At 61.7% G+C, this 55691-nt stretch carries 54 protein-coding genes (1 of these 54 running past the window's edge); 32 read left to right on the top strand and 22 right to left on the bottom strand.

Translation table 11 applies throughout. The features are described from left to right. The 5 genes from AC07W7_RS20970 to AC07W7_RS20950 all read left to right on the top strand — a co-directional run. Positions 1 to 1691: the 3' portion of a TonB-dependent siderophore receptor gene (locus tag AC07W7_RS20970; RefSeq protein WP_495040052.1), read on the top strand. It extends 706 nt beyond the left edge of the window; only the last 1691 of its 2397 coding nucleotides appear in the window; its start codon lies off the left edge, out of view; its stop codon occupies positions 1689 to 1691. A 317-nt stretch (positions 1692 to 2008) separates the two neighbouring features. Further along, the gene (locus tag AC07W7_RS20965) at positions 2009 to 2917 is read left to right on the top strand and encodes a hypothetical protein (protein ID WP_495040051.1); all 909 of its coding nucleotides are present in this window, start codon (positions 2009 to 2011) and stop codon (positions 2915 to 2917) included. Positions 2918 to 3229: 312 nt separating this feature from the next. After that, positions 3230 to 3445 carry a hypothetical protein gene (locus AC07W7_RS20960; RefSeq protein ID WP_076964367.1) on the top strand — a complete coding sequence of 72 codons (216 nt, stop codon included), beginning with the start codon at positions 3230 to 3232 and terminating at the stop codon, positions 3443 to 3445. Positions 3446 to 3622: 177 nt separating this feature from the next. Then, complete coding sequence (locus tag AC07W7_RS20955; protein ID WP_076964352.1) at positions 3623 to 3970, top strand: hypothetical protein; 348 nt, start codon at positions 3623 to 3625, stop codon at positions 3968 to 3970. Beyond that, positions 3960 to 4574, top strand: a complete 615-nt coding sequence (locus tag AC07W7_RS20950; RefSeq protein WP_495040050.1) for a type III secretion effector protein — start codon at positions 3960 to 3962, stop codon at positions 4572 to 4574. The genes AC07W7_RS20955 and AC07W7_RS20950 overlap by 11 nt, the downstream gene beginning before the upstream one ends. 13 nt (positions 4575 to 4587) lie before the next feature. On the opposite strand, the gene AC07W7_RS20945 is transcribed toward AC07W7_RS20950, so the two are convergent. Both AC07W7_RS20945 and AC07W7_RS20940 read right to left on the bottom strand, forming a co-directional pair. Next, positions 4588 to 5739: an MFS transporter gene (locus tag AC07W7_RS20945; protein WP_076964350.1), complete on the bottom strand. Its 1152-nt coding sequence runs from the start codon at positions 5737 to 5739 to the stop codon at positions 4588 to 4590. 117 nt (positions 5740 to 5856) lie between these two features. Next, positions 5857 to 6519 (bottom strand): carboxymuconolactone decarboxylase family protein, encoded by a 663-nt coding sequence (locus tag AC07W7_RS20940; protein ID WP_495040049.1) that lies wholly within the window; start codon positions 6517 to 6519, stop codon positions 5857 to 5859. 220 nt (positions 6520 to 6739) lie between these two features. Between AC07W7_RS20940 and AC07W7_RS20935 the strand changes: the two genes are divergently transcribed. The 5 genes from AC07W7_RS20935 (at position 6740) to AC07W7_RS20915 (ending at position 13792) form a co-directional block, all read left to right on the top strand. Then, positions 6740 to 7711, top strand: coding sequence for a diaminopimelate epimerase (locus AC07W7_RS20935; RefSeq protein WP_236310195.1), 972 nt, complete (start codon positions 6740 to 6742; stop codon positions 7709 to 7711). Between the two features lie 291 nt (positions 7712 to 8002). Beyond that, complete coding sequence (tssI, locus tag AC07W7_RS20930; RefSeq protein ID WP_495040048.1) at positions 8003 to 10024, top strand: type VI secretion system tip protein TssI/VgrG; 2022 nt, start codon at positions 8003 to 8005, stop codon at positions 10022 to 10024. After that, positions 10024 to 10860 carry a DUF4123 domain-containing protein gene (locus tag AC07W7_RS20925; RefSeq protein ID WP_495040047.1) on the top strand — a complete coding sequence of 279 codons (837 nt, stop codon included), beginning with the start codon at positions 10024 to 10026 and terminating at the stop codon, positions 10858 to 10860. The genes tssI and AC07W7_RS20925 overlap by 1 nt, the downstream gene beginning before the upstream one ends. After that, positions 10853 to 11626, top strand: a complete 774-nt coding sequence (locus AC07W7_RS20920) for a hypothetical protein (protein WP_495040046.1) — start codon at positions 10853 to 10855, stop codon at positions 11624 to 11626. Before AC07W7_RS20925 ends, AC07W7_RS20920 begins: the two co-directional genes overlap by 8 nt. Before the next feature lie 12 nt (positions 11627 to 11638). After that, positions 11639 to 13792 (top strand): lipase family protein, encoded by a 2154-nt coding sequence (locus AC07W7_RS20915; protein WP_169867123.1) that lies wholly within the window; start codon positions 11639 to 11641, stop codon positions 13790 to 13792. 9 nt (positions 13793 to 13801) lie between these two features. On the opposite strand, the gene codA is transcribed toward AC07W7_RS20915, so the two are convergent. From codA to AC07W7_RS20890, 5 genes are all read right to left on the bottom strand, one after another. Further along, on the bottom strand, positions 13802 to 15037 hold the full coding sequence (gene codA / locus AC07W7_RS20910) for a cytosine deaminase (RefSeq protein ID WP_076964343.1): 1236 nt from the start codon (positions 15035 to 15037) through the stop codon (positions 13802 to 13804). A 103-nt stretch (positions 15038 to 15140) separates the two neighbouring features. Next, positions 15141 to 16409 carry a cytosine permease gene (gene codB / locus AC07W7_RS20905; RefSeq protein ID WP_495040045.1) on the bottom strand — a complete coding sequence of 423 codons (1269 nt, stop codon included), beginning with the start codon at positions 16407 to 16409 and terminating at the stop codon, positions 15141 to 15143. Positions 16410 to 16573: 164 nt separating this feature from the next. Further along, complete coding sequence (locus tag AC07W7_RS20900) at positions 16574 to 17197, bottom strand: NUDIX hydrolase (RefSeq protein WP_495040044.1); 624 nt, start codon at positions 17195 to 17197, stop codon at positions 16574 to 16576. A gap of 20 nt (positions 17198 to 17217) precedes the next feature. Continuing rightward, positions 17218 to 17574: a 6-carboxytetrahydropterin synthase QueD gene (gene queD, locus AC07W7_RS20895; RefSeq protein WP_003173033.1), complete on the bottom strand. Its 357-nt coding sequence runs from the start codon at positions 17572 to 17574 to the stop codon at positions 17218 to 17220. Positions 17575 to 17652: 78 nt separating this feature from the next. Continuing rightward, positions 17653 to 18732 carry a patatin-like phospholipase family protein gene (locus AC07W7_RS20890; RefSeq protein WP_495040043.1) on the bottom strand — a complete coding sequence of 360 codons (1080 nt, stop codon included), beginning with the start codon at positions 18730 to 18732 and terminating at the stop codon, positions 17653 to 17655. Between the two features lie 159 nt (positions 18733 to 18891). Between AC07W7_RS20890 and AC07W7_RS20885 the strand changes: the two genes are divergently transcribed. The 7 genes from AC07W7_RS20885 to AC07W7_RS20855 all read left to right on the top strand — a co-directional run bounded on the left by AC07W7_RS20885 (position 18892) and on the right by AC07W7_RS20855 (position 25222). Continuing rightward, a complete protein-coding gene (locus AC07W7_RS20885; RefSeq protein WP_495040042.1) occupies positions 18892 to 19200 on the top strand; it encodes a PepSY domain-containing protein in 309 nt (102 codons plus the stop codon). Further along, the gene (locus tag AC07W7_RS20880) at positions 19200 to 19514 is read left to right on the top strand and encodes a PepSY domain-containing protein (protein ID WP_495040041.1); all 315 of its coding nucleotides are present in this window, start codon (positions 19200 to 19202) and stop codon (positions 19512 to 19514) included. Before AC07W7_RS20885 ends, AC07W7_RS20880 begins: the two co-directional genes overlap by 1 nt. After that, positions 19514 to 20182, top strand: coding sequence for a response regulator transcription factor (locus tag AC07W7_RS20875; protein ID WP_099168125.1), 669 nt, complete (start codon positions 19514 to 19516; stop codon positions 20180 to 20182). The genes AC07W7_RS20880 and AC07W7_RS20875 overlap by 1 nt, the downstream gene beginning before the upstream one ends. Then, positions 20179 to 21498 (top strand): ATP-binding protein, encoded by a 1320-nt coding sequence (locus tag AC07W7_RS20870; RefSeq protein ID WP_495040040.1) that lies wholly within the window; start codon positions 20179 to 20181, stop codon positions 21496 to 21498. The genes AC07W7_RS20875 and AC07W7_RS20870 overlap by 4 nt, the downstream gene beginning before the upstream one ends. 204 nt (positions 21499 to 21702) lie before the next feature. Next, positions 21703 to 22656 (top strand): TAXI family TRAP transporter solute-binding subunit, encoded by a 954-nt coding sequence (locus AC07W7_RS20865; protein ID WP_099168126.1) that lies wholly within the window; start codon positions 21703 to 21705, stop codon positions 22654 to 22656. A 125-nt stretch (positions 22657 to 22781) separates the two neighbouring features. Further along, complete coding sequence (locus AC07W7_RS20860; protein WP_076964476.1) at positions 22782 to 24809, top strand: TRAP transporter permease; 2028 nt, start codon at positions 22782 to 22784, stop codon at positions 24807 to 24809. Further along, positions 24806 to 25222 (top strand): DUF1850 domain-containing protein, encoded by a 417-nt coding sequence (locus AC07W7_RS20855; RefSeq protein WP_495040039.1) that lies wholly within the window; start codon positions 24806 to 24808, stop codon positions 25220 to 25222. Before AC07W7_RS20860 ends, AC07W7_RS20855 begins: the two co-directional genes overlap by 4 nt. 7 nt (positions 25223 to 25229) lie before the next feature. Here the strand turns inward: AC07W7_RS20855 and AC07W7_RS20850 are convergent, their stop codons facing one another. Further along, positions 25230 to 27377 carry a methyl-accepting chemotaxis protein gene (locus tag AC07W7_RS20850; RefSeq protein ID WP_099168129.1) on the bottom strand — a complete coding sequence of 716 codons (2148 nt, stop codon included), beginning with the start codon at positions 27375 to 27377 and terminating at the stop codon, positions 25230 to 25232. Between the two features lie 233 nt (positions 27378 to 27610). Between AC07W7_RS20850 and AC07W7_RS20845 the strand changes: the two genes are divergently transcribed. Both AC07W7_RS20845 and ctpM read left to right on the top strand, forming a co-directional pair. Next, positions 27611 to 28930: a Na+/H+ antiporter family protein gene (locus AC07W7_RS20845; protein WP_176561343.1), complete on the top strand. Its 1320-nt coding sequence runs from the start codon at positions 27611 to 27613 to the stop codon at positions 28928 to 28930. A 72-nt stretch (positions 28931 to 29002) separates the two neighbouring features. Further along, positions 29003 to 30682, top strand: a complete 1680-nt coding sequence (ctpM, locus tag AC07W7_RS20840; RefSeq protein WP_495040038.1) for a methyl-accepting chemotaxis protein CtpM — start codon at positions 29003 to 29005, stop codon at positions 30680 to 30682. 119 nt (positions 30683 to 30801) lie between these two features. On the opposite strand, the gene trhP is transcribed toward ctpM, so the two are convergent. Then, the gene (trhP, locus tag AC07W7_RS20835) at positions 30802 to 32121 is read right to left on the bottom strand and encodes a prephenate-dependent tRNA uridine(34) hydroxylase TrhP (RefSeq protein ID WP_495040037.1); all 1320 of its coding nucleotides are present in this window, start codon (positions 32119 to 32121) and stop codon (positions 30802 to 30804) included. Between the two features lie 162 nt (positions 32122 to 32283). On the opposite strand from trhP, the gene AC07W7_RS20830 reads away from it, so the two are divergent. Continuing rightward, on the top strand, positions 32284 to 33351 hold the full coding sequence (locus AC07W7_RS20830; protein WP_076964482.1) for an AI-2E family transporter: 1068 nt from the start codon (positions 32284 to 32286) through the stop codon (positions 33349 to 33351). Here AC07W7_RS20830 and AC07W7_RS20825 read toward each other — a convergent pair. The 3 genes from AC07W7_RS20825 to AC07W7_RS20815 all read right to left on the bottom strand — a co-directional run bounded on the left by AC07W7_RS20825 (position 33348) and on the right by AC07W7_RS20815 (position 34430). Continuing rightward, complete coding sequence (locus AC07W7_RS20825; protein WP_099168133.1) at positions 33348 to 33527, bottom strand: hypothetical protein; 180 nt, start codon at positions 33525 to 33527, stop codon at positions 33348 to 33350. The two genes, AC07W7_RS20830 and AC07W7_RS20825, sit on opposite strands and share 4 nt — an antisense overlap. A 110-nt stretch (positions 33528 to 33637) precedes the next feature. Then, positions 33638 to 33832: a hypothetical protein gene (locus AC07W7_RS20820; RefSeq protein WP_495040036.1), complete on the bottom strand. Its 195-nt coding sequence runs from the start codon at positions 33830 to 33832 to the stop codon at positions 33638 to 33640. A gap of 229 nt (positions 33833 to 34061) precedes the next feature. Continuing rightward, the gene (locus AC07W7_RS20815) at positions 34062 to 34430 is read right to left on the bottom strand and encodes a hypothetical protein (protein WP_495040035.1); all 369 of its coding nucleotides are present in this window, start codon (positions 34428 to 34430) and stop codon (positions 34062 to 34064) included. A gap of 165 nt (positions 34431 to 34595) precedes the next feature. Between AC07W7_RS20815 and AC07W7_RS20810 the strand changes: the two genes are divergently transcribed. Continuing rightward, the gene (locus tag AC07W7_RS20810) at positions 34596 to 35414 is read left to right on the top strand and encodes a shikimate 5-dehydrogenase (protein ID WP_169866698.1); all 819 of its coding nucleotides are present in this window, start codon (positions 34596 to 34598) and stop codon (positions 35412 to 35414) included. Between the two features lie 162 nt (positions 35415 to 35576). Here AC07W7_RS20810 and AC07W7_RS20805 read toward each other — a convergent pair whose 3' ends face one another. Further along, complete coding sequence (locus AC07W7_RS20805; RefSeq protein ID WP_076962561.1) at positions 35577 to 36227, bottom strand: YceH family protein; 651 nt, start codon at positions 36225 to 36227, stop codon at positions 35577 to 35579. A gap of 115 nt (positions 36228 to 36342) precedes the next feature. On the opposite strand from AC07W7_RS20805, the gene AC07W7_RS20800 reads away from it, so the two are divergent. Continuing rightward, positions 36343 to 36852, top strand: coding sequence for a DUF1993 domain-containing protein (locus tag AC07W7_RS20800; protein WP_076962562.1), 510 nt, complete (start codon positions 36343 to 36345; stop codon positions 36850 to 36852). 65 nt (positions 36853 to 36917) lie between these two features. Here the strand turns inward: AC07W7_RS20800 and sstT are convergent, their stop codons facing one another. Next, on the bottom strand, positions 36918 to 38141 hold the full coding sequence (sstT, locus tag AC07W7_RS20795) for a serine/threonine transporter SstT (protein ID WP_495040034.1): 1224 nt from the start codon (positions 38139 to 38141) through the stop codon (positions 36918 to 36920). Positions 38142 to 38333: 192 nt separating this feature from the next. Between sstT and AC07W7_RS20790 the strand changes: the two genes are divergently transcribed. Next, entirely contained in the window at positions 38334 to 39488 is a 1155-nt protein-coding gene (locus tag AC07W7_RS20790; RefSeq protein WP_495040033.1) for an MFS transporter, read from the top strand. On the opposite strand, the gene nhaR is transcribed toward AC07W7_RS20790, so the two are convergent. Beyond that, complete coding sequence (nhaR, locus tag AC07W7_RS20785) at positions 39485 to 40390, bottom strand: transcriptional activator NhaR (RefSeq protein WP_076962565.1); 906 nt, start codon at positions 40388 to 40390, stop codon at positions 39485 to 39487. The two genes, AC07W7_RS20790 and nhaR, sit on opposite strands and share 4 nt — an antisense overlap. Before the next feature lie 134 nt (positions 40391 to 40524). On the opposite strand from nhaR, the gene AC07W7_RS20780 reads away from it, so the two are divergent. From AC07W7_RS20780 to mnmH, 4 genes are all read left to right on the top strand, one after another. Continuing rightward, complete coding sequence (locus AC07W7_RS20780) at positions 40525 to 40776, top strand: hypothetical protein (protein WP_032857417.1); 252 nt, start codon at positions 40525 to 40527, stop codon at positions 40774 to 40776. A gap of 28 nt (positions 40777 to 40804) precedes the next feature. Next, a complete protein-coding gene (locus tag AC07W7_RS20775) occupies positions 40805 to 41554 on the top strand; it encodes a TerC family protein (protein WP_057726241.1) in 750 nt (249 codons plus the stop codon). Positions 41555 to 41648: 94 nt separating this feature from the next. Continuing rightward, the gene (gene selD, locus AC07W7_RS20770) at positions 41649 to 42683 is read left to right on the top strand and encodes a selenide, water dikinase SelD (protein WP_099168138.1); all 1035 of its coding nucleotides are present in this window, start codon (positions 41649 to 41651) and stop codon (positions 42681 to 42683) included. After that, positions 42683 to 43783: a tRNA 2-selenouridine(34) synthase MnmH gene (gene mnmH, locus AC07W7_RS20765; RefSeq protein ID WP_076962567.1), complete on the top strand. Its 1101-nt coding sequence runs from the start codon at positions 42683 to 42685 to the stop codon at positions 43781 to 43783. Before selD ends, mnmH begins: the two co-directional genes overlap by 1 nt. A 117-nt stretch (positions 43784 to 43900) precedes the next feature. On the opposite strand, the gene AC07W7_RS20760 is transcribed toward mnmH, so the two are convergent. Both AC07W7_RS20760 and AC07W7_RS20755 read right to left on the bottom strand, forming a co-directional pair. Further along, on the bottom strand, positions 43901 to 44956 hold the full coding sequence (locus AC07W7_RS20760; protein ID WP_076962568.1) for a permease: 1056 nt from the start codon (positions 44954 to 44956) through the stop codon (positions 43901 to 43903). Positions 44957 to 45008: 52 nt separating this feature from the next. After that, entirely contained in the window at positions 45009 to 45710 is a 702-nt protein-coding gene (locus tag AC07W7_RS20755; RefSeq protein WP_076962569.1) for a histidine phosphatase family protein, read from the bottom strand. A gap of 251 nt (positions 45711 to 45961) precedes the next feature. On the opposite strand from AC07W7_RS20755, the gene AC07W7_RS20750 reads away from it, so the two are divergent. The 4 genes from AC07W7_RS20750 (at position 45962) to AC07W7_RS20735 (ending at position 49813) form a co-directional block, all read left to right on the top strand. After that, positions 45962 to 46660, top strand: a complete 699-nt coding sequence (locus AC07W7_RS20750; protein WP_099168139.1) for a glutathione S-transferase N-terminal domain-containing protein — start codon at positions 45962 to 45964, stop codon at positions 46658 to 46660. 3 nt (positions 46661 to 46663) lie between these two features. After that, complete coding sequence (locus tag AC07W7_RS20745; RefSeq protein ID WP_099168140.1) at positions 46664 to 47506, top strand: PhzF family phenazine biosynthesis protein; 843 nt, start codon at positions 46664 to 46666, stop codon at positions 47504 to 47506. A gap of 121 nt (positions 47507 to 47627) precedes the next feature. Continuing rightward, a complete protein-coding gene (gene hemB / locus AC07W7_RS20740; RefSeq protein ID WP_076962571.1) occupies positions 47628 to 48602 on the top strand; it encodes a porphobilinogen synthase in 975 nt (324 codons plus the stop codon). A gap of 125 nt (positions 48603 to 48727) precedes the next feature. Then, positions 48728 to 49813, top strand: a complete 1086-nt coding sequence (locus AC07W7_RS20735) for a DUF1615 domain-containing protein (protein WP_495040032.1) — start codon at positions 48728 to 48730, stop codon at positions 49811 to 49813. Between the two features lie 2 nt (positions 49814 to 49815). Here AC07W7_RS20735 and AC07W7_RS20730 read toward each other — a convergent pair whose 3' ends face one another. The 4 genes from AC07W7_RS20730 to AC07W7_RS20715 all read right to left on the bottom strand — a co-directional run bounded on the left by AC07W7_RS20730 (position 49816) and on the right by AC07W7_RS20715 (position 53633). Then, positions 49816 to 50595 (bottom strand): DUF4349 domain-containing protein, encoded by a 780-nt coding sequence (locus tag AC07W7_RS20730; protein ID WP_495040031.1) that lies wholly within the window; start codon positions 50593 to 50595, stop codon positions 49816 to 49818. Between the two features lie 452 nt (positions 50596 to 51047). Further along, positions 51048 to 52229, bottom strand: a complete 1182-nt coding sequence (locus AC07W7_RS20725) for an acetyl-CoA C-acetyltransferase (RefSeq protein ID WP_495040030.1) — start codon at positions 52227 to 52229, stop codon at positions 51048 to 51050. 11 nt (positions 52230 to 52240) lie between these two features. Next, positions 52241 to 52900, bottom strand: a complete 660-nt coding sequence (locus AC07W7_RS20720; protein WP_027603173.1) for a CoA transferase subunit B — start codon at positions 52898 to 52900, stop codon at positions 52241 to 52243. 34 nt (positions 52901 to 52934) lie between these two features. Further along, positions 52935 to 53633: a CoA transferase subunit A gene (locus tag AC07W7_RS20715; RefSeq protein ID WP_010211319.1), complete on the bottom strand. Its 699-nt coding sequence runs from the start codon at positions 53631 to 53633 to the stop codon at positions 52935 to 52937. A gap of 132 nt (positions 53634 to 53765) precedes the next feature. Between AC07W7_RS20715 and AC07W7_RS20710 the strand changes: the two genes are divergently transcribed. Beyond that, complete coding sequence (locus tag AC07W7_RS20710; protein WP_495040029.1) at positions 53766 to 54668, top strand: LysR family transcriptional regulator; 903 nt, start codon at positions 53766 to 53768, stop codon at positions 54666 to 54668. A gap of 120 nt (positions 54669 to 54788) precedes the next feature. On the opposite strand, the gene AC07W7_RS20705 is transcribed toward AC07W7_RS20710, so the two are convergent. Beyond that, entirely contained in the window at positions 54789 to 55118 is a 330-nt protein-coding gene (locus AC07W7_RS20705; protein ID WP_029296579.1) for a hypothetical protein, read from the bottom strand. Positions 55119 to 55691 lie beyond the last annotated feature (573 nt).

Below are 55691 nucleotides of genomic sequence, written 5' to 3'. Positions count from 1 at the left end.
GCGCCGGTTCCGTGCGCTATGGCCCGCAGAACGTCGGCGGCGTGATTAACTTCGTGACCCGGGCGATCCCCGAGACCTTTTCCGGTGAAGTCGGCACCACCCTGCAAACCGCTGCCCATGGCGGTTGGAAACATATCGACAACGCCTTTATCGGTGGCACCGCCGACAATGGCATGGGCATGGCGCTCCTGTATTCCGGGGTCAATGGCAACGGTTATCGCGACAGCAACAATGGCAACGACATCGACGATGTGATCCTCAAGACCCACTGGGCGCCGACCGATCAAGACGACTTCACCCTCAACTTCCATTACTACGACGCCAGCGCCGACATGCCGGGCGGCCTGACCCAGCAGCAGTTCGACGCCAACCCTTACCAGTCGGTGCGCGACTGGGACAACTTCAGCGGCCGGCGCAAGGATGTGTCGTTCAAGTACATCCGCCAGATCGACGACCGGACCCAGGCTGAGGTGCTGACCTATTATTCCGACAGCTTCCGTGGCAGCAACATCGCCAACCGCGACCTGAAAACCCTCAGTTCCTACCCACGTACCTACTACACCTTCGGCATTGAGCCACGGGTGTCCCATGTGTTCGACCTGGGGCCGACCACCCAGGAAGCCAGTATCGGCTACCGTTACTTGAAAGAAGGCATGCACGAACAGGCCACCAGCCTCAACCTGGTCAACAACGTGCCCACGCCGGGTGGCCAGAGTGACGGCCATGTGTACCAGGACCGCACCGGTGGCACCGAGGCCAACGCGTTCTATATCGATGACAAGATCGACGTGGGCAAGTGGACGATCACCCCTGGTATCCGCTTTGAAAGCATCCGCACCCAATGGCATGACCGCCCGGTGGTGGCGCTCAATGGCCGCCGCACCCAGGAGAAGCACCGCCAGATCAAGAACAACGAACCGCTGCCGGCGCTGAGCGTGATGTACCACGTCTCCGATGCGTGGAAGCTGTTTGCCAACTACGAAACGTCCTTCGGCAGCTTGCAGTATTTCCAGCTGGGCCAGGGTGGTAATGGCGACCAGACGGCCAACGGCCTGCAACCGGAAAAGGCCAAGACCTACGAGGTGGGTACGCGCTACAACGACACGGTATGGGGCGGCGAAGTGACGCTGTTCTACATCGATTTTGCCGATGAGTTGCAGTACGTCAGCAATGACGTGGGCTGGACCAACCTGGGGGCCACCAAGCACGCCGGTATCGAAACCTCGGCCCATTACGACCTGGCCAACCTCGACCCGCGCCTGGAGGGGCTGAGTGCCAATGCCGGCTTGACCTACACCAGGGCGACCGCCGAAGGCGATGTGGCGTTCAAGGGCCGTGACCTGCCGCTGTACTCCCGGCAAGTGGCGACCCTGGGGCTGCGCTACGCGGTCAACCACTGGACCCACAACCTGGACGCGTATGCCCAGTCCGGCCAGCGGGCGCCAGGCACCACCAGCACCTATATCACCCAGCCGACCGCTGATGGCCAGTACGGTGATATTCCGGGCTATGTGTCCGTCAACGTGCGCAGTGGCTATGACTTTGGCGCACAGTTGTCGAACCTGAAATTGGGGGTGGGGGTGAAAAACCTGTTTGACCAGCAGCACTACACCCGTTCCAGCGATAACAACTCCGGGATCTACCTGGGTGAGCCGCGTACGTTCTTTGTACAGGCGAGCGTAGGGTTTTGACGGTTCGTTGACGGGGGCGAGCGTCGCCTGCCCTGATCGAGAGTGTGACCGGGGCAGCGGCAATGGGGCTTGTCCCGGTGCGCTTTTCCTCCTGCCGTTCCTCTTGCAGCTTACGACCCTGCTGCCGCTGTTGAAGGGTTGCCTTGACCCATTTCCTACCTTTTTTTAGCCGCTTTCATCACTTTGAGGAACCGAACTCTGTAGGCCTGCCACATACCCGATTAGCCCACTGTGCACGGGCGGCTCGCGATCAGGCTATCGTCGGGGGCTGTGGACGGTGTGGTAAATCGTGTCAACAAGCCGCACTGGAGATCAATATGTCGGTATCAGCTTTCAACCAGTCTGTCGTCAATCTACCGAATGGCGCCACACCTAACCTGCCCGGCAATGCCAAGGGCGCTACCGTCTCGGCCGCCGTCACCGTATCAGCCACCAGCGGGCCTAGTTTCAGCGGGATAACGAGTCAGTCGGGCCCGATGTTTGCGGCTGCGCCGTCGATGGCACAAGGCTCTGGGGGGGGAGCGCTGGCGGCAGGATCGGCAGGGGCGACAGGTCAGGGTTTTTTCGTCAGCCTGAAAGGGTTTTTTTCCCCGGCCAAGCCTGTGCTTCCTGGGAACCCGCCGCCAAGGCCATTTCCCCAGAAACCCGATCCGGTGTATTCACAGTTCAGCCATGATGAACTGGCCCAGAAACTGCTGAAAAACTTCTCGGGGTTCAGTAGTAAGGACGACTCGTCCTATATTACGCAGCAGGACTTGAAAGATAGAGCAGAACGTTCCCTCACAGGCTACGCCCACAAGGACTCGAACACCCGGCTGGCCAGGGAAATCCTGAAGCGTCCGGACCTCCTGCAGGCCCTTGATCGCAATGGTAGTACGGGCGGGCTGGATCAGAAGCTCACCCGGCAAAACATCAGGGACGTCATACTCTCTGACAGCCCGCTGAAGTATAAGGACGACAAAGAACTGGCCAAGGATCTGCTCAAGAATTTTAGTCGGCTCGAAGATAAATCCTGGGATCCATTTTGGCGAAGAGAGATCAAACTCGACAAAATCTATCAGACGGCCATAAAAGACCTGACGGGTAACCCTAAAAAAGATGAACTCACCTACCTGGCGAAGGAACTCACCAACCGGTCCGAGTTGTTGCAAAAAATGGACAATACCGCGGGGCGTGACGAGGACGGCAGGATCAGTTGGTGGGGGTTGAGGAAGTTGTCCCGTTAAACCACGGGTATTGCATTGCAAGCACAGAACCGGGGAGCGCCACGAGTCTTTCGCGGTGTTTCCCGGTTCGCCCAGGATGCCCCGCATCCACTCATCACCTGCCCCTCAATGATCAGGAACTGTTTTCAGCGGTTTGCCACATAACGTGTATCTGACGGCCTTTATGACGCCGTCGGTTTCACTCAAAGAGAGGGTGTCGACATGACTTCAACGTCGTTTGGAACTCAAACTCCCGGCCTGCCGCAATCCCTTCTTGCCCCCCCTTGCGACAACCACACGCAGTGCCGCCATTTCGCTGCCCAGGGTCAGGGTATGCCTGGCGAGGAAGGCACCGAAGTTCAGCGAGTCAAGAATTTTTCCGGCCAGTACACCTTCAAGGCCCCGGCGGCGGATGACTTCGCCAAGGGCATGCTGGCCTACCGCACGCCCTCTGTGCCAGGCGCGCCCATGGAGGCTGCTGCGGAGCCCCCGACGGGGCTGATCAATGCCATAAAAGCCTTGCTGGGCGTTTCCCGACCGGGTGCTTGATTGAGGCCGCAGCCAAGCCTTGCTCATTGTTTACATGCAGTCATCGAAAATGGTCGGCCACCCCGGAACCATTGCTGGTCGTTGGCCACATACTTTGCGCTTGCTGGAAAGCCACCCTTGCAGTGACGGTGGTGTTGGCCGGCCTGAGTATGGATCTGAAAGAGGTGGAGATGAATCATGGCAATTGACGGTGGGATCCCTTTCCTGCGGCCCGATGTTACGAGCCGCCATGATGCGATACCGGATGACGCACAACACAAAGCCCATGCTGCTTCAAGCGAGAACACGCCGCCTGCGTGGCAGGTCGACAATCAACCGTTGCCCAATACAATCCGGACATCGGGGTTCAGGCGCCCCTTGCGCTGGGCCACGCCCGACGAGGTCAGGCTGCATCATCAGGAACTGAGAAACACGCCTGCGACGCGTAACACCCATGTGAATCCCTATACCCAATTGCCGGATAGCCAGTTAGTGACGGCGCTGGCCGAGCATTTCACCGTGCTGGAAAAATTCCATGAAAAATGAAGGATTGAAACTGTCTTCATTGCAGCGAATCGCCGGTGAAAAAATGACGGAAACGCCGGTGTTCAACAACGCCATCCTGCTGGCCAAGGCCCTGCTCCAACGCCCGCGGTTGATCGACGCGATCCTTGATGAGGAGGGTTTTATAACGCGGGAAAGTCTGTCGAAGGCCGTACAGGGAATGTTTGGCAACAGCGACCCCAACGCCTTCAGTTCGGACCCTTTTCACGCCAAGACCAATATCGAGTTGGTGCAGGCGTTCAGGGCGGCCTTTGATGAACTGCGTGACCGGTCCCGGGACCGCACGGGCTTTTTTGAGCAGGTCGGCTACGTCGAAATCGCGAGGCTGGTCTCAATCAGCCGGGACCCGGACGAAACGGACAAGGACGGCGCCGTTATCCGGGACCCCGCCACCGGGTTGCCGAAAAAGATGTACAGCGAGCAACTGGTGTACATGTCAAAAAACCTGGTGGACCGTCCCCGGCTATTGAGCTCGCTGGAGCGCGTCCATTCTGGCTGGCGACGCCTCTACGGCAATCATTACCAGAAGGGATGGTTGAGCAACAAAGACCTTGACGGCTGGCTCGAAAACAACAAAAACCTGTAGCGCCTTGCGGGCCTTACACCCGCAGTATTTTCCCGCTGATTGCCACGCCCAGCAGCAGCACGGCGATCAACACAAAGGCCACGCTCAAGCTGCTGCCATGGGCGATAAAGCCGATCAACGCGGGGCCGGCGAGAATACCGGCATAACCCAGGGTGGTAATGGCGGGTACTGCAATATGCTCCGGCATGACCTTTTGCTTGCCGACGGCGGTGTACAGCACCGGCACGATATTAGAACAGCCGGCGCCTACCAGGGCATAGCCCAGCAGCGCGGTTTCCCAGGCCGGGAGCAGTGTGGCCAACAGCATGCCGGCGGTGGCCAACAAGCCACCGATCACGATCACCCGTTTGGCGCCCAGGCGACGCACAATCCTATCGCCGGTCAGGCGCCCGAGGGTCATGGTCAAGGCAAACGCCGCATAACCCAGGCCCGCATAGGCTTCGTCGAGGCCGCGTTCGTCACTGAGGAACACCGCGCTCCAGTCGAGCACGGCACCTTCTGCCAGGAACACGATAAAGCACAGGCAGCCGATAAACAGCACCACCCCATGGGGAATGGCAAAGGCAGGGCCGGAGCTTTCACTGCCGTAGGGCAGCAGATGGGGGGCCGCCTTGAGCAGGGCGGCCAGGGTAATCACGATTACCACCAGGGTGGCCGACAGCGGTGACAACCCCAACCCCAACAACGCGCTGACACCCGCCGCCCCGACAATCCCCCCCAGGCTGAACAGCCCGTGGAAGCCCGACATCATGGTTTTGCCACTGGCCCGCTCCACGATCACCGCCTGCAGGTTGACGGTGGAGTCCACCGTGCCCAGGCCTGCACCAAACAGAAACAACCCGGCCATCAGCCAGGGGATCGAGCTGACGGTGGCCAGCATCGGCAAGGCCACGCAGAGCAGGAGCGTGCCGGCGCTCAGCACGCGTCGGCAGCCATAGCGTGATGCCAGCGCGCCGGCCACGGGCATGGCAAGGATCGACCCCACCCCCAGGCACAGCAGCAACAGGCCCAGCGTGCCTTCGTTGAGCTGGGCGCGAGCCTTGGCATAGGGCACCAGCGGTGCCCAGGCGGCAATGCCAAAGCCGGCAATAAAAAACGCGATACGGGTCGACATTTGTTCCAGGCGGCCTGGAACCACGGGCGCTGGGGTAGGAATGGCAGTCATGAAAGTCCTTGGGGGTTGCGTTCAGCGAACGATGTCCGGCGCGACATCCTTGCACATCAGTCCCTCTGGAGCGAGCCAGGTTCCCTTGGCGAGCGCGAACTTTCATGTGTGCACGGGTCAGGTCGGTGCAGGGAGATACGCCCTGACGTGCACCACATCAGCGCCATCGACCCGCACCACAAGCGTGCCGCGCGGCGTGGTTTCCTGGCCGATGTAACTCTCCACCATCACCCGATCCGCAGCGGTGGCGTGCAGCGACAGCTTATGGGGTTTGCGCAGCAGCTTTCGAGCCTGGGCATCCACCGGGAACGACGGGTGGCCCTGGCGCACGCTTTCGCAAAACGCTACTGCCACGGCGCGGGGTGTCGGTGGCGGAGGCGAGGGCAGGTTGGCCCCGGCAAACAGCAGGTTGAGCTGGTCGGCGGTGGCGACGGCACGGGGGAAACCGGTAAAGGCCGAGGCGAGCAATAACAATTCCGTCAGCTCCCCAGGCGCCAGGCCTTGGGCCAGGCTGGTCTTGAAGTGCACGCTCAACGGTGGGCCGACCATGCCGGCGGCGGCGATCGCGGCAAAAATCGCGGCCTCCTGCAGGCGTGGATCAAGGCCGGGGCGATCATGCAGATAGCCATACACCACGCCGACCGCCAATTCGCCCAGGGCCGGTGCGGTATGGAACAGCGCGTCCAGGCGTGCGCCGCCATCAGGTACCAGTTCAATGAACGTTTTGCGGCCAGCGCGGTACAGCGTTTCAATGGGATGTTGCGGGGCAAGTGGCTTCATGGTGCATCCTCCGGGAACATGAGGACGGCGTTTGTTCGACTGCGCACGGACTTCGGCCTGATGAAAACGTCCATCCAGGGAAAACAGAAGTGTAGGGGGCGTGGCTGGTTTTGCCAGGGGGATGCACACAGCTTGGGTGGTGCCGCACCCAGACATCCCCCACAATCGCCAGGCGTTTTTCCCATGGCCGATATTGGCGGATACTGAGGTGGATCACCCCATGACCCTGTTCTACAACGCTCGCGGCAATATCTACGGTGTGGTCAGCCCGGCCTTGTTACGCCGCCGGGGCATTGCCGTGCCCACAAGCGCCGCCCTGGCCGCCAGCACTCGCCAGGGGTGGGCGGCGTCGGCGATAGCGGCCGAATGTGGCTGGGGGACGTTGCCGCGTCCAGCCGAGGCCAAGGCCTATCGCTGCGATGGTTTGCTGGTCGGGCCGTTCCAGGCTGCGCCGCCGTATGACCTGCTGATTATCAATACCGATGGTTCCCTGGCCGAGCGCAGCGGCAACGGCTTGACGATTTTTGCCCAGGCCCTGACGGATGCGGGGCTGATGCCCCGGGCCTGTGAGCTGCGGGTGCACCACGACCAACCGGGTGGGCTATCGCCGCTAGCAACCTGGGTTGAGCCGGCAGTCCATGGCCAGGTCCCGGGGTTCTGGTTGGCGCTGGGGCAGCCGGAATTCGGGCCACAGGCGGTGGGCGCGTTGGGGCAGGGAAGCTCCGGGCCTGGTCATGTACGTGAGCTGGCTGCGATCAACCCGCAATGGGCGCGCAGTCAATTTGTGCGTATCGGCAACCCCCATTGCGTGACCCTGGTCGAGCACGCATCGGCCTTGCCGGACAATCGGCAGATGCACCAGCCTGGGCTGTTCGAGCCATTGAAAGCGATGGCCTTTGCCCCTCCGGCTGGCAATGGCCGGCCCTGTGTTGCCGGGGTCAACCTGCAATGGGCTGCGCGCGACGCTGCCAATCGGGTGATTGCCCGGGTGTTCGAGCGCGGCGAGGGTCCCACGGCGTCCTCCGGGACCAGTGCCAGCGCGGTGGCCTGTGCGGCATGGCGGGCGGGGTGGGTCGAGGCAGGAGAGGTGGCGGTGGTGATGCCGGGCGGCACAGCGCCAGTACGCTTGCAGGTTCAGGCCGATACGTTGCTGAGTGTCAGCCTGTTCGGGGCCGCAGTGCTTCAAGACTGAAGTACTTGAGGGCTTAAATAAGTGTCAGTCGTTTCTTTATTGTTTACTTGTTATTCGGGGAGTTGTGTAAGTAAGTTCCTGCTGTTGCTGTCTGGTTTATTTTAAGGATTTCTCATCTTGTAAAAGAGACTTCCATTCTCTTCGTACGAAACTTCTTTTTTATTTTTGAAAGTGCCGGATTCTCGCGGACCTCGCTAATCTTTAGGGCGTTCAGGCACTTTCTTTGGCCGCAGGGTTTATGTTTGGCGGGAGGGAGTGTTTCAGTCAAATAGTTATGGCGGGTAACAACGGATGGTTAACGCGTTTGTTTCGTCACGTTTCAACTTTACGCTTCAAAGCGTAGAGGCCGACTTTCAAGTACTGGCATTCAAAGGCCGCGAGGCCCTGGACCAGCCATATTTCATCGAGGTGCAACTGGTCAGCGAAAACCCTGGCCTTGACCTGGAAGCATTGCTGCACCAGCCGGCCTACCTGGGTTTTGGCGACGCGGGCCAAGGGCTGCACGGGCAGGTGTATGCCGTTGGCCGCGACGATCCAGGGGCTCGGCTCACCCGTTATCGCCTGACCCTGGCCCCGCGCCTGGCATGGCTGGCGCATCGCCGTGACCAGCGCATCTTTCAGCAACGCAGCGTGCCGCAGATTATCGCGGCCGTGCTTGAACACCACGCAATCCTGGCCGATGCGTATGCCTTCGAGTTAGGCCCTGTGGTCTATCCGCCGCGCACGTTCTGTGTGCAATACGCCGAGAGCGACCTGCACTTTATCCAGCGGCTGTGTGAAGAAGAGGGGATTCACTACCACTTCCGCCACAGCCCGGATGCCCATGTAGTGGTGTTTGGTGATGACCAGACGGTATTCCGGCGCCTGCCTGTACAGCGTTTTTGCCCGGCCAGCGGCCCGGCCGCCGAGATGCGGGTGATCCAGCGGTTCGATGTGCGCCTGGCTACCCGCAGTCGCCAGGCTGTCCGGCGTGATCATGATTTCGAGCATCCTTCGCGGCGCCTGCAGGAACAGGCCGGGGCTACAGCGGTGCCGCCCCTTGAGGACTATCACTACCCTGGCGGCTTTACCGGCCATGCGCGGGGTGCGCAACTGGCGCGTCGCAGCCTGGAGCGCCATCAGCGCGACCGTCACCGGGCCTTGGGCAAGAGTGATCAGCCGGCGTTGTGCAGTGGCCATTTCCTGCCATTGCGCGATCACCCGCAACCCGCCTGCAATGACTTGTGGCTGCTGACTTCAGTGCGTCACGAGGGTTATCAACCCCAGGTGCTGGAAGAGGCAATGCCCGGTGCTGAGGTGTTCCAGGGCTATCGCAACCGCTTCAACGCCACGCCCTGGCGCGCGGTCCATCGCCCGGCGCTCAAGCACCCCAAGCCGACGATCACCGGCAGCCAGACCGCTACAGTGACAGGCCCGGTGGGCGAGGAAGTGCATTGCGATGCCTATGGTCGAGTGAAGGTGCGGTTTCACTGGGATCGCCTGGACACCGCGAGTGATAAAAGCAGTTGTTGGGTACGTGTGGCCTCCGGGTGGGCGGGTGACGGTTTTGGCGCGATCATGACGCCCCGGGTCGGCATGGAAGTGCTGGTGACCTTCCTGGAAGGCGACCCTGACCGGCCGTTGATCAACGGTTGCCTGCCCAATGCGCGGCACAGGCCAGCCTATCCATTGCCGCAATACAAGACCCGCAGCGTATTGCGCAGCCACAGTTGCCCCGGTGGCGCAGGCTCCAACGAACTGCATCTGGAGGACCGCCTGGGTGAAGAACTCATCTACCTGCGGGCCCAGCGGGATTTGCAGCAGCAGGTGGGCCATGACAGCCACCTGGAAGTTGGTGGGCAGCGGCGTGAAACCATTCACGGTCTGAGCACGGTCCACCTGGAAAGCGAAGAGCACCACCACGTTCGCGGTGATCGCAAAGTCCTGGTCGGGGGTGGCGAGCACCGCCAGGTACAGGGCGATAGCCAGGCCTGTATCGGCCAGAACCTGGTGATCGAGGCCGGGCAACAGGTTCATCTCAAGGCGGGTGCCAGCCTGGTGATCGACGCTGGTGCGCAGTTGAGCTTCAAGGCCGGAGGAGAACACCTGCTGATCCAGGCCGGCGGTATTTTCAGCAGTCGCCCCATCACCCTGGGGGGCTCGCCGGTCGCCGCGCACGCGGCCAGTCCCTTGGGGCCGGGCGATCCGGGGCCGTATCTTTCAGCGGTCCAGGGCGTGATCATGCATATGGCCAGGCAGATCGGGGCGGACTTTTGCCCGGTCTGCGAGCACTGCCGTGAAGCGGTCTGCGACCTTGGCGGGAGGGTGGCTTGATGGCGCGCATGCCAGGCCAATGGATGACCCAACAGCAGCAGGCAGGGCGTCGGCTGTGCTTGATCCTTGAGGGAAACAACGACGTGCTCCAGAGGCTGATGGCGTCTGGCAATCGGGCGCAGTATTGCAACCTCTACGGCACGAGCGCAGTGGCAGAATTGGCGGCGGCCGGGCCAGTGATCCTGTCAGTGGAGCATCTTGGTGAGCCTGCGTTGGCAGGCTTGCTGGAGCACCCCGAGGCGAACTGGGGCTGGCTGGGCAGTTTGCCCGACGTGGACCTAGGCGGCGTTATCGAGCATTGGCAGGCGCGGATGCTGGTAGGGCCCCCGGGCAATCAGGCCCTGTACCGTTTCCACGACAACCGCACCCTGGCACGTGCGCTGGGCTACTTGCCGGTAGCGCAATGGCCAGCCTATCTCGGGCCGTTGATCAGCGTGTGCTACTGGCATGAAGCGCAATGGTGCAGTGCCAGCAATCCGGCGCCGGGCAAGTACCCGGTACCCGATCCCGTCCCTTGGCTAAACCTCCCCAACCCCCAGGCCAAGGCCATTCTGCAGGCCAATATCCTGCGCTACCTGTTGGCCGAACACAGCGAAAACCTCGTGGCCCTGGTTGAGTTCCAGGACCCGAAGATATGGTTGGCCCATGTACTGGAGCAGGCCCGCACCTGGCAATGGCGAGAGCCGGAACAGTTGGAGTTCTTGGTGGTGCGGCGTTTGGAGGAAGCGACGCGAGCGAGCGTGCTCCGGTGGCCGCCATTGGTGGCGGAGACACCGGGGGATCACTTTGGGCGGGTGGTGGAGCAGTGGCGCACGCTGGGGCATCAGCATGAATAGGCGGGAGTGGGGGGCATGGCTTGCGCTTGGCATGGCGTGCACGTCGGGATGTGCGCGCATACCCGTTGATCGCGTGACGTTGCAGGTGGACTTGCCGGCCAATTTCCGTGTTAAAAGCGCCGCCAACTACAGCCCGGCGACAGGTGAAAGCTGCACCTTGCCTTGGCGCCGAGGCAAAAGGCCAGAGCGGAAGATTTTTAGTGTGCCCTACAACCCGACAGCCAGCCGCGTGACCCAGGAGCTGCCCCTGACTGAAACGGTAGAAGGCTGCCCGTTGGTGTTGCGCAGCGTGGAATTTGATTTTTATGCCCGGTGGGGCGTGCGCGATACCGATGTCGGCGCAGATATGGCGGCTATCTACATTCAGGACCGTGCAGGTGTTGAGCGGCCCGAGTTGGGTGCGCCGGAGTTGAAAGGGCGATGTCAGTGGCTGTTTCGTACCCTTGGATCGCAGCATGCCATCAGGAAAATTCTTAAATGCAACGCGCTGGACAACGAAGGGCAACCGCAGGGGGCACCGGCCGGTGGGGTCGTGCCGCGCAACCGACTGCCAGGCAACACGCTCCGGCTGGTCCTGGAAGTTGCGAACGAAGAGAAGCCTTACATGGGCAATACCTGGGTTCGCGTTCCACAAGGGTGGAAGCGTTGCCAGGGGAAGAACATGGACGATCAATATGGTTTTTGTACAAAGGGCGCTGCCCATTTCAGGCCTTTCAAGATGCCTGACGGGCGTGAATGCACTGTTTACCCAACCTGTACTGAATAAGGATATTCAGCTATGGATTTTGAAGCGTGGAAGAAGCCGTTTTTCAGCGAAAAAATGCCTGTTTGTCCGTTACGGGGAGGCTGGCTGAGTTTTGCGCTGGTTGATGAAACAGGCGATGGGAAAGCCTATGCAGGGCTTGCCTACTCGGTCTTGGACAGCCAGGGGCAGCAACACGTTGGGCACTTGGATGGCAATGGTTATGTGAAGCTGGATAACCCGTACAGAGGCCCCCAGGTTCTGACTTTCGATGCGCTCCATGAGGCATCTGGAAGTGACTATTACGGAGTGTTACAAGCACGAAGTCACTACCCTTTGCCCATTACAGAGCTGCAATTTCGAGCTGAACAGACACGCTTTGTTCGCAGTGACGGCCAGCGTGTCGAGACCAACCCGGCTCAGCAGCAAGCCAATCGATTCTACCAGGTCGAAGTCCGCGACCTGGTCCGCCATGTCGCCCATTTGCCGCCTCCGGCGCCCCGGTCCCACGGCCCCCAGCGACATGCCCTGCAAATGATGGCCGACCTTGGGTTTGGTCCACCCCAGCCCGGGTTGTGGGGCGTCGTGCTGTTCCCCAACCAGCATACGGTGCTGCAAGTGCGGCCCTTGCGTGCACTGCGCCCGATGTTGTCCACCGAGGACGGGTTCTGTGCCATGAACCTGTACCAACTGGCCTTGATGGCGACCTTGAGTTACTGCCGTTTTGGCCAGGAACCGGCCAGCCACCCGCAAGATGAGGTCCACTTTCCCCAGGAGCCCAGCATCGGCCATCTGTTTGCTGAAAAGCTCTCGGGGTATCAGCAGGCCTGGCGGGTCGACGCCGAGCAAGTGCAGCGCTTTTACCCGTTGTATGAGGAGGTCCCGTACTCCCGGCGCTTCGAGATCCTGCCCTTTGATCCTGACGTGTATCCGCAGAACAGTCCGACGCTGGAGGCCAGGCAGGAATATCCGGCGCGCCTGCATTTTTTCGATGATGAAGAGCAGGGGACCGATACCCAGGCCTTTATCTGCCATCACGACGAAGTGGTGCTGATTGCCGTGCGGGGGACGGCCAGTGCCGCGGATGGCCTGCGTGACGCGAACGCCCACCAGGTGCCTTTTGCCGACGGCCTTGGCAAAGCCCATGAAGGTTTTTACCAGGCTTACCGCGCCATGCGTGACTTCGTATTGCGTTATCTGGATCAGTTCTACATCGGCCAACGCATCGTGATATGTGGCCACAGCCTGGGTGGGGCAATCGCCTTGTTGCTGGCTGAGGGATTGCGCCGTGTCAAGGATGCCAACTACAACGTCCTCCTTTACACCTATGGTGCCCCGCGCGCCGCCGATGCCGAATTTACAGGCGGTGCCGCGGCCCTGGTGCATCACCGGATCGTCAACCATAACGACCCGGTCCCCAGCGTTCCCACAACGTGGATGAACACCACGGCCAAGCTCTGGGTTCCGGGGGCTGTGGCCTTGTTCAGCGCGCCCACGCCGGGAGGCCTGTTGTTTGCTGCGGGTCTGGTGCGTATCGGGGGCCAGCCTTATCAGCATCACGGCGAGCAACAGCACTTCATGCCGATCACCCTGGCGGACGGGACGCATTCCTCGGTGCTGTGGAAGCCCGGGTGTGAGTCGGTGCAGGAGGCAGAGTGCAATCGCGCCTTGCGCCTGCATGGTGACATGCCCGAGCGTGACAACCTGCTCAAGCAACTGTTCCAGGCCAGCCAGCACGCCATGGTCGTCAGCTACGTGCCGGCGGCGTGGGCCACCTTGCGCCGCTGGCAGCAGACACTGGATAACCGCGGCTCCCTGGTGACGGCGCGGGAGTACGCACTGATCGATCGCGCGCTGAGCACTATGCGTGAACAACTGCAGGACAAGCGGCTTGAACTCCACCGCCTCAGCCCGGCGAACGGGCGTGGTCATGAGCAGCACGATGCCTTGAGCGCTGAAATCGATCGCCTGCAAACCAGTCGCCAGCGCCTGGAGAGCCTGCGCTGGCGCCGCTTGGAAGTGCGCGATGTATACGGCAGCTACGCTTCCAGTGCGCACTTGCAACCCAGCCTCGAGCGTTGGTTCGGTCACCGGGAAAACCGTGAGTTGTCCCAACTGGCAAGTATCCCGCCGGCCTTCCAGGCAGACCGGGGGAGGGGCAAACCACTGGACCTGGACTCGATCGTTTAAGCCAGCGCTTTACACAAAAGTTACCTGCGCAGGCTGGCGCTTCATCAACACTTGGCCGTTGCGGATCGAGTACAGCGCCAGGCCCTGGCTGCGAATCATTTCATAGTCGCTGTTTGCCGACAGGATCAGCAGGTTGGCCGGGCGCCCGGGCTCCAGCCCGTAGCGGTCGCCCAGGGCCATGGCTTTGGCGCTGTTGTCGGTAACCAGGTCCAAGGCTTTTTGCAGGTTGCTGTAGCCGAGCATATGGCAGATATGCAGCCCGGCTTCGAGTACCCGCAGGATATTGCCGTTGCCCAGGGGGTACCAGGGATCGACGATGGAGTCCTGGCCGAAGCAGACGTTCATGCCGGCCTCCAACAGTTCGTGGACCCGGGTCACACCCCGGCGCTTGGGGAAATTGTCGAAACGGCCCTGCAAGTGAATGCTTTCGGTGGGGCAGGATACAAAGCTGATGCCCGAATGCCCCAGCAGGCGGAACAGCTTGGCGCAGTAGGCATTGTCGTAGGAACCCATGGCCGTGGTGTGACTGGCGGTGACCCGGCTACCCATGTCGCGGCTGCGGGCTTCTTCGGCCAGCACTTCCAGAAAGCGCGAGTGCGGGTCGTCGGTTTCATCGCAATGCACATCGACCAGGCAACCCGTGCGCTCGGCCAGGTCCATCAGGAACTTGACCGAGCTGACCCCCTGGTCGCGGGTGTACTCGAAGTGAGGAATACCGCCCACCACATCGGCGCCGAGGCGAATAGCTTCTTCCATCAGTTCACGGCCATTGCGGTAGGACTCGATGCCTTCCTGGGGAAATGCCACGATCTGCAGGTCGATCAGGTGGCTGCTCTCCTGGCGCACTTCGAGCATGGCCTTGAGCGCAGTCAAATCCGGGTCGGTGACATCCACATGGGTGCGCACATGCTGGATGCCGTGGGCCGCCAGGGCCTGGATGGTCTGTTTGGCGCGGGTCTTGGTGTCTGCCTGGGTAATGGTGGCCTTGCGTTCGCCCCAGCATTCGATCCCTTCAAACAGCGTGCCGCTCATGTTCCAGCGCGGTTCGCCGGCGGTCAGGGTGGCGTCGAGGTGGATATGGGGTTCGACAAACGGCGGCACCACCAGGTTGCCGGCGGCGTCCAGGTCGTCCGGCCCCAGGATCGGGGCGGCGGTTTGTGGCGTGATACTGGCGATCCGGCCATGTTCCAGGTGCAGATCATGCAGGCCTTCACGGTTGCGCAGGCGGGCATTGATGATATGCATGGGCAAGTTCCTCTTGGGCAAAAAGCAATCAGGCAGACAGCCGCCAGATTATCGGCGTGACGCCGATGTCCAGGCGGTCATTGTTGTGTCGGGGCGCTCAGGCTCATGCCTGGATGTCAGCCAATGGTACGCGTACCCGCAGGACGGCGGTAAGCGCGATGTAGGTGGCGGATGCAGCGACGATCCCTACCAAGGGCGCGACCCACGGCGAACTGAAGGCCAGCACCGTACCGACGGCATAGGCCATCAGCCCCGGCCAGTTGAAGGCTGGCAAGCGCACATCCGCCAGCCGTGGATAATGACCGCGATAGCGATAGAAAAAGTCGGCCATGATCACCCCGCCAATCGGTGGAATCACGGTGCCCAGCAGTATCAGGTAGGGCACCAGCATGTCGTACATGCCCAGCAAGGCGAGCAGGGTGCCAATCACGGCGCCGACCAGGGTCACGGTCTTGCGGCGCTTGGTGCGCAGCAGGTTGCAGCCGGCGACGGCGAAGTTATAGATGGTGTTGTCCTGGGTGCTCCAGATATTGAGCAGCAGCATGGCCATTGCCGCCATGGCGAACCCTTGCAGTAGCAAGACTTCCACCACATCCGGTTGTTGATAGACGATGGCGCCATAGGCCCCGATCAGCACCATCAGGCCGTTGCCGATAAAAAAGCCGATCAGGCTGGCCAGCACCGCCACCTTGGCCGAGCGGGAAAACCGTGTCCAGTTGGTGGCCTGGGTGGCCCCGCTGACAAAGGTGCCGAATACCAGGGTAATGGCCGTGGACAGATCCAGTTCCACGCTGGGTACCACCGCGAGCAAGCCTTCAAGCCCGCCAATGTGGACGGTGGCTACCCACATTGACAGCAACAGCAGCAGGCCCATGGCCGGTACTGCAATGTAAGAGAGAATCTCCAGCCCCCGATAACCCACGTAGGCCGTGGCGCAAAACACCAGGCCGAACAGCACCATCAGTGCCAGCACGTTGCCCTGGTTCAACTCGAAATATTTGCCCAGCACCACGGCCGCCGTAGCAGTGCCCCAGGCGTACCAGCCAATCTGGGTGAGCCCCAGGATCAGGTCACTCAACTTGCTACCGACTTCGCCAAAGCAGAAACGCCCCATCAGCACCGAGTTCAAGCCGCTCTTGAAGGCGATGTAACCCAGGCCTGCGGCGTAGATACCCAACAGCAGGTTACCCAGGGCCACGACAGCGAGCATCTGGGTAAAGCTGAAGGCCACCCCCAGCTTGCCGCCGGCGAACATGGTCGCGGTAAAAAAGGTGAAGCCCAGCAACACCATGGCCGTGGAGCCAAGGCCCTTGCGTGCATGCATGGGCACCTCGCTGAGAGGGTAATCGTTGCCCGGTTCGTTGTGCGTCATGTGCCGTTCCCCTGTGAGTGACACCGGGGCTGTTGCAGTGCGCGTGCCAACTGCGTGGCGGTGATGCGCACGTGGGGGCGCTGTGCAGGTTGCACAGCAGGGATGGCCGCTCAGGCGCGAAAGCGGTGCAGCGGTGAGACAAATTGGATCACCGGGCCAGGGTGTCAGTCGAACAGGGTCTGGGTGATTTCCCCGCGGTGAAAGGCGAAGGCGGCTTCAAGATCACTCTCGATGGTGCGCCCGCGTGACAGGGGAGGCAGGTCGTCGAGGCGGAAGAAGCCGACATCGGTGGTTTCAAAGCCTGCCATGGGGGCGGCCTGGTCGGTGCGTTCGCAGAGGAAGTACAACTTGTAGAAGTCGCGCACGTCGGGCCGGTACAAACCCTTGGCCTTGTGGGTCACGCTGTACAGCGCCCGCGCGGTCACACTCAACCCGGCCTCTTCGCGAAGCTCCTTGACAATATTTTCTGCCGCCGACAATCCGATATCGGCATAGCCCCCCGGCAACGCCCAGCAGCCATCCGTTGCTTCGCGCACCAGCAGGATCCGGTCGCCTTCAATCAGCGCTCCCCGCACATCGATCATCGGCGTTGAATAACGCTGGGCGAAGTCCGAGACCAGTCCGGTAATGCGCTCCAGGGGCACTTGCCCCAACTGCGCGAGCATACTGTGGGCAATCTGGGCGATCTCTTCCAGGCGCTCGCGCTCGAAGTCATCCGTGCAAAAGTGCAGCCCGGTAGAAGCCAATGCCTGCAGACGCTTGGCCTGGGCCAGCCAGGTGGATTCCATGGATCGCTCCTTTGATTGACCTACTCGCCGCGATAAATACAACCACTGGTGCAGGTCTCATGGATACGAATGGCGCTGAGCTCCGGCAACAACGGCTTCAACTCATTCCAGATCCACTTGGCCAGTACTTCACTGGTGGGGTTTTCCAGGCCGGGGATGTCGTTGAGGTAATTGTGGTCGAGGCGCTCGTAGAGCGGCTTGAAAATCGCCTTGATCTCCGAAAAGTCACGGATCCAGCCGGTATGCGGATCGAGGTCGCCGCTCAGGTGGATGGCCACCTTGAAGGAGTGACCATGCAGGCGCCCGCATTTATGGCCATCAGGAACGTGGGGCAAGCGGTGGGCGGACTCGAATGTGAACTCTTTGAAAATTTCCACGGTGTTTTTCAGCTCGGTCAGGTGTCTGGCAGGCGGCGAGTTTAACAGCTTGGCTGGCGCGCTGCGCGCACTGGCGGATCAGAGGGGGGCCAGGCGTTCACCCAACCGGCCGCTATCGGCCAGTTCCAGGAACTCATCGCCCAAGCGCTGGCTTTCACTCATCGCGGTTTGCCAGTACTGATTGCGGCGCGCGTCATCCCCCATAAAACGTTTGAAGTCGCTGCGATCCGGCAATTTGCCGTGGGGCAGGCGGGCCAGGTAGTCCCGTGACGGGGCCACCAGCAACACATCCTGCAAACCCTGCGGGCTACTGCGCCGCCACGGCAGACTCTTGTCGAACCAGCCGGGGATGACCCGGTCGGTGAAGTGCGGGTACAGCACAATGTCATGGCCGTGGTAGGGCAGGTCGAGGTGGTAGTCCAGCAGGCCGCCATCGCGATAGGTGCCGGCACCGGCGCCCGGTAAGTCGCGCACACCTTGCATCACCATGGGGATCGAGCCGGACGCCAGCAAGGCCTGGCGCAGGTTGCCCAGTTCCAGGTCGAGGAAACGCGAAGGGAAATCCTTGAGTGGGTGCAGCGGCGGGGCCTGGCGCGGGTCGTGGATGATCAGCCGTTCAAAGTGCCGGGACAGCCGTGCCCGGCCACGCAGGTTGTCGGCAATCACCGAGGACAGGCCCAGGCCCAGGCGCCCGCGGTGATCGTCGGCCAGCAGGCCATGGCTTTTGACGACCATGATATTCAGGCGGTAGTGCGGGTTATCCAAAAGCGTCGCATCGCGCCCGGCCAGCAGGTCATCGAGCATGCGCTGGCAGCTCTGGCTGACCTCGGCCATGGTCACGCCCTTGGCAAAGCGTTGCTCGTTGTACAGGCGCCCGAGGTCGAGCAGGCCCTGCACCGGGTCCGGCAGGCAGGCGCTGGCAAAGCGCCAGGAACCAATCGACGCGCCAATCAGCGAGCGCTCGCGGGGCGCGCGTGCCAGCCAGTCCCCGAACAGCGCCAGGTCCAGGCCCTGAATCCCCAAGGCCTTGGGGCCACCGGCCGCGCCAGGCAGAATGCCCACGTCCGCAGGCGCCAGCCCTTGCTCGCGAATGCGTGAAAAGGCGCGCTGGCCAGCCTTGACTGTTAGGGCTGGGAACTTGATGTGGATGGCCGTCATACCGGTCTCTGTGCAGGCGAGCAGGGCAGTATAGGAAATTTTCCCCGGAGTCAGGCAAGGTGTTGTGGGACAATTGCCATGGTGGCAATTCAGTTTCAGTTAAGTTGTGACCCGTACTGTGGGGGCCGTAGGCAAAACATCCGGAAATGGAGAATCATCATGAAAACCCTCACAGCCATTATCGCCGCCAGTATCATCGCCCTCACTACCGGCCTGGCCCAGGCGCGGGACCTGGGGCCGGATGAAGCGCTGAGATTGCGTGACGCTGGTACCATCCAGTCTTTCGAGAAGCTCAATGCCGCCGCCCTGGCCAAACATCCCGGTGGCACCGTGCATGAAACCGAGCTGGAGCAGGAGTACGGCAAGTATATTTACCAGGTTGAGCTGCGCGATGCCCAAGGCGTCGAGTGGGATGTGGAATTGGACTCTGTTACCGGGCAAATCCTCAAGGATCATCAGGATACGTAATGAAGGTAAATCTACGCACCGGCAGTCGACTGGCGCTGGTGCTCCTGGCCTTTTGCTCGGTGGTGGCTGCCCGGGACCTCAACCAGGATGAAGCTCTGGAGCTGCGCCAACAAGGGGTGATCCTGTCCCTTGAGCTGCTGTTGCAGCAGGCCATGGCGCGGCATCCCGGCGCTAGGTTGCTGGAGGCTGATCTTGAGAGCAAAAACGGCGGGTATGCCTATGAGGTGGAGCTGGTGACCGTCGATGGCGTGGTCCGGGAAATCAAACTGGACGCGACCACCGGCGCGTTGCTTAAAGACGAGGAAGATGACTGATGCGCCTGCTTCTGGTGGAAGACCACGTACCGTTGGCCGATGAACTGATGGCCGGGCTCAAAGCCCAGGGCTATGCCGTGGATTGGCTGGCGGACGGTCGCGACGCGGTATACCAGGGGCGCAGCGAGCCTTACGACCTGATCATCCTCGATCTGGGCCTGCCCGGGCTGCCGGGGCTTGAGGTGTTGAGCCAATGGCGCGCCGCCGCCCTGGCGATCCCGGTGTTGATCCTCACCGCCCGCGACTCCTGGGCCGAGCGCATCGAAGGGCTCAAGGCCGGGGCGGATGACTACCTGAGCAAGCCGTTTCACCCCGAGGAGCTGTACCTGCGCATCCAGGCGCTGTTGCGTCGCTCCCATGGCCAGGCCAACCAACCGACCTTGCAGGCGGCGGGCTTGCACCTGGATGAAGGCCGCCAGTGCGTGCTGCGCGATGGGGCCGAGGTGCAACTGACCGCTGCCGAGTTTCGCCTGTTGCGCTACTTTATGTTGCATCCCGAACAGATCCTGTCGAAAAGCCATCTGGCCGAGCACTTGTATGACGGTGAGACCGAGCGCGACTCCAACGTCCTCGAAGTCCACGTCAACCACCTGCGGCGCAAGCTCGGGCGCAGTGTGATTGAAACCCGGCGTGGCCAGGGTTACCGCTTTGGCGCCAGCCCCGCGTGAGGTCGATCCAGCGGCGGTTGAGCCTGGGGCTGATCAGCGTGATGGTGATTGTCGGCCTGGTGCTGGCGCAAACCAGCCTGTGGCTGTTTGAAATGGGCTTGCAGCGCTACCTGGAATCGGGTTTGCGCAACGACAGCGAAAACCTGTTGGTGGCCCTGGTACGCGGCCCTGGCGGCGTGCAACTGGATGAACAGCGCTTGTCACCGGCCTATCAGCGGCCGTTTTCCGGGCACTATTTTCGCATCGACTTCAGCGGCAACCACTGGCGTTCCCGTTCCCTGTGGGACCAGGAACTGCCGCAACTGCCCCAGGCCGGCCTGCAGGGCAACCTGCAACTGGGCCCGGAAGGCCAGCAACTGTTGGTCCTGCGTTCGGACTACAAGCGTTTTGGCCAGTCGATCTCCATCAGCGTGGCCCAGGACTACACGCCGGTGCGGGAAAGTTTCCACCTGATGCGCCAGGTTGGCCTGGTCCTCGGGCTGGCGGCGTTGCTGCTGATCCTGGTCCTGCAACGGGTCACCGTGCGCCGGGCCTTGCGCCCGCTGGAAACCGCCCGCGAACAGATTGCGCAATTGCAGCAAGGCCAGCGCTCGCAGCTGGATACCCAGGTGCCGGTGGAGCTGGAGCCGCTGGTGGCACAGATCAACCACCTGCTGGCCCATACCGAAGACAGCCTCAAGCGCTCGCGCAATGCCCTGGGCAACCTTGGCCATGCCCTGAAAACCCCCCTGGCAGTGCTGTTGAGCGTGGCCTCCAGCGAACAGCTCAAGGACCAGCCACAACTGGTCAAGCTGCTGCGCGACCAATTACAGCAGGTGCAGCAACGCCTCAACCGCGAACTCAACCGCGCCCGCCTGGCCGGTGAAACCCTGCCCGGCGCGCTGTTCGACTGCGACAGCGAACTGCCGGGCCTGCTGGCAACCCTGCGCATGATTCACGGCGAGCACCTGGACCTGAGCTACCACGTACGCCCTGGCCTGCAACTGCCATGGGACCGTGAAGATGTGCTGGAACTGCTGGGCAACCTGCTGGACAACGCCTGCAAATGGGCGGATGCCGAGGTGCGCCTGAACCTCGACGAGGCGCCCCACTGTTTTCAGTTGCGGGTCGAGGATGACGGGCCGGGGATTCCCGAGGCCCAGCGCAGCCAGGTGTTCAGCCGCGGCACCCGTCTGGATGAGCAGACCGATGGCCATGGCCTGGGGCTGGGGATCGTGCGGGATATCGTCGAAGTGTGGGGGGGCACCTTGCAGTTGCACGAGAGTGAACTGGGCGGGCTCAAGGTGCTGATCGAGTTGCCCCGACGCCAGGTCTGATGGGCACCTTGGTGTAGGAGTGTAGGGATTTGCAACAAGGCTTTTCTTGTAACGCCTGACGGGACAATTTCGCTTATAACAGCCACCTGGCTGGCCATGCCGAGCAGGTTTTCGCTCTTGCAAGGTACGGTATCTGCCGGAGCACTTGTCAGCCGGGCACTCGCTTGCTCGGCGCCGAATAAGAACGATAAAAAGGTGAATTCCATGGGAATGACCAAGCGTTTCAGCGTGTTTGCTGTTGCGGCAACCTTTGCCGTCAGCTCTGCGGCACTCGCCGCCCCGACCTTTATCAACGTACTGACCGGGGGCACCAGCGGCGTGTATTACCCGATTGGCGTGGGCCTGTCGCAGCTGTACAGCAACGGTATCGAAGGGGCGAAGACCTCGGTGCAGGCCACCAAGGCGTCGGTAGAAAACCTCAACCTGCTGCAAACCGGTCGCGGCGAACTGGCCTTTGCCCTCGGTGATTCGGTGGCCGATGCCTGGAGCGGTGTGGAAGACGCCGGCTTCAAGACCCCCCTGAAAAAACTGCGGGCGATTGCCGGCACCTACCCCAACTACATCCAGATCGTTGCCAGCCAGGAGTCCGGCATCAACACCCTGGCCGACCTGAAAAACAAGCGCATCTCGGTTGGCGCGCCGAAGTCCGGCACCGAGCTGAACGCCCGCGCCATCTTCAAGGCCGCTGGCCTGAGCTACGAAGACATGGGCAAGGTCGAGTTCCTGCCTTACGCCGAGTCGGTCGAGTTGATCAAGAACCGCCAACTGGATGCCACTCTGCAGTCCTCGGGCCTGGGTATGGCGGCGATCCGCGACCTGGCCGCGACCCTGCCGCTCACCTTCGTTGCCATTCCAGCGGATGTCATCGCCAGGATCGACAACGTGGCCTACCAGGCGGGCACGATCCCGGCGGGCACTTACGACGGCCAGGACAGCGATGTATCGACCGTGGCCATCACTAACCTGCTGGTCAGCCATAACGGTGTGCCTGATGACGTGGCCTACCAGATGACCAAACTCATGTTCGACAACCTCGATCGCCTGGGCAATGCCCACTCGGCTGCCAAGGATATCCAGCTGGAAGGCGCGGCCAAGGGCTTGCCGATCCCGCTGCATCCGGGGGCCGAGCGTTTCTACAGGGAAGTGGGCGCTCTGTAAGCGGCAGGTGGGTGCTGTACGCGGCACCCACCGTTGCGGATGCATGCCGAGGCTGCGATAAAACCTGTGTACGCCGCGTGCCAGGTTTTGTGGGCCTATCGACGTTGTAACGTGGGAGTACCTCCATGAGTGAGCAAGACCAAAGCCTCGCTGCCAACCCCAGGGATTGGCCCAGGGCACTGTTTTATGTCGCGCTGTTGTTTTCCACCTTCCAGGTCATCACCGCCGCCTTCCACCCGGTCTCCAGCCAGATTCTGCGGGCCGTGCATGTGGGCTTTCTGCTGCTGGTGGTGTTTCTGTGTTTTCCGGCGCGGGGCAAGGCCCAGCCCTGGCAGCCGCTGGCCTGGCTGCTGGGGCTGGCCGGGATGGCCACGGCGTTCTACCAGTGGTACTTCGAGGCCGACCTGATCCAACGTTCCGGCGACCTGACGGGCAGCGACATGGCCATAGGCCTGGTGCTGATCGTGCTGGTATTTGAAGCCGCGCGGCGGGTGATGGGCATTGCCCTGCCGCTGATCTGCGCGCTGTTTCTGGCCTACGGCCTGTTTGGCCAGTACCTGCCGGGCGACCTGATGCACCGCGGCTACGCCATCGACCAGGTCGTCAACCAACTGGCTTTTGGCACCGAGGGGCTGTATGGCACGCCAACCTATGTATCAGCCACTTACATCTTCCTGTTTATCCTGTTCGGCGCGTTTCTCGAACAGGCCGGGATGATCAAGCTGTTCACCGATTTCGCCATGGGCCTGTTCGGCCACAAGCTCGGTGGCCCGGCCAAGGTTTCGGTGGTGTCATCGGCGCTGATGGGCACCATTACCGGTTCGGGCGTGGCCAATGTGGTCACCACCGGCCAGTTCACCATCCCGCTGATGAAGCGCTTTGGCTATAAATCGGCGTTTGCCGGCGGCGTGGAAGCGACTTCGTCGATGGGCAGCCAGATCATGCCGCCGATCATGGGCGCGGTGGCTTTTATCATGGCCGAGACGATCAACGTGCCGTTCTTCGAGGTGGCCAAGGCCGCGTTGGTGCCGGCGTTGCTGTACTTCGGCTCGGTATTCTGGATGGTGCACCTGGAAGCCCGGCGCTCCAACCTGCGTGGCCTACCCAAGGCTGAATGCCCCAATCCCTGGGCGGCGGTGAAGCAGCGCTGGTACTTGCTGATCCCGTTGTTGGTGCTGATCTACCTGCTGTTCTCCGGGCGCACACCGCTGTTCTCGGGCATGGTCGGCCTGGCACTGACGTCCATCGTGATCCTGGGCTCGGCGATCATCCTGCGCGTCTCGTCCAGGGGCATGCGCCTGGCTTTCTGGATTGCCCTGGGCGTGCTTTGCGCGGGGTTCTTCCGGCTTGGTATCGGTATGGTGTTCGGCGTCGTGGCGCTGCTGGTGGCGGTGTGCTGGTTTATCAAGGGCGGCCGTGACACCCTGACCCTTTGCCTGCACGCACTGGTAGAAGGGGCGCGCCATGCCGTGCCGGTGGGGGTCGCCTGCGCCCTGGTGGGCGTGATCATCGGCGTGGTGTCGCTGACCGGGGTGGCGTCCACCTTCGCCGGCTACATCCTTGCCATTGGCCAGGACAGCCTGTTCCTCTCACTGGTGCTCACCATGCTGACCTGCCTGGTGCTGGGCATGGGCATCCCGACCATTCCCAACTACATCATCACCAGTTCGATTGCCGCACCGGCCCTGCTGGACCTGGGGGTGCCACTGATTGTGTCGCATATGTTCGTGTTCTATTTCGGCATCATGGCGGACCTCACACCACCGGTGGCACTGGCCTGTTTCGCGGCGGCACCGATTGCCCGGGCAAGCGGGCTGAAGATCAGCCTGTGGGCGATCCGCATCGCCGTGGCCGGGTTTGTCGTGCCCTTTATGGCGGTGTACGAGCCGGCGCTGATGCTCCAGGGCGACAGCCTGCTGGCCACACTCTACGTGGTGGCCAAGGCGCTGCTGGCCATTGGCATCTGGGGCGCGGTATTCACCGGTTACCTGCTGACGAGGCTCAATGGCTGGGAGCGCGTGCTGGGCTTTGTCGCCGGTGCCAGCCTGATCCTGGCGACGCCGTTAAGTGATGAAATCGGCTTCGCCCTGGCCGTGCTGTTGATCGCCCAGCACTGCTGGCGTGCCCGCCGTGCTCAGGTGGCCACTGCGTGATCGGTGTGTGCCTGGGTTTGGCCGGTGTGGTCTGGGCGCAACTCCCCACGCCGGCCTTCACCCTGGCCTGGACCCATACCGTTGAGAAAGTACGCTGGGAAGAGGATTACCGCGTGACGCCTGCGGGGCTGGTATTGGGCGAGGCGCGGGTCAAGGGTTCGGGAGCTGGCATGGAAATCCCGGACGGCGCCGAGCTGCGCGAGGGCAGTTGGCACTACCAGCGCCAGCTGCCGCCCTTGCAACCCCTGCGTGTGGGGCGAACCCCCGAGGCCGGGGATTATCAGCTGTGCTTCAACCAGCGTTGCCAGTGGATGAGTGCCTGGCTCGGCCCGCCACACGCGAGCCGGCCGGCGTTGGAGTTGTGGAGTTGTGAGCTGGACGCTGGGTCCAACGCCAGGCCCCGCGCATTTTAAAGCGCCATCAGACCCGGAACTGATCCATCAACCCCTGCTGCTGATTGGCCAGGCTGTTCAGCGTCTGGCTGACCCGCGCCGATTCATTGGCCTGGCCCGACAGCGACTCGGTCACGTCGCGAATGCTCGCCACGTTGCTGTTGATCTCCTCGGCCACCGCGCTTTGCTGCTCGGCGGCGCTGGCGATTTGCAGGTTCATGTCGCTGATCACCGTCACCGCCTCGCCGATCTGGCGCAATGCCGTCACTGCCTGGCCCACCTGCTCGACACTGCCTTGGGCCTGGCGATGGCTGTTGCCCATGGAACTCACCACGTCCTGGGTGCCGCTCTGCAACTGCTCGATCACCTGGCGGGTTTCTTCCACCGATTCCTGGGTACGCCGTGCGAGGTTGCGCACTTCATCGGCGACCACCGCAAAACCGCGCCCGGCCTCACCGGCGCGGGCGGCTTCGATGGCGGCGTTGAGCGCCAGCAGGTTGGTCTGTTCGGCAATCGCGCGGATCACTTCCAGCACCGAACCGATCTGCTCGCTATTGGCTGCCAGGCCTTCGACCTGGGCCATCGCCGTACTCATGTCGGCGGCGAGGTGGCCGATGCTGGTGGTGGTGCGGTCGATCACGGTCAGGCCTTCGCGGGTGGCCTGGTCGGCATCCCGTGCCGCGTGTGCCGCCTGGGCGGCGCTGCGCGCGACGTCCTGGGCGGTGGCGCTCATTTCGTGGGAGGCGGTGGCCACCTGATCGACCTGGCGGTATTGCTGGTCCATGCCGGCGCTGGTCTGGCTGGCAATCGCCGCCGATTGGTCGGCGGTGCTGCGCGCGTCCTGCACCGAGCGTTTGACCTCGGCAATGATCGGTTGCAGTTTGTCGAGGAAACGGTTGAACCAACTGGCCAGTTCGCCCAGCTCGTCGCGCTTGTCGTAGGCCAGGCGCCGGGTCAGGTCGCCTTCGCCGCTGGCGATATCTTCCAGCATATGGGCCACGCCAAGGATCGGCCGGGTCACGCTGCGGGCCATCAGCCATACCAACAGCAGGCCGACGATGGCGGCGAGCAGGCCCAGCCCCAGTTCCAGCAGGGTGCCGCGGGTGTTGTCGGCATCCAGTTCGGCCTTGAGGGCTTCGGCGGGGCCGACCAGGACTTTTTCCGGCACATCCAGCAAGACGCCCCAGGACTTGCCATTGGGGATGGGTTGGAACGGTGCCAGCACCTTGAGTTGATGATCGGTGCGCAGGCTGTGGGTCTGGGTGCTGTTGGCCATGGCGCTGATCAGTTGCGCGCCGCTGGCGGTATCCACGCTGTCCAGGCGCTGGCTGAGCTTGCTGGCATCCGGGCTGTAGCCGGCGAGCAAACCCACCGGGCTGATGATGCTGACGCTGGTCTGGCCGTCATACAGCTTGCGGCTGGCGTTCTGGCTGACCGCCTGCAGGCTGTTGAGGTTGATGTCCACCGACAGCGAGGCAATGACTTTGCCATTGACCGTCAGCGGGAACACGATGCTGGTCAGCAAGACGTTGCGCCCGTCGATCACATAGAAGTATGGCTCGATCACACACGGCTTGAGCGTGGTACGCGGGCAGGTGAACCAGGTGTTGGCCTTCTCGCCGCTGGGGCCGACGCTGGTATCGGCCATATCGCTTTCCGGCAGCGCCATCGAGGTCAGCGTGCCGGGGGTCGGCTGCGACCAGTACAGGGCAAAGCGTCCCTTTTCATTGCTGCCCAGCTCCGGTTGGCCGGCGAACAGCTCATCCTTGCCATCCAGGGCGTTGGCTTCAAACACCAGGGACAGGCCCAGCAGGTCCGGGTTGGCTTGCAGGGCGGCCTTGACCTGGCGGGTCAGGTCTTCACGCAGGTCGAAGGCATCGAGGAAGCGCTTCTCGGCCTGTTCGCGCAAAAACAGCACCTGGCGCGAAAACCCATGGCCATATTGGTAGGCATCCATAAACTGCTGGCGAATGCCCAGTGCCTGGACTTCGCCCTGGGCTTCGATCCGCGCCTGGGCTGCGACGTCGAGCATGTCCATGCTGGAGGCCTTGACCCGTTGCGAACTCTGGTCCATGCGGTACAGCGAAAGACCCACCAGCAAGGTTACGATCCCCAACAGACAAAGGCCGGCGAGGAGGGTGATTTTCCATTGAATGGACAGCTGCCTGAGCGACATGGAGATCCTTAACCTTTCGTTACGACAGAGATGATCCACCGTATCGGCCGGGCAGCTTTTTTCTTTATTCATACGTTCGATTGAATCTGTGGGCGACGTCGTTCTTTGACATGACGCGCCCGCTGTTGCAAAGTGCGCGCCCTCTAATAAAACTCCTTTTTTGCTTGTGCCTAGGCTGCCAATAACCCGGCGGGCGAGGCCCGGGCGTGTGTTTCTGTCTTGAGGTAACCATGATTAACGCAGTAATCGCCGCAGTCGGCACCATGCTCGTGCTGAGCCTGTCCCGCGTGCATGTGGTCATCGCGATCATCGTCGGCGCCCTGGTCGGCGGCTTGACCGGAGGTCTTGGGATCGACGCGACGCTCAGCGCGTTCAACAGCGGCCTGGGCGGCGGTGCCACGGTGGCGCTGTCCTACGCGTTGCTCGGCGCTTTCGCCGTGGCGATTGCCAAGTCCGGCCTGGCCCACGCCCTGGCGGACAAGGCCCTGCTGCTGGTGGGGCGTCAGGAGGCCAGCGGTGGTAATCATGTCAAGTGGTTGCTGATCTGCCTGCTGGGGGCGGTGGCGATTGCCTCGCAGAACATCCTGCCGATCCATATCGCTTTTATCCCGCTGCTGGTGCCACCTCTGTTGTATGTGCTGACCAAGCTGCAGATTGACCGGCGCCTGATCGCCTGCGTCATGACCTTTGGCCTGATCACCCCGTACATGTTCCTGCCGGTGGGCTTCGGCAATATCTTCCTCAACCAGATCCTGCTGGCCAACGTCGCCAAGAGCGGGGTGGATATCAGCCAGGTCAATGTCACCCATGCCATGGGCATCCCGGCGCTGGGCATGGTGTTCGGCCTGTTGGTGGCGGTGTTTATCAGCTACCGCAAAAAGCGCGTCTACGACCTGGCGAAGATCGAGCGGGTCGAGCAAGTGGCCGTGCACTACAACCCGCTGACCCTGCTGGTGGCCGGGCTGGCCATTGCCTCGGCGTTTATCATCCAGTTGTGGCTGGACTCGATGATCGTCGGTGCCCTGGCGGGTTTCCTGATCTTCTCGGTGTCGGGCATCGTGCGTTGGCGCGACACCGATGATCTGTTTACCGAAGGCATGAAGATGATGGCGATGATCGGCTTTATCATGATCGCCGCCTCGGGGTTTGCCGAAGTGCTCAAGGCCACCGGCCAAGTGCAGACCCTGGTGGAGTCCTCCGCCGCCTTTATCGGCCACAGCCGTGGCGTGGGGGCGCTGTTGATGTTGCTGGTGGGCTTGCTGGTGACCATGGGCATTGGCTCGTCGTTCTCCACGGTGCCGATCCTCGCCGCGATTTTTGTACCGTTGTGTGTGCAACTGGGCTTCAGCCCGCTGGCCATTGTGTGCATCGTCGGCACCGCCGGGGCCCTCGGTGACGCCGGTTCGCCAGCTTCGGACTCGACCCTGGGGCCGACCTCGGGTTTGAACATCGACGGCCAGCATCACCATATCTGGGACACCGTGGTCCCGACCTTCCTGCACTACAACCTGCCGTTGCTGGTGTTTGGCTGGTTGGCCGCGATGACTCTGTAGCAACGAGCTTCCTACAGTTTTCTCTTTTAGGGCCGTTAACCTCTTAACGTTGCCCTACAAGAGAGAAGATCCATGCGTCTGAGCCTGAAGGCCAAAGTCCTGTCCCTCGCCGTACTGCCGGTGTTGTTGTTTGCCGTGGTCATCAGCCTGACCACCGTATGGATCCTCAAGGAACAGGCGCGCACCGAGGTGGCCGAAACCCGCCAACGCCTGCTCAACAACGCCAAGGCCACCCTGCAAAGTTATGTCGAAGTGGCGATGACCACCATCAAGCCGCTGTACGACGCCGCCGCCCCTGGCGATACAGAGGCGCGGGCGCAAGTGGTCAAGCTGCTGTCCAACACCACCTACGGCAAGGACGGTTACTTCTTCGGCTACGACTCCGAGACTATCCGCCTGTTCAAGGGCAACAGCCCCGAAGGCGTAGGCAAGAGCTTCAAGGACAACCGCGACCCCAACGGCGTCTACGTCAACCGCGACCTGGTCAAGGTCGGCAAGGACGGCAGCCACTACCTGCAATACAGCTCGACCCAGCCGGGGCAAACCGAACTGGTGCCCAAGCTCGGCTACACCGAATACCTGCCCAAGTGGGACATGGTGATCGGCACGTCAGTCAACCTCGACGGGATCGACGCCCTGGTCAGCGAAGTGGAAGCCAAGGTCAACGAGCGCATGGAAGGGGTGCTGTTGAGCATCGTCGGCATCGCGGCGGTGTTGCTGTTGCTGATCGCGGCAGTGGGCATGGTACTGGCCAATACCATCCTGCGGCCCTTGCACCTGATGAAGGTCAACCTCGATGACATCGCCGCCGGTGAGGGTGATTTGACCCGGCGCCTGGCCATCACCAGTCAGGACGAACTGGGTGAACTGGCGGGCTCGTTCAACCGGTTTGTCGACAAGATCCACGGCCTGGTGCGCCAGATCACGGACATGACTGCGCAACTGACCGGGCTGGTCAGCCAGGTGTCCGAGCAGGCCCACCGTTCGGAACAGGCCATGGAACGCCAGCGCCAGGAAACCGACCAGGTGGCCACCGCGATCAATGAAATGTCATCCGCCGCCCATGAAGTGGCACGCAGTGCCCAGAGTGCGGCGGTGGCGGCGCAGCAGACCGACGCCGAAGGCCAGGCCGCCAAACGTGTGGTGGATGGCAGCATCGCGCAGATCCATGCGCTGGTAAGTGATATCCGCAGCAGTGGCGTGTCCCTGGACAGCCTGCAACAGGACGTGTCGTCGATTGTCAGCGTACTCGGGGTGATCCGCTCGATTGCCGAGCAGACCAACCTGCTGGCGCTCAACGCCGCGATCGAAGCGGCCCGGGCCGGTGAGGCCGGGCGTGGGTTTGCGGTGGTGGCCGATGAAGTCCGTGCACTGGCCAGCCGCACCCAGCAAAGCACCCAGGAAATCCAGGGCATGATCGACCGCCTGCAAAAGGGCACCGAGGCGGCCGTGGAATCCATGCGCCGCTCCAGCGATGCCGGCGACGGCACCTCGGCCCAGGCCAACGAGGCCGGGGCGTCCCTCGACACCATGGCGCAACTGATCGGCACCATCAACACCATGAACGCGCAGATCGCCAGCGCCGCCGAAGAGCAAACCGCCGTGGCTGAAGAGATCAACCGCAGCGTGCATCAGATTGCCGTGGCAGTGGACAGCGTGGCGGACGAGACCCAGCAGGGCGCGCAGACCTCGCGCAGCCTGGCGGACCTGGGGCAGCGGTTGGGGCAGTTGGTGGGGCAGTTCAGGATCTGACCTGGCAATTGCGGTGCTGGTTCCGGCCCCATCGCAGGCAAGCCAGCTCCCACATTTTGAACGGTGAACACGGTCAAAATGTGGGAGCGGGCTTGCCCGCGATAGGGCCCTAAAGGCCGCTACACATCCCGCATCAACAACCCAAACCCGATATCCATTTCCAGCGGCACCGGCACATACACCGTATGCCCATCCCCCGGTGCCACCTCAATCGCCTCACCCTTGGCGTTGTGCATCATCCCCAAATCAAAATGGAAATTCCCCGTCGGGGTCATCAATTCCAGGTGATTGCCCACGGCAAAGCGGTTCTTCACCTTGACCTCGGCCAGTTCGCCGCGTCGCTCCCCGGTCAACTCCCCGACAAACTGCTGGCGCTCGGAGACGGAGCTGCCGTTCTGGTAGTTCTGGTATTCGTCATGCACATGGCGGCGCAGGAAGCCTTCGGTGTAGCCGCGCTGGGCCAGGGATTCGAGGTTGGTCATCAAGCCCCGGTCGAACGCGCGACCGGCCACCGCGTCATCAATGGCCTGGCGGTACACCTGGGTGGTGCGCGCCACATAAAAGTGGGATTTGGTACGGCCTTCGATCTTCAGCGAGTGCACGCCCATCTGTGTCAGGCGTTCCACATGCTGCACCGCCCGCAGGTCCTTGGCGTTCATGATGTAGGTGCCGTGCTCGTCCTCGAAGGCCGGCATCTGCTCATCCGGGCGGTTGGCCTCTTGCAGCAGGAACACCTGGTCGGTGGGCGCACCAAGGCCCAGGGTCGGCTCGGGCTGATACTGCTGGACGATATCGCCTACGGTGTTTTCGGCCGCCGGGGTGGCCTGGTATTTCCAGCGACAGGCGTTGGTGCAGGTGCCCTGGTTGGCATCGCGCTTGTTCATATACCCCGACAACAGGCAGCGCCCGGAATAGGCCATGCACAACGCGCCATGCACAAACACTTCCAGTTCCATGGCCGGCACGTGCTGGCGGATCTCGGCGATTTCTTCCAGGGACAGCTCCCGCGACAGGATGATCCGGCAGATGCCTTGCTGCTGCCAGAACTCGACGCTGGCCCAGTTCACCGTGTTGGCCTGCACCGACAAATGGATTGGCATCTGCGGGAAGTGCCGGCGCACCAGCATGATCAGGCCCGGATCGGACATGATCAGCGCGTCCGGCCCCATGGCGATCACCGGTTCCAGGTCCTTGAGAAAGGTTTTCAGCTTGGCATTGTGCGGCGCGATATTGACCACCACATAAAAACGCTTGTTTTGGGCTTGCGCTTCGGCGATGCCCAGGGCCAGGTTGGCGTGGTCGAATTCATTGTTGCGCACCCGCAGGCTGTAGCGCGGCTGGCCGGCGTAGACCGCATCGGCGCCGTAGGCAAAGGCATAGCGCATGTTTTTCAGGGTGCCGGCGGGGGCGAGCAATTCGGGGGCGAGGACAGGGGGCATGGGGATTCGGGTCGCAAAAGGGCGGCAGGGTAGCCGAGCCGGGCCAGGCGGTTATTGATCTGGGTCTACGCTGTAGAAATAAAGATGGCACTCGCCGGAGGCGCGGTGGACTAAGCAACAGGGCGCGCTGGGCGCCCGGCGTTTTTCTGGCATGGATCGGACATGAACCAAACGAATCTGCAATTCAAAACCCTGCTGTTGCTGTTGGTCATGGTGACCCTCGCGTTCTTCTGGATCCTGTTGCCGTTCTATGGCGCAGTGTTCTGGGCGATCATCCTCGGGATCATCTTTGCGCCCATGCAACGGCGCTTGCAGCTCAAGTTTGGCTGGAACCGCAACCTCACGTCGCTGTGCACCTTGATGGTGTGCCTGGTGATCGCGATTTTGCCGGTGATCATCACCAGCGCCTTGTTGGTGCAGGAGGGCGCGACGCTGTACAAGAACGTTGAAAGCGGCAGATTGGATGTGGCGGGCTACCTCGAACAATTCAAGAACTTCCTGCCGCCGTACTTCCAGCACCTGCTGGACCGCTTCGGCATGGGCAACCTGGAAGGCTTGCGCGAGAAAATCGTCAAGGGCGCGATGCAGGGTAGCCAGTTCTTTGCCAGCCAGGCATTCAGCTTCGGTCAGGGCACCTTTGATTTCCTGGTGAGCTTTTTCATCATGCTGTACTTGCTGTTCTTCCTGCTGCGCGACGGTCCCGACCTGGTGCGCAAAGTGCGCACGGCGGTGCCGCTGGCCGAACCACAGAAGCGTCGCCTGCAGCTCAAGTTCAACCGCGTGGTGCGGGCGACCGTCAAGGGCAATGTGCTGGTGGCCGTGACCCAAGGCGCGTTGGGCGGCCTGATCTTCTGGTTCCTGGATATCCCCAGCGCGTTGCTCTGGGCGGTGCTGATGGCGTTTCTGTCATTGCTGCCGGCGGTGGGCGCGGGGATTGTGTGGGGGCCGGTGGCCGCCTACTTCCTGCTCAGCGGTTCGATCTGGCAAGGGGTGGTGCTGGCGTTGTTCGGGGTGTTTGTGATCGGCCTGGTGGACAACGTGTTGCGCCCGATCCTGGTGGGCAAGGACACCAAGATGCCGGACTACCTGATCCTGATCTCGACCCTGGGCGGCCTGTCGGTCTTCGGCCTCAACGGTTTTGTTATCGGGCCGTTGATTGCCGCGCTGTTTATCTCCAGCTGGGCACTGTTTGTTGAAACCAAACCCCGGGTGCGCCTGCCATTGCCCTAGGCTGAGAAGCAGTGGGCCATCTTGCGTGACAGGGCCTGGGCATCGGGCAGCGACGTCAGGGGGCCGCTGATGGCTTCACCGTCGCGTACCAGGTACCAGCAGGCGAGCAAACCGCGCTGGCGCAGGGGGACGGGGACGGCACTGCCGACGACGGACATGATCTGGATAGTGGGCATATCGACCTCCATTGCTGATGGAAGTCACCTTACGGCGGGTTGGCGTCGAGGGAAAATCACCCTGCTCGATAGTCAACATCACTGCCATCGAGACTGCGCCGGCAGGGGGCTCAATCAACCACCTGGTCCAGCATGTTCAGCACTTCCTGCTCATTGAGCAGGCCCTTGCGGACCAGGTTTTCTGCCAGCAGCGCGAGAAACTTGGCGCTGCGATGGCCTTCCAGGTGCTTGAGCTCGGTCAGGGCGCTATAGACCTTGCTTGACGTGCAGAGGCCGGCGACACGGTGCGGGTTTTGTGTGGGCATGCTGGGTCGTCCTTGTTGTTATGACCTGTTATAGGTGGACAGTTTCAATAGTGAGAGCGTTGCGTGACATAAACATGACAGCGCGGCCCCCGGTTGGGCAAGTGTACTTTGGCCTTAATCGTGTCGGATTCAGCAGCCAGCGCTGTCTCCATAACGACTTTGGCGAGCGTTATCCAGACCGGGTCCATAAAAAAGCCCCGCCTGGTGTGGGGGGCTTTTTCTGCCGGGCTTACCAGCCGCGCCTGTAATAGCCGCGGGGCGGACCATAGTAGCCGCGTGGTGGCCCGTAATACACGGGCGCCGGGCGGTAATACACCGGCTGTTGCACATATACCGGCGCCGGCTGGTAATAGACCGGTGGAGGGGCGGCATACACCGGCGGTGGCTGGTAATACACCGGTTGTTGCGGGTAATACACCGGTTGTTGCTGCACATACACCGGCCGATCATGGCTGGCGATTACCGAGCCCACTACGGCTGCGCCGACCACTGCACCCAATACGGCCGGGCCACCCCAACCGCCACCATGGGCGAAGGCTTGGCTGGCTACAGCAAATGCACCGATCAGCAAGGCGATCCTGGGGGTTTTACGCATCATGGTCTTTCCTCGGTTGGCCCCAGCGCTTGTGGTCTGCAATCAATAGACTCAAGGATTGTCGCGGGGATACTTTTAAGACAACGTATTTCAGGAAAACAGCACCGCGACTCGGTAAAGGTTGTGTAAGGTCTGTACCGGTTTGCCTACTTGAAAAAGGAATCACCGATGCTGATGAACCCCAATAAAGATACCCAGTTGTGCATGTCGTTGTCGGCCCGCCCAGGCAATTTCGGCCTGCGATTTCATAACCATTTGTATGAGCAGTTGGGGCTGAACTTCTACTACAAGGCCTTCAGCAGCCAGGACTTGAACGGCGCCGTGGCCGGGATCCGTGCATTGGGTATCCGGGGGTGTGGGGTGTCGATGCCGTTCAAGGAAGCCTGCATCGCACTGGTGGATGAACTCGACGACTCGGCCCGCGCCATCGCCTCGATCAACACCATCGTCAATACCGCCGGGCACCTCAAGGCCTACAACACCGATTACATCGCCATCGAACAACTGCTGCAAAAACACGCGGTGCCCAAGGAGTCGACCTTCGCCCTGCACGGCAGCGGCGGCATGGCCAAGGCCGTGGCCAGCGCCTTGCGCGATGGTGGCTATGCCCATGGCCTGATCGTTGCGCGCAATGAAGCGGCGGGCCGGGCCCTGGCACAGAACCTGGGTTATCAGTGGCAGGCGACCTTGGGTGACGCGCGCCCGCAGATGCTGATTAACGTGACGCCGATCGGCATGACCGGCGGCGCCCAGGCGCAGGACCTGGCATTCGAGGCCGATGCGATTGAGGCGGCCGACACTGTGTTCGATGTGGTGGCGATTCCCGCCGAAACGCCGTTGATCGTGCGTGGCCGGGCCCAGGGCAAGCGGGTGATTACCGGGCTGGAAGTGATCGCGATCCAGGCCCTGGAGCAGTTTGTGCTGTACACCGGCATCCGGCCGACGGACGAGCAGTTCCAGAAGGCCGTGGATTTTGCCCGGCAGTAACAAATCTCATAAACACCGCCGGCCCCTGTGGGAGCGGGCTTGTGTGGGAGCGGGCTTGCCCGCGATAGCGGTGGGTCAGTTAATAAATAGTTGACTGACACTCCGTCATCGCGGGCAAGCCCGCTCCCACACAAGCCCGCTCCCATAAGGGGGGGGGGACGGTTATTCGAGACGGGACAGGCGCTCTTCCAGCGCCGCAATCCGCGCCTCCAGCTCCTCGATGCGTTCCAGGGAAACCCCGCTGCCAGCGCTGCTGCGCTCCACCGGGCTACCCCGGGCCGCCAGGATCGCCTCGATATCCGCCGGGTCGCCCAGGGAGTGGGTGTAGCGGTCTTCGCGCTGGCCTGCCTGCTTGGGCACCAGCACCGCCAGATCGCGAGCGATCAGGCGTTCGAGTTGATGCACCACTTGCTCGGCATCTTCAAAATCATGCATGCGCCCGCTGCGGGTCAGCAGTTCATTGACCGTCTGCGGGCCACGCAGAAACAGCAGGCCGGTCAGAATCACCTGCGCCGGCACCAGTTCCAGGGCCTTGTCCACCCGGTGTTCCCAGCGGTCGGCGCGACTGCCCATCACCAGTTTGGTAAAACCACGGCCTTCCAGGGCGCGCAGACTCTGGCCGACCTGGCCCTGGCTGAGGTTCATCACCGGTTCGCGGCTGGTTTTCTGGTTGCAGGCCAGCACCAGGGCATTGAGGGTCAGCGGGTAGGTTTCCGGGTTGGTGGCCTGCTTCTCGATCAGGCAGCCCAGGACGCGGATTTCCGTGCTGTTGAGGCGCGGCTCGGAGGAAGTGGTGTCGTGCTCGGTGGTCATCGCGCTTTCCCTATGCAGTGAGCCCACTAGCCTAATCCCGAAAAAATAAAAGACAAGCAGCGCGCATGGCTATAATCGCCGCTGTTCAAACCCTGTCACCACTGTCGAGACTGCCATGACTATTTCCCTGTACGCCGCTTCCCTCCCGGTCTTCAAGCAAATGCTCAACGCCCTGAGCGATGTGCTGAACAAGGCCGAGGCCCACGCCAGCGCCAAGAATATCGACCCGAACGCCTTGCTGCAGGCACGCCTGTACCCGGATATGTTTCCGCTGGTGCGCCAGGTACAGATTGCCGTGGATTTTGCCAAGGGCGTTTCTGCACGCCTGGCCGAGATTGAAGTGCCGAAATACGAAGACACCGAAGTCACCTTCGCCGACCTGCAAGCGCTGATCGCCAAGGTCCTGGCCTTTATCGACACCATCGCCCCGGCACAGGTCGACGGCAAGGAAGGCATCGAGATCGTTACCCGTCCGGGCACCCCTAAAGAGAAGCGCTTCAGCGGCCAGTCCTACCTGCTGACCTACGGCCTGCCGCAGTTCTTCTTCCACGTCACCACTGCCTACGCCTTGCTGCGTCATAACGGTGTGGAAGTGGGCAAGCGTGACTACATGGGCGCGTTCTAAGCGCTGAGTAACCCTACAAAACAAATGTGGGTGGGAGCTGGCTCCCACCTGCTTACCGCGTTGTGTCAGGCCGGGTTCTTGTCTTCCTGGCCCAGGCACGCCGCTGCGGTGAACAACACGTCGGTAGACGAGTTCAGCGCGGTTTCCGCGGAATCCTGCAACACCCCGATAATGAAGCCCACGGCCACCACCTGCATGGCGATTTCACTCGGAATGCCGAACAGGCTGCACGCCAACGGAATCAGCAACAACGAGCCACCGGCCACACCCGACGCGCCACACGCACAGATCGCCGCCACCACACTGAGCAGCACGGCGGTCGGCAGGTCGACGGCAATGCCCAGGGTATGCACGGCCGCCAGGGTCAGCACAGTGATGGTGATGGCGGCGCCGGCCATGTTGATGGTCGCCCCCAACGGGATCGATACCGAATAGGTATCTTCGTGCAGGCCCAGGCGCTCACTCAAGGCCAGGTTGACCGGGATATTGGCCGCCGAACTGCGGGTGAAAAACGCCGTGATCCCGCTTTCACGCAGGCACAACAGCACCAGCGGGTAGGGGTTGCGACGCAATTTCCAGAACACGATCGCCGGGTTGACCACCAGGGCCACGAACAGCATGCAGCCGATCAGCACCAGCAACAGGTGCGCATAGCCCAGCAGTGCATCGAAACCAGAGGCGGCAAGGGTCGAGGCCACCAGGCCGAAAATCCCCAGCGGTGCGAAGCGAATCACCACGCGCACAATCAGCGTGACGCCGTTGGACAGGTCGTCCAATACGGTGCGGGTGGTTTGCCCGGCATGGCGGATCGCGATGCCCATGCCGATGGCCCAGGCCAGGATGCCGATGAAGTTGGCGTTCATCAGCGCGCTGAGGGGGTTGTCCACCACGCTGAGCAGCAGGCTCTGCAGCACTTCGCCGATCCCGCCAGGGGCGCTGATGGCCACGTCATGGGTGCTGAGCACCAGGTTCGACGGGAAGAGGGTGCTGGCAATCACCGCGACCACCGCCGCCGAAAAGGTGCCCAGCAGGTACAGGAACAGGATCGGCCGGATATGGGTTTCCTGGCCATGCTTGTGGTTGGCTATCGAGGCCATCACCAGCACAAACACCAGGATTGGCGCCACGGCCTTGAGCGCCGAGACAAAGACCTTGCCGATAAACGCGGTAGACAAGGCAGCACTGGGCGACAGCAGGGCCAGTAAAATGCCCGCGATCAGGCCGATGACAATTTGGGTCACCAGGCTGAGGCGCAGCAGGCGTTGAAACAGCGAAGGGGCAGCAGTCATAAAGAGTGTCTCTAGTTTTTTTAATGTGTACAGCGCTATGCAGGGCGCGAAGTCTAACATGCTGTAGGAGTTATCCTGTTCGTTGCGGCATTCAGTCGCCGTCACATTCTGTTAAGATTCGCCATCCTCTTCTTATCTCTCTGCCAGCGGGCCCTTGGGCCAGCGCTGGCGTCGCCGTTTCTGGAGTTGTGCATGTTGTTGCCCATCCTGCTGCTGTCCGCAGCCGGTTTTACGGTGTTGACCACCGAATTTGTCATCGTCGGCCTGTTGCCCTCCATTGCCCGTGACCTGGAAGTCAGCGTGTCCCAGGCCGGGCTGCTGGTGACCCTGTTTGCCTTCACCGTGGCGGCGTTCGGGCCGTTTCTTACTGCGTATTTCGCGCGTTTCGAGCGCAAGCGCCTGTTTATCAGCATTCTGTTGATGTTCGGCGCGGCCAATGCCCTGGCGGCCCTGGCGCCGACTATCTGGGTGATGGCCGTGGCCCGCCTGATTCCCGCCCTGGGGCTGCCGGTGTTCTGGGCCCTGGCCAGTGAAACGGCGGTGGATATCGTCGGGCCGGACTACGCCGGCCGGGCAATTGCCAAGATCGGTTTCGGCATTGTCTGTGCCACCGTGTTCGGCATTCCGGTGGGCACCCTGATCTGCGACATGTTCGGCTGGCGCACTGCCTTTGGCATTCTCGCCGGGGTGGCGCTGCTCAAGGCGTTGCTGCTATTGATTTACCTGCCGGCGACCACGCTGAAGAAAGACCCCGTGACCCTGCGCTCGCAGTTCAAGATCCTGCGCAACCCGTTGATGCAGGGCCATGTATTGCTGTCGATCCTGGTATTTAGCGGTATGTTCACCGCTTATACCTACCTGGCGGACATTCTCGAGCGCCTGGCCGGTTTCGATGGCACCCTGGTGGGCTGGTGCCTGATGGGCTTTGGCGCCGTGGGGCTGATCGGCAATTCCCTGGGCGGGCGCATGGTCGATAAGCATCCGCTGATCGCGTCCATGGTGTTCTGCGGCTTTATGATCGCCGGCATGGTGGCGCTGGTCCCGGCGATCCACTCCACCCTCGGCCTGGCGGCAGCCATGGCTGTCTGGGGCGTGACCCAGGCGGCGCTGTTCCTGGTCAGCCATGTGCGGCTGATGAAGGCGGCGCCCCATGCGCCGGCATTTGCCGCGTCCTTGAACATTGCCGGGGCCAACCTGGGCATCGGCCTGGGCGCCATGGTCGGCGGGCGGGTGATCGACACCCTGGGCCTGGGCAGCCTGGGGTTCGCCGCGTCGGGGTTTATCCTGCTGTCGATCCTCCTGGCCCTGTGGTTGATGACCGCCAAGACCCGGGTCGCCTGTGCCTAGGCCGGCAACGCGGTAAACAGCTCGCGGCGGGCGCCTTCGGTAATCGCCACGATGCCGGGGTGCTTGACCTTGCGCTCCACCGAGATGGCATAGAACGACTCGGTGACCGCGTCCGTCTGGCCAATCAAGGCCACGCCGTATTGGCGCAGCACTTCCTCGGCAATCACGCTGGGGGCAATGAAAATCCCGCTGCCGGACTGGCCGAAGGCCTGCATCAAGGCGCTGTCGTCGAATTCGCCGATGATCTTCGGGCGGATCTGCTGCTCGGCGAACCAGCGCTGCAAGCGGCTGCGCACCACGGTTTCCGCACCGGGAATCAACAGCGGCGCACCGTGCAGGCATTGTGGGAAATCGCCGCCATGCAGGTCCGCCAAAGCCTGGGTGGCGAAGAAACTGATGCCACATTCCCCCAGCTTCTGGCTGTAGCCCTTGATATCCAGGTGCGTCGGCATCGGGCTGTCGGAAATCACCAGGTCCAGGCGCTGGATCGCCAGGTCGGCCAGCAGCCGTTCGAGTTTGTCTTCGCGGCAGGTAATGCGCAGTGGCTCGCTTAACTCCATGGTCGGCGCGATCAGGCGGTAGACGATGGACTTGGGCACCACGTCCGCCACGCCGACGCGAAAGACAATCTGTTGTTCATGGGGCTGGGCGCGCAACATGGCTTCCAGCTCGTTGCCGGTCTGGAACATCTGCTCGGCATAGGGCAGGGCCTGGCGCCCGGCCTCGGTCAGCTCCAGCTGGCGGCCGACGCGTTGAAACAGGGCGATACCAAATGTCTGCTCCAGCAGGCTGATTTGCCCGCTGATGGTCTGCGGCGTGAGGTTCAGTTGCTCGCACGCCCGCACGATGCTGCCGGTCTTGGCGACCACCCAGAAGTAGTGCAGTTGTCGGTAGTTGAGCATGGCGGCCGTCACTTCGTAAAAATCGAAGTATACGTGAGAAAAATACGAATTTTACTGAAGTGTTCACCTGCATAGAATGCCTCGCTATCGCGGGGCCACTACTTGTGCCCAATGGTTCTAACGAGGAATACATCATGAAACTCAATTCTTTCGGTGCGGCATCGTTGCTTGCGCTTTCATTAGTGATGATCAGCGGCTGCGATCAGGTCGAAAAAAGCACGCAGCAGGTCCTGGACAAAGCCAGTGAGTCGGCCAAGCAAGCGATCGACGACACCCAAAAGGCTGCCGAGCAGGCATTGAGTGAAGCGACACAAGGCCTGATCAGCCCAGAAAAAAAGGACGATCAGGAAACTAAAGAGTCTGAATCGAACACCAAAGAAACTTAATCTCCCAGCACAACGTCAGGACTGACCTATGGATTACCTTTTACAACTGGCCGCCAGCCCCACTGCCTGGGTGGCGCTGGCAACCCTGATCGTCATGGAAATCGTGCTGGGGATCGACAACCTGATCTTCATCTCGATCCTCACCAACAAGCTGCCGGAGCAGCACCGGGCCAAGGCACGGCGCATCGGCATCAGCATGGCGCTGATCCTGCGTCTGGGCCTGTTGAGCACCATCGCGTTTATCGTGCAACTGACGGCGCCGGTGTTTGAAGTGTTCGGCCAGGCGTTTTCGTGGAAGGATATGATTCTGATCGCCGGTGGCCTGTTCCTGGTGTGGAAGGCGACGACCGAGATCCACCACAGCATGGACCCGGAGCCCGAAGAGAAGGCCAGCGTCGGCAACACAGTGGCGATCGGCTTCGCCGCCGCGATCGGGCAGATCCTGTTGCTCGACCTGGTGTTTTCCATCGACAGCATCATCACCGCCGTGGGCATGACCGAGCACTTGCCGATCATGATCATTGCCGTGGTGACCTCGGTGATCGTGATGCTGGTGGCGGCTGAACCCCTGGCCAAGTTCATCAACGACAACCCGACCGTGGTCATGCTGGCCCTGGGCTTCTTGATCATGATCGGCATGACCTTGATCGCCGAAGGCTTCGGTGCCCATGTGCCGAAAGGCTACGTGTACGCGGCCATGGCGTTCTCGGCTGCCATCGAGTGCCTGAACATTGCACGGCGCAATCGGCACAAGCGTTTGCTCGCTGCCCGCCAGTAATCGCCAGGCCCCCAAGGCCGGCTGCGCTCACAAGAGCCCAGCCGGCCTTTTGCTGTCTGTTAGAATCCCCGCACTTGATAGCTTGAGGTCCACCATGAACGAGCCGATTCGCCTGACCCAGTACAGCCACGGTGCCGGTTGCGGCTGCAAGATTTCGCCGCAGGTGCTGGAAGTGATCCTCGCCGGCAGCGGCGCGCAGAACCTCGACCCCAAGCTCTGGGTGGGCAATGCCTCGCGGGACGACGCGGCGGTGTACGCCATCGATGACGAGCGCGGGGTGGTGTCCACCACCGACTTTTTCATGCCGATCGTCGATGATCCCTTCGATTTCGGGCGCATTGCCGCCACCAACGCCATCAGCGATATCTACGCCATGGGCGGCGATCCGTTGATGGCCATCGCCATTCTCGGCTGGCCGGTCAATGTGCTGGCCCCGGAAATCGCCCGGGAAGTGATTCGCGGTGGCCGCTCGGTGTGCGACGCGGCGGGCATTCCCCTGGCCGGCGGCCATTCCATCGACGCCCCGGAGCCGATCTTCGGCCTGGCCGTCACCGGGCTGGTGCACAAGCGCCATATGAAGCGCAACGACACCGCCACCGCCGGCTGCCGCCTGTACCTGACCAAACCCCTGGGCATCGGCATCCTCACCACGGCCGAGAAGAAGGGCAAACTGCGCGAAGCCGATATCGGCCTGGCGCGGGACTGGATGTGCACCCTCAACACGCCCGGCAGCCGTTTTGGCAAGCTGGCCGGCGTTACCGCCATGACCGATGTGACCGGTTTCGGCCTGCTCGGGCACCTGGTGGAAATGGCGGACGGCAGCGGGTTGACCGCGCTTATCGAATACGAAAAAGTCCCACGCCTGCCGGGGGTCGAGTACTACCTGGACCAGGGCTGCGTGCCCGGCGGTACGTTGCGCAATTTCGACAGCTATGCCAGCCAGTTGGGCCGTCTCACCGAGTTGCACAAGCGCGTGCTGTGCGACCCGCAAACCAGTGGCGGGCTGTTGGTGGCGGTTACGCCGCAGGGTGAAGCCGAGTTTCTGGCGGCCGCCGCCGAACTGGGGCTGAACCTTGCGCCCATTGGCCAGTTGGTTGAGCGACAGAGCAACGCGGTAGAGGTGTCTTGATGCCCATCGACATCACCGATTACCGCGACATCTTTCTCAATGACCGGCCGATGATGGATACCCGTGCCCCGGTCGAATTCGTCAAGGGCGCGTTCCCCGGCGTGGTCAACCTGCCCTTGATGAACGACGACGAACGCCAGCGGGTAGGCACTTGCTATAAGCAGCAGGGGCAGCAGGCGGCGATTGTGCTGGGGCATCAGTTGGTCAGTGGCGCGACGTTGCAGGAGCGGCTGGCGCGCTGGGCCGCGTTTGCCCGGGCCAACCCTGACGGTTACCTGTATTGCTTCCGGGGCGGCTTGCGCTCGCACTTGGTGCAGAAGGTGCTCAAGGACGAGGCGGGCATCGACTATCCGCGGGTCGGCGGTGGCTACAAGGCCATGCGTACCTTCTTGCTGGAGACCGTGGACCAGGCGGTCGAGCAATGCGATTTCGTGTTGCTGGGTGGCCTGACCGGCAGTGGCAAGACCGAGGTGCTCCATCAGTTGCACAATGGCCTGGACCTGGAGGGCCATGCCAATCACCGGGGTTCCAGCTTTGGCAAGCGTGCCACGGGCCAGCCGTCGAATATCGATTTTGAAAACCGCCTGGCGGTGGACGTGCTGAAAAAGCGCGCGCGGGGTATCGAGCAGTTTGTGCTTGAGGACGAAAGCCGCATGATCGGCAGCTGCGCCTTGCCGCTGAACCTGCACCGGGGCATGCAGGCGTATCCGATGGTATGGCTGGAAGAGAGCCTGGAAAACCGCGTCGAGCGGGTCCTGCGCGACTATGTCATTGACCTGTGCGCGCAATTCAACGCCGAGTTTGGCGAAGCGGGGTTCACCCTGTTTGCCGAGCGCCTGGTGCAGAGCCTGGCCAATATCCACAAGCGTCTGGGTGGGGAGCGCTACCAGCGCTTGCACGGGCTGATGCAGGAAGCCCTGGCCGAGCAGGCCCGCTCGGGGAACGTGGATTTGCATCGCGGGTGGATTGTTGGGCTGCGTGAGTACTACGACCCGATGTACGCGTTCCAGCGTGAGAAGAAGGGTGCGCGGATCGAGTTTGCCGGGGAGCAGGCGGCGGTACTGGAGTATTTGCGCGAGCGCGCTGCCCGGCGCGGGTGATTGGCTGGTTTTCGGGCCCTATCGCAGGCAAGCCAGCTCCCACATTTTGAATGTATTCACAGTTCCAAATGTGGGAGCTGGCTTGCCTGCAATAAGGCCCTGACAGTCAATCCCTCCCTACAGGACGACCACCGCCACCAACCCACACACCACACCCATCAGCATGGTCAGCCCGGCCACCGTCACCAGCACCCGCGTATCGAAATCCTTGCGCAGCATCAACAGCGACGGCAGGCTCACACTCGGCAGGGTCATCAAGAGCGCCACTGCCGGCCCGGTGCCCAGGCCCAGGGCCATCATGGTTTGCACGATGGGGATTTCTGCGGCCGTGGGAATCACAAACAGGGTGCCGACAATCGCCAGCGGCACCAGCCACAGCAGGCTGTCGGCCATCGCCCCGTCCACATGGGGGAACAGCCACACCCGCGCGGCGCCCAGCAATAGCACCGCCAGGATGTACACCGGGATGGTGCTCCAGAACAACTGCCACAGGGTCCGCAGCCAGCGGCTGAGGAACGGTTGGGTCTCGGCGCCGCTGACGTTGGCCACGGCCTCCAGCGCCACCTGTGGCACCTGCTCCGGCCGGGCGATGCGTTGGGCGACCAGCGCAACGCCAATCACCAGCACGATGCCGGCCACCAGCCGCAGGGCGGCAAAATCCCAGCCCAGGACAAAGCCCATGAACACCAGGGTCGCCGGGTTGAGCACCGGGTTGGCCATCCAGAATGCCAGGGCAGCGCCCACCGACACTTGCTGGCGGCGCATGCCGGCAGCCACTGGCGCAGCGCAGCAACTGCACATCATGCCCGGCAGGGCGAACAGCCCGCCGCGTACCGTGGAGCCCAACCCGGCGCGGCCAAACAGGCGCAACAGCCAGTCCCGGGGAATCAATACCTGCAACAACGAACCGAGAATCACCGCCAGCACGGCAGCTTTCCAGATCGCCAGGAAATACACCTGGGCATAGGCCAGGGCCGCCGCCAAGGGCGAGCCTTGCTGGTCATTGAGAATCGAGTTGCCGATGCTATGGCTATCGGCCGCGACGAAGGCCTTGAAGTAGTAGGGCGACCACTTCACGTAATACAGGCCGACGCAGGCCACCAACAGGAACAGCGCCGGTTTCCACCAGAAAGACCAGCCGCGTACAGGGCTGGCAGAGGTGAGGTTAGACATGGTCAAGATCCGCAGATAAGTCGATAGCGACGCATCATACGCGGTCCCGGTGTCAGGTGTCGGCGGCTATGTGCGTCGCATCCGGGCACGTGTGCAAGCCGTTATCCAACCCTTGCTTGTCATTGCGGCTGAGCAGGCTGGCCTTGCCGTTCTGCCAGGTGAGGGTCAGCACGTACAGGCTGTCGAAGTCGCCGCCGGACCAGTCGTCGGTGATGGTGTACTTCTCACCGACTGCTTCGCTGGCCACCTTGTTGATCAACTCCGGCAGATAGCCGTGGGACCACGCGGTGTAGATGGTGGCGTTGTGGTACTTGTCATGCATCAACTCATCCGCCAGGTCGCTGGTGTCGTTGGCGGAGAACTCGATGTTCACCGGCAGCCCGAGTTTGATCGCGCTGGGGCTGATGGTCATCAACGGGCGAATGTAGCTGTAGGAATTGTCGAACTCGCCTTCTTCGACATTGCGTGTCGGGTTGGCCGCGAACACAAAATCGGCGGCACCGAATTTTTCCGGCAGGACCGTGGCCAGGTTCATCGCGCGGTTGAGGCCCTGGCAATTGAGTTGGCCCAGGCCGCCAGCGGGCTTTTCGCCATGGCGTAAAAAGACCAGGGTTTGCACGCCGTTCTTGGGTTCGGCACTGCTTTCGCGGGCTTCAAAGGCCAGCATCAAGGCACCGCCTACGAAGGCTGTCGGTAACATCAAGTAAGCATATTGTTTAAAGCGTTTGCCAAGGCCCGGAGGCTTGATTTTCATTTGGGGGTCGGTCTTCTGTGCATCGGATCAAGACCGCAAGGCCCAGCCACAGCGACGCTCCGAGCATCGTGCGATTTTCCATGAGTATGACGGTATGCTTCCATTCACCCGTTCAAGCGCCTCTAAGAGTGCACCAGGGCATTTTGGTTCGCTGGCGGCCAGAGATTAACCGGCGGATGTTGCGGATTAAAGTCTGATGCAGGCCGGCAACCAGGCGACTATCATGGGATTTTTCGCCTTGGGGCCTCTCGATGACTTCGCTCTCTGCTTTCCCGATCACTGCCAAATGGCCAGCCCAGCATCCCGAACGCCTGCAGTTGTACTCGCTGGCGACCCCCAATGGCGTCAAGGTGTCGATCATGCTCGAAGAAGTGGGCCTGGCGTATGAGGCGCACAAGGTCAGCTTCGACACCCAGGACCAGCTCTCGCCCGAGTTCCTGTCCCTGAACCCCAACAACAAGATCCCGGCGATCATCGACCCCAACGGCCCGGGCGGTGAACCGCTGGCGTTGTTCGAGTCGGGGGCGATCCTGATCTACCTGGCGGAAAAAACCGCACAACTGCTGCCCCAGGCCCCCGCCGCGCGCTACGAAACCCTGCAATGGCTGATGTTCCAGATGGGCGGGATCGGGCCGATGTTCGGCCAGGTCGGTTTCTTCAATAAATTCGCCGGCAAGGCCTACGAAGACAAACGCCCCCGCGACCGCTATGCCGCTGAAGCCCGACGCCTGCTGGCGGTGCTGGAAACGCGCCTGCTGGGCCGCAGCTGGATCATGGGTGATGAGTACAGCATCGCCGATATCGCCACCTTTCCCTGGATCCGCAACCTGATTGGCTTCTATGAGTCGGGCGAGCTGGTGGGCATCAGCGACTTCCCCAATGTGCTGCGCGCGCTGGATGGTTTTGTCGCCCGGCCGGCGGTGATCCGTGGTCTGAATATTCCGAGCTGACCCATGCCGACTTTCGATTTCAAGCAACTGGACGTATTCAGCAGCGTGGCCCTCAAGGGCAACCCACTGGCAGTGGTGCTGGGCGCCGATAGCCTCAGCGACCAGCAGATGGCCGACTTCGCCAAGTGGACCAACCTCAGCGAAACCACGTTCCTGCTGCAACCACGCGACCCGCGTGCGGATTACGGGGTGCGCATTTTCACCACCGTGCAGGAGCTGCCGTTCGCCGGCCACCCAACCCTGGGCAGTTGCCAGGCGTGGCTGCACGCCGGTGGTGTACCCCGGGGCAGCGAGATCATCCAGGAGTGCGAGATCGGCTTGGTGCGCATCCGCCGCGAGGGTGACGAGTTGGCGTTTATCGCACCGCCCTTGCTCCGTTCGGGCCCGTTGGATGTTGAGTTGCTGGAGCGTGTGCGTCTTGCCCTGAACCTTGAGCCCGAGGCGATCCTTCGCAGCCAATGGGTCGATAACGGCGCGGGCTGGCTGGCCCTGATGTTGACTGATCGGCAGGCGGTACTGGCTTTGCAGCCGGACTATTCAAAGTTGCTGGGGCTGGCGGTGGGCGTGATTGCCCCGTGTGACCCTGCCCGCGATGAGGTTGATGCACAGTTTGAGGTGCGGGCGTTCATTGCCGGTGATGGTGCGCCGGAAGACCCGGCCACTGGCAGCCTGAATGCCGGCCTGGCGCAGTGGCTGCTAGGCGAAGGCCTGGCGCCCGACGAGTATGTGGTCAGCCAGGGCACTGCCATGGGCCGCGTCGGGCGAATCCGTGTCGCCCAGCAAGGTGATGATGTCTGGATCGGTGGTGCCGTGACGCTCTGCATAGAGGGCTGTCTACGGCTGTAGGTCAATGCAATTGTTACCGCCAGGGGAATAAACTGTTGTTCCCCAGCGTTTGTTCTGATGGGTGCGTAGGGCATAAGCTTTTGCCCCTAGGTTTTTTCGCCTGTTTTTTTCAGGAGCATGCATGTCCAGTCAGTTCCCCGAAACCCGTTCCCGCCGCCTACGCCGTTCCCCCGAGCTGCGCAGCCTGTTCCAGGAAACCGAATTCACCCTCAATGACCTGGTGTTGCCGATTTTCGTCGAGGAAGAAATCGACGATTTCGTGCCGATTACCAGCATGCCCGGCGTGATGCGCATCCCCGAATCGAAACTGGCCAGTGAAATCGAGCGCTTTGCCCGCGCCGGGATCAAGTCGGTCATGACATTCGGCGTGTCCCATCACCTGGATGCCAGCGGCAGCGACACCTGGAACGAGCGCGGGCTGGTGTCGCGCATGTCGGCGATCTGCAAGGACGCGGTGCCGGAAATGATCGTGATGTCCGACACCTGCTTTTGCGAATACACCGACCATGGCCATTGCGGCGTGATGCACGGCAATGAAGTGGATAACGATCGCACCCTGGCCAACCTGGGCAAGCAGGCGGTGGCGGCAGCCCGTGCCGGTGCCGATGTGATCGCGCCGTCGGCCGCGATGGACGGCCAGGTCCAGGCCATTCGCCGGGCCCTGGACGCGGCCGGGTTCAGCCATATCCCGATCATGGCGTACTCCACCAAATTCGCCTCGGCCCTGTATGGCCCGTTCCGCGAGGCGGGCGGCAGCGCACTGAAGGGCGACCGCAAAAGCTACCAGATGAACCCGATGAACCGCCGCGAAGCCGTGCGCGAATCCCTGCTGGACGAGCAGGAAGGGGCCGATTCCCTGATGGTCAAGCCGGCCGGTGCCTACCTGGATATCATCCGCGACATCCGTGAAGCCTCGCGCTTGCCGGTGGCGGCGTACCAGGTCAGTGGCGAATACGCCATGATCAAGTTCGGCGCCCAGGCCGGGGCCATCGACGAAGCGCGGGTGGTGCGCGAGACCCTGGGGTCGATCAAGCGTGCCGGTGCGGACCTGATCTTTACCTACTTTGCGATGGACCTGGCGCTCGCCGGTATCTGATCCCGGTGTATGTACTGTGGGCGCCGGCTTGAGGACGCCATCGCGGGCCAGCCCGCTCCTACAGGGGGTGGGTGTGGGTTTGTGAGATAGTGGGCGCTTTCAGCGACTCACAGGACACTCCCCGCATGCTTTCATCCCGGCTGACTCTCTGCCTGGCCGCCTTACTGGTGCTGGCCGGCTGTTCGACACAACGCGGCCAGCAGCTTCCAGAGCGCAGTGAAACCGAGGTCAAGGCGCAGATCGTGCGGTTGCTGCCGGCCAAGGTGGCCGATCGCGCCGGCTGGGCCCAGGACATCTACACTGCCTTCGACAGCCAGAAAATCTACCCCAGCACCGAGAATATCTGCGCGGTGCTGGCGGTCACCGAGCAAGAGTCCACCTATCAGGTTGACCCGCCGGTGCCGAACATGGGCAAGATCGCCCAGGATGAAATCCTCAAGCGTGCAGCCAAGGTGCATGTGCCGGCCGTGCTGGTGCGCACCGCGCTGCAACTGCGTTCGCCCACGGGTAAGTCCTACGCCGAGCGTCTGAGTGCTGCGCGTACCGAGAAGGACCTGAGTGGGATCTTTGATGACTTTATCGGCAGCGTGCCATTAGGTCGTACCTTGTTCGGCAGTTTCAACCCGGTGCATACCGCAGGCCCGATGCAGGTGAGCATTGCCTTCGCCGAGCAGCAGGCCCGGGATTATCCCTACACTGTAGACGGAAGCATTCGCCGCGAAGTGTTTACCCGGCGTGGCGGCATGTACTTCGGCATCGCCCATTTGCTGGGTTATCCGGTGAGCTACGCGCAGCCGCTGTATCGCTTTGCGGACTTTAACGCCGGCTGGTACGCCAGCCGCAATGCTGCGTTCCAGGCTGCGGTCAGCCGCGCTTCCGGGACCCGCCTGGCGCTAGATGGCGATTTGATCCGCTACGGCTCGATCATGCCCGGCACCACGGAGCTGGCGGTGCGTTCCCTGGGCAAGAGGCTAGACATGCGCAACCCGAGCATTCGCAGCCAGTTGGAGCAGGGTGACCGCCTGGACTTTGAACAGACCACCCTGTACCAGCGGGTATTTGCCCTGGCCGAGAAAGCCGAAGGCAAGCCGCTGCCACGGGCGATCCTGCCGGGGATTGTGCTCAAGAGCCCGAAGATCACCCGCAACCTCACCACTGCCTGGTTCGCCAAGCGCGTGGATGAGCGTTACCAGCGCTGCATGCAGCGCTGAGGTCAGGGGCGGCGTTTGACCAGCTTGCGCCACAACCAGACCCACAGCCACAACACCGGGAACGCGAGGATCACGAACGGCAGCACATAGCTGGAGCGTTCCAGGGCATCGGCGGTGCCGTCGACCAGGTTGTCGCCCAGGTTGCCGAACATCCGGGCAAAGCGTGATTGCTGATGCTCACCATCGGAGGGGCGGAAATTCAGGGTCACGCGGTTGGTATCCAGGCGCCGCTGCTGGCCGGCGGCGATCTGCGCCAGCTCCTGCAGCTCGTTTTCGATGGCGGCCTGTTCTTTGGTGAGGGTGATCAGGTCGCCCACGGTGATGTCCTTGCGTGCGGCCAGTTCATCCAGGCGTTTTTGCTGGGTCTGCAAGCGCTCCTGGCGGCGACGCACATCGGCCACCGCGTCGGCCAGGTCTTCGGCGCTGGTGATGCGTTGCCCCAGTTGCCCGCCCTCGGCCGCCATCTTCACCAGCGGTTCGACACCGCTTGGGGCAATGCGCAGCACGATCATGCCGCCGTCGCTGTTCTCTTCGATCCGCAGGATATTGCAGGCGCCAAACTGCGCCGACTCACAGGCCTGGCGGGTAGCCTGCATGCGCGGGGCCAGCAGGGCCACCGGCATCGCCAGGCTCAACTCGTGTTCATAGGCCAACTGCGCGCCGGCCCGGCCCTGTTCGCCATTGATCAGCGTGGCTTCGGAATATTCCTTGGGCGAACAGCCGCCAAGCAGCAGGGCGGTCAATAACATCAATGCAGTCGATCTGCCTTCCAGGTGGCGCATGGCGGTTCCTTCAAGTGTGCGGGATACAGTGCGCGGCGATTAAAGCGAATTTGCCCGGCGAACGCAAAGCAGGTGTGGGCTTATCGACACTGATTTACCCGATTGATCATGCTGGCTGCCATGAGCGACACGGGTTAAACCTCATGCCCGGCCACAAGGACGATCTACCATGGCGGATATCCCTGAAGGTTTTATTCCCTTACCCCGTAGCAGCCCGCTCCTGGATTTGCTGGGCCCGGTGTATTGCCGTGCCGCAATCTACTTAGCGATAGAGATCTAATGTAGGAGCTGGCTTGCCTGCGATAGCGGTGTAACCGTCAATGCTGCCGGTGACTGCCCCACCGCTATCGCAGGCAAGCCAGCTCCCACATTGGACGGTGTTCGCCAATCAAAATAGGCAAAAAAGGCCCGGCTTTTCGTGGAGCCGGGCCTTTTCCATGTTGCTCGTTGAATCAGTCGCGCTCAAGGGCCAGTGCCACGCCCTGGCCGCCGCCGATGCACAAGGTCGCCAGGCCTTTCTTGGCATCGCGCTTGAGCATTTCATGCAGCAGGGTCACCAGCACACGGCAGCCTGAGGCGCCAATCGGGTGGCCGATGGCAATCGCGCCGCCGTTGACGTTGACCTTGGCCGCGTCCCACTCCAGTTCCTTGCCCACTGCCAGCGCCTGTGCGGCGAAGGCTTCGTTGGCTTCGATCAGGTCCAGGTCGGCCAACTGCCAGCCGGCCTTGTCCAGGCAGCGACGGGTCGCGGACACCGGGCCAATGCCCATGATCGCCGGATCGACACCTGCGTTGGCATAGCTGGCAATCCGCGCCAGCACTGGCAGGCCGAGGGCCTTGGCTTTATCGGCACTCATCAGCAACACCGCGGCGGCGCCGTCGTTGAGGCTCGACGCGTTGCCGGCGGTGACGCTGCCGTCTTTCTTGAAGGCGGGCTTGAGCTTGCCCAGGGACTCGGCGGTGGTGCCGGCGCGGGGTTGTTCGTCCACGCTAAAGGCAATCGGGTCGCCCTTGCGCTGGGGGATTAGGATCGGTGTGATTTCATCGGCAAAACGCCCGGTTTCAATGGCGGCGGCCGCTTTTTGCTGGGAGGCGGCGGCGAAGGCGTCCTGGGCTTCACGGCTGATGCCGTACTTGTCCACCAGGTTCTCGGCGGTGATGCCCATGTGGTAGTCGTTGAACGCATCCCACAGGCCGTCGCTGATCATGCTGTCGACCATCTTCGCATGCCCCATGCGCAGGCCGGTGCGGGCGGCGGGCAGCACGTAGGGGGCCAGGCTCATGTTTTCCATGCCGCCGGCGATGATCACTTCGGCATCACCGCAACGGATGGCCTGAGCGCCCAGGTGCAGGGCCTTGAGGCCCGAGCCGCAGACTTTGTTCAAGGTCAGGCTGGGCACTGCGTGGGGCAGGCCGGCGAGGATCGACGCCTGGCGCGCCGGGTTCTGGCCGGAGCCTGCGGTCAGCACCTGGCCAAGGATCACTTCGTCCACAAGCGCTGGGTCCAGGCCGGTTTGCTCCAGCAGGCGGCGGATCACGGCGGCGCCCAGTTCCGGTGCCGGAATGCCGGCCAGGGCCCCTTGAAAGCTGCCCACGGCGGTGCGGGTGGCAGCAACAATCACGACGTCTTGCATGGAATCTGTCCTCACTGGAAGTGCATTTCTGGAACGTGGTCCGGGACGATCAGTTTACCGGCGGTCTTGCTCACAATCTCTTCAACACTGACGCCAGGTGCGCGTTCCTTGAGGACAAAAGCGCCATTTTCGATTTCCAGGTAGGCCAAATCCGTCAGCACGCGCTTGATGCAGTTGGCGCCGGTCAGCGGCAGGCTGCACTGGCTGAGCAACTTGGATTCACCGTCCTTGGAGGCGTGGGTCATGATCACGATGATGTTTTCTGCGCCGGCCACCAGGTCCATGGCGCCGCCCATGCCCTTGACCAACTTGCCAGGAATCATCCACGAAGCGATGTTGCCGTGTACGTCCACTTCAAAGGCGCCGAGCACCGTGAGGTCAACGTGGCCGCCGCGAATCATCGCAAAGGACTCGGCCGAGGAGAAAATCGAGGCGCCGATGCGCGCGGTGACGGTCTGCTTGCCGGCGTTGATCATGTCGGCATCGATGGTGTCTTCGGTAGGAAACGGTCCCATGCCCAACAGGCCGTTTTCCGATTGCAGCATCACTTCCATGCCTTCGGGAATGTAGTTGGCCACCAGGGTCGGGATGCCGATGCCGAGGTTGACGTAGAAGCCGTCCTGCATTTCGCGGGCGACGCGTTGAGCCATTTGTTCGCGGGTAAGAGCCATTTTAGGTGTCCTTATTGTTCGGGCTGGAGGCAGATTATTTACGGACAGTGCGCTGTTCGATGCGCTTCTCGAAGGTGCCGCAGATAATCCGGTCGACGTAGATGCCAGGGGTGTGGATCTGCGCCGGGTCCAGCTCGCCCGGTTCGACGATTTCCTCGACTTCGACCACGGTGATCTTGCCGGCGGTGGCGGCCAGCGGGTTGAAGTTCTGGGCGGTGTGGCGGTAGATGACGTTGCCGAAATGGTCGGCTTTCCAGCCTTTGACGATGGCAAAGTCGCCAGTGATGGATTCTTCCATCAGGTATGGGCGGCCGTTGAATTCGCGGGTTTCCTTGCCTTCGGCGACGGGCGTGCCAACACCGGTGGCGGTAAAGAACGCTGGAATGCCGGCGCCGCCTGCGCGCATTTTCTCCGCGAGGGTGCCCTGGGGCGTGAGCACCACTTCGATTTCACCGCTGAGCAGTTGTTTCTCGAACAGGGCGTTTTCACCGACATAGGAGGCGATGACCTTGCTGATCTGTTTTTCTTCGAGCAACACACCCAGGCCAAAGCCATCGACGCCGCAATTGTTGGAGACGACCGTGAGGTCGCGGGTGCCTTTGCGCTTGATTTCGGCGATGAGGTTTTCCGGGATGCCGCACAGGCCAAAGCCACCGGAGAGTACGGTCATGCCGTCTTCCAGGCCTGCCAGCGCTTCTTCATAGGACGCCACGCGTTTATCGAAACCTGCCATATGCACCTCTTTTATTGTTTGTGGTCCAGCCAGTAAACCGAGTGTTGCGCTGACGGATTGATTTGTTAAGTTGTTTTTTAAGGTTGATTGATTTAAAAAACAGCACAATCGCCAAGCCGTTGGAGCAGCATCATGACAGTTAAACAGATGCGGGCCTTTCTTGCCGTGGCCCAGACCTTAAGTTTTGCCGCCGCCTGTGAGCGCCTGCATTTGTCCCAGTCGGCCCTGAGCCTGACCATCAAGGGCCTGGAGGAAGGCCTGGGCGGGCGGCTGTTCAGTCGTAATACGCGCAACGTCGCGCTGACCCCGGAAGGTGAATCCCTGTTGCCCCTGGCCCGTCGGTTGATTGCCGACTGGGACAATGCCGAGGATGAATTGCGTCAGCGTTTTACCCTGCAACGCGGGCGCGTGACGGTGGCGGCGATGCCGTCGTTTGCCGGCAACCTGCTGCCGCCGATCCTGAAGATCTTTCGTGCGCGGTTTCCCCAGGTCAACGTCACGGTGCATGACTTGATCAACGAGCAGGTCCTGGAAATGGTCCGCGATCGCCAGGTCGAGTTGGGTGTGGCATTTGAACCCTCATCGGGATCGTCGCTGGCCTTTACCCCGCTGTACCTGGACCGCTTTGTCGCAGTAGTGCCCGGTGACTCACCGCTGGCACACATGACCGAGATCGACTGGAAAACCCTGCTGGCACAACCCTTCATTACCTTGCAGCGACCTTCGACGGTAAGGGTGATGCTCGAAGAGCACCTGGGTGCCTTGCAGATGAAGCTGCCGGTGGCGTTGGAAAGCCATCAATTGGCGACGGTGGGCAAGATGGTTGCCAACGGTCTGGGTGTCAGCGCCGTGCCAGCCTTATGTGCACAGCAAATGGAGGAGGCGGGGGCTCATTGCCTCACCTTGAACGGTCCGGTGATCGAGCGGCCGATTGGGGTGCTGACCAAGCCAGGATATGAGCTGTCGGCGGCGGCGCAGGCACTGTTTGATATCTTCAGGGGCGAAGCGCAGAAGGGGCGATTCCCGGGGATTTAAGTCAACACAAACAAATGTGGGAGCTGGCTTGCCAGCGATAGCTATTTAACATTCAACAACTAGGTTGATCGTTAAACGGTTATTCCAGGCAAACCAGCTCCCACAAAGGTCTAGTTATTCTTAGTAGTAGCGGTCAATCACTTTAACTTGCGAGTTGTCTTTGAACGACTCCCAGGCATTGTTAAGTGTATCGAAGACCTGCTCAATAAAGTTGCGATCGGCAGCGGCCTTTTTACCGACATAACCCTGGCCACGGCGGTACATCTTCAGGCGCGCCGCCAGTTCACGGTTATTGCGGTCGAACTCGGCTTCTTCGGTATGGGGCGCCAGGCAGTCAATTTGCACTTCGCCCGATTTGCCAATCCACAGGATATGGTCGTCGAGTGTGTCTTTCTGCGCTGCGAACATCTCAGCCAATTCATCGATAGTTGGTTGGTTGTTCAGATTCATGTGTAAGCCCCTTGACCAGTTGGCGATCTTCAGTTGATTCGTTAATCCACGTTAGTTGTCTCCGGTTGCGAAAACCGGGCGTCAGAAACGGTCTGCCAGATACGGGCAGGGTCTTGAACCTGATGCATGTAGTGTTTCTGATGAACTGCTACGCAATGGTTTCATAACGAAGACAAGCAGCATTTGAGCTTCTTGTACCGATCCTTTCGGGCCGGTCAGCTTCATCAATCTGCCTTGTGGGCAGTGCACATCCAGAAAAACAGCCCGGCGGTCAGACGAGCTTGTTCAAAACGCTTGTTACCAACGCTCCCGATCCGGGAGACGCTTGAATCATGCAAGGTCAAAATGCTTACGTCAACGGTTATGTAGTGATTATTTTTGAGCACTACATATTTTTTTGCAGAAGAGAGGGTGGTCTGGGGAAAGGTGACTAGGGCGTCATTTTTTGTGCCGGGGAGTCGGGGTAAGCATGGCGATGCTGGATCACTGCCAGTGATCTAATGTGGGAGCGGGCTTGCTCGCGATAGCGGTGGATCAGTCAGTAATTTTTTTGACTGATCCACCGCTATCGCG

The organism is Pseudomonas sp. GW821-FHT01D09, assembly GCF_059422465.1.
The sequence above is the reverse complement of the archived record's forward strand: the minus strand, read 5'-3'. Positions and strand labels throughout refer to the sequence as shown.

Bases quoted from the DNA above. Each gene is read 5' to 3' on its own strand.
- AC07W7_RS20945 (WP_076964350.1), bottom strand. From the start codon at position 5,739: ATGACTGCCATTCCTACCCCAGCGCCCGTGGTTCCAGGCCGCCTGGAA.
- AC07W7_RS20960 (WP_076964367.1), top strand. From the start codon at position 3,230: ATGCCTGGCGAGGAAGGCACCGAAGTTCAGCGAGTCAAGAATTTTTCC.
- AC07W7_RS20925 (WP_495040047.1), top strand. From the start codon at position 10,024: ATGGCGCGCATGCCAGGCCAATGGATGACCCAACAGCAGCAGGCAGGG.
- AC07W7_RS20875 (WP_099168125.1), top strand. From the start codon at position 19,514: ATGCGCCTGCTTCTGGTGGAAGACCACGTACCGTTGGCCGATGAACTG.
- nhaR (WP_076962565.1), bottom strand. From the start codon at position 40,390: ATGCTCAACTACCGACAACTGCACTACTTCTGGGTGGTCGCCAAGACC.
- tssI (WP_495040048.1), top strand. From the start codon at position 8,003: ATGGTTAACGCGTTTGTTTCGTCACGTTTCAACTTTACGCTTCAAAGC.
- AC07W7_RS20920 (WP_495040046.1), top strand. From the start codon at position 10,853: ATGAATAGGCGGGAGTGGGGGGCATGGCTTGCGCTTGGCATGGCGTGC.
- AC07W7_RS20950 (WP_495040050.1), top strand. From the start codon at position 3,960: ATGAAAAATGAAGGATTGAAACTGTCTTCATTGCAGCGAATCGCCGGT.
- ctpM (WP_495040038.1), top strand. From the start codon at position 29,003: ATGCGTCTGAGCCTGAAGGCCAAAGTCCTGTCCCTCGCCGTACTGCCG.
- AC07W7_RS20790 (WP_495040033.1), top strand. From the start codon at position 38,334: ATGTTGTTGCCCATCCTGCTGCTGTCCGCAGCCGGTTTTACGGTGTTG.
- AC07W7_RS20940 (WP_495040049.1), bottom strand. From the start codon at position 6,519: ATGAAGCCACTTGCCCCGCAACATCCCATTGAAACGCTGTACCGCGCT.
- AC07W7_RS20915 (WP_169867123.1), top strand. From the start codon at position 11,639: ATGGATTTTGAAGCGTGGAAGAAGCCGTTTTTCAGCGAAAAAATGCCT.
- sstT (WP_495040034.1), bottom strand. From the start codon at position 38,141: ATGACTGCTGCCCCTTCGCTGTTTCAACGCCTGCTGCGCCTCAGCCTG.
- mnmH (WP_076962567.1), top strand. From the start codon at position 42,683: ATGCCCATCGACATCACCGATTACCGCGACATCTTTCTCAATGACCGG.
- AC07W7_RS20715 (WP_010211319.1), bottom strand. From the start codon at position 53,633: ATGGCAGGTTTCGATAAACGCGTGGCGTCCTATGAAGAAGCGCTGGCA.
- AC07W7_RS20935 (WP_236310195.1), top strand. From the start codon at position 6,740: ATGACCCTGTTCTACAACGCTCGCGGCAATATCTACGGTGTGGTCAGC.
- AC07W7_RS20825 (WP_099168133.1), bottom strand. From the start codon at position 33,527: ATGCCCACTATCCAGATCATGTCCGTCGTCGGCAGTGCCGTCCCCGTC.
- AC07W7_RS20900 (WP_495040044.1), bottom strand. From the start codon at position 17,197: ATGGAATCCACCTGGCTGGCCCAGGCCAAGCGTCTGCAGGCATTGGCT.
- AC07W7_RS20880 (WP_495040041.1), top strand. From the start codon at position 19,200: ATGAAGGTAAATCTACGCACCGGCAGTCGACTGGCGCTGGTGCTCCTG.
- AC07W7_RS20705 (WP_029296579.1), bottom strand. From the start codon at position 55,118: ATGAATCTGAACAACCAACCAACTATCGATGAATTGGCTGAGATGTTC.
- AC07W7_RS20730 (WP_495040031.1), bottom strand. From the start codon at position 50,595: ATGCGCCACCTGGAAGGCAGATCGACTGCATTGATGTTATTGACCGCC.
- AC07W7_RS20800 (WP_076962562.1), top strand. From the start codon at position 36,343: ATGACTATTTCCCTGTACGCCGCTTCCCTCCCGGTCTTCAAGCAAATG.
- AC07W7_RS20780 (WP_032857417.1), top strand. From the start codon at position 40,525: ATGAAACTCAATTCTTTCGGTGCGGCATCGTTGCTTGCGCTTTCATTA.
- AC07W7_RS20745 (WP_099168140.1), top strand. From the start codon at position 46,664: ATGCCGACTTTCGATTTCAAGCAACTGGACGTATTCAGCAGCGTGGCC.
- AC07W7_RS20720 (WP_027603173.1), bottom strand. From the start codon at position 52,900: ATGGCTCTTACCCGCGAACAAATGGCTCAACGCGTCGCCCGCGAAATG.
- AC07W7_RS20725 (WP_495040030.1), bottom strand. From the start codon at position 52,229: ATGCAAGACGTCGTGATTGTTGCTGCCACCCGCACCGCCGTGGGCAGC.
- selD (WP_099168138.1), top strand. From the start codon at position 41,649: ATGAACGAGCCGATTCGCCTGACCCAGTACAGCCACGGTGCCGGTTGC.
- AC07W7_RS20890 (WP_495040043.1), bottom strand. From the start codon at position 18,732: ATGACGGCCATCCACATCAAGTTCCCAGCCCTAACAGTCAAGGCTGGC.
- trhP (WP_495040037.1), bottom strand. From the start codon at position 32,121: ATGCCCCCTGTCCTCGCCCCCGAATTGCTCGCCCCCGCCGGCACCCTG.
- AC07W7_RS20735 (WP_495040032.1), top strand. From the start codon at position 48,728: ATGCTTTCATCCCGGCTGACTCTCTGCCTGGCCGCCTTACTGGTGCTG.
- AC07W7_RS20710 (WP_495040029.1), top strand. From the start codon at position 53,766: ATGACAGTTAAACAGATGCGGGCCTTTCTTGCCGTGGCCCAGACCTTA.
- AC07W7_RS20885 (WP_495040042.1), top strand. From the start codon at position 18,892: ATGAAAACCCTCACAGCCATTATCGCCGCCAGTATCATCGCCCTCACT.
- AC07W7_RS20850 (WP_099168129.1), bottom strand. From the start codon at position 27,377: ATGTCGCTCAGGCAGCTGTCCATTCAATGGAAAATCACCCTCCTCGCC.
- AC07W7_RS20820 (WP_495040036.1), bottom strand. From the start codon at position 33,832: ATGCCCACACAAAACCCGCACCGTGTCGCCGGCCTCTGCACGTCAAGC.
- AC07W7_RS20810 (WP_169866698.1), top strand. From the start codon at position 34,596: ATGCTGATGAACCCCAATAAAGATACCCAGTTGTGCATGTCGTTGTCG.
- codA (WP_076964343.1), bottom strand. From the start codon at position 15,037: ATGCATATCATCAATGCCCGCCTGCGCAACCGTGAAGGCCTGCATGAT.
- AC07W7_RS20965 (WP_495040051.1), top strand. From the start codon at position 2,009: ATGTCGGTATCAGCTTTCAACCAGTCTGTCGTCAATCTACCGAATGGC.
- AC07W7_RS20760 (WP_076962568.1), bottom strand. From the start codon at position 44,956: ATGTCTAACCTCACCTCTGCCAGCCCTGTACGCGGCTGGTCTTTCTGG.
- AC07W7_RS20750 (WP_099168139.1), top strand. From the start codon at position 45,962: ATGACTTCGCTCTCTGCTTTCCCGATCACTGCCAAATGGCCAGCCCAG.
- AC07W7_RS20815 (WP_495040035.1), bottom strand. From the start codon at position 34,430: ATGATGCGTAAAACCCCCAGGATCGCCTTGCTGATCGGTGCATTTGCT.
- AC07W7_RS20955 (WP_076964352.1), top strand. From the start codon at position 3,623: ATGGCAATTGACGGTGGGATCCCTTTCCTGCGGCCCGATGTTACGAGC.
- hemB (WP_076962571.1), top strand. From the start codon at position 47,628: ATGTCCAGTCAGTTCCCCGAAACCCGTTCCCGCCGCCTACGCCGTTCC.
- AC07W7_RS20830 (WP_076964482.1), top strand. From the start codon at position 32,284: ATGAACCAAACGAATCTGCAATTCAAAACCCTGCTGTTGCTGTTGGTC.
- AC07W7_RS20860 (WP_076964476.1), top strand. From the start codon at position 22,782: ATGAGTGAGCAAGACCAAAGCCTCGCTGCCAACCCCAGGGATTGGCCC.
- AC07W7_RS20865 (WP_099168126.1), top strand. From the start codon at position 21,703: ATGGGAATGACCAAGCGTTTCAGCGTGTTTGCTGTTGCGGCAACCTTT.
- AC07W7_RS20805 (WP_076962561.1), bottom strand. From the start codon at position 36,227: ATGACCACCGAGCACGACACCACTTCCTCCGAGCCGCGCCTCAACAGC.
- AC07W7_RS20775 (WP_057726241.1), top strand. From the start codon at position 40,805: ATGGATTACCTTTTACAACTGGCCGCCAGCCCCACTGCCTGGGTGGCG.
- codB (WP_495040045.1), bottom strand. From the start codon at position 16,409: ATGACGCACAACGAACCGGGCAACGATTACCCTCTCAGCGAGGTGCCC.
- AC07W7_RS20755 (WP_076962569.1), bottom strand. From the start codon at position 45,710: ATGAAAATCAAGCCTCCGGGCCTTGGCAAACGCTTTAAACAATATGCT.